General features: G+C 41.0%; 57 protein-coding genes and 1 pseudogene (2 of these 58 only partly in view). 9 read left to right on the top strand and 49 right to left on the bottom strand.

Annotation, left to right across the window (positions count from 1 at the left end):
* From AC3WTJ_RS11540 to AC3WTJ_RS11525, 4 genes are all read right to left on the bottom strand, one after another.
* Positions 1-142: the beginning of a Rieske (2Fe-2S) protein gene (locus AC3WTJ_RS11540; protein ID WP_492521841.1), read on the bottom strand. 1,625 nt of this gene lie to the left of the window's left edge; 142 of the gene's 1,767 nt are visible here — the first part of the coding sequence; it begins with the start codon at positions 140-142; the stop codon falls past the left edge of the window.
* 185 nt (positions 143-327) lie between these two features.
* Entirely contained in the window at positions 328-723 is a 396-nt protein-coding gene (locus tag AC3WTJ_RS11535) for a (R)-mandelonitrile lyase (protein ID WP_492521840.1), read from the bottom strand.
* Positions 724-745: 22 nt separating this feature from the next.
* Positions 746-1,972, bottom strand: coding sequence for a multidrug effflux MFS transporter (locus tag AC3WTJ_RS11530; RefSeq protein WP_492522221.1), 1,227 nt, complete (start codon positions 1,970-1,972; stop codon positions 746-748).
* A 4-nt stretch (positions 1,973-1,976) separates the two neighbouring features.
* A complete protein-coding gene (locus tag AC3WTJ_RS11525; RefSeq protein ID WP_492521839.1) occupies positions 1,977-3,017 on the bottom strand; it encodes an NAD(P)-dependent alcohol dehydrogenase in 1,041 nt (346 codons plus the stop codon).
* A gap of 202 nt (positions 3,018-3,219) precedes the next feature.
* Between AC3WTJ_RS11525 and AC3WTJ_RS11520 the strand changes: the two genes are divergently transcribed.
* Complete coding sequence (locus AC3WTJ_RS11520; RefSeq protein ID WP_492521838.1) at positions 3,220-3,768, top strand: TetR/AcrR family transcriptional regulator; 549 nt, start codon at positions 3,220-3,222, stop codon at positions 3,766-3,768.
* 91 nt (positions 3,769-3,859) lie between these two features.
* On the opposite strand, the gene AC3WTJ_RS11515 is transcribed toward AC3WTJ_RS11520, so the two are convergent.
* The gene (locus AC3WTJ_RS11515; RefSeq protein ID WP_492522220.1) at positions 3,860-4,432 is read right to left on the bottom strand and encodes a beta-class carbonic anhydrase; all 573 of its coding nucleotides are present in this window, start codon (positions 4,430-4,432) and stop codon (positions 3,860-3,862) included.
* Between the two features lie 98 nt (positions 4,433-4,530).
* Positions 4,531-6,096 (bottom strand): glycoside hydrolase family 43 protein, encoded by a 1,566-nt coding sequence (locus AC3WTJ_RS11510; protein ID WP_492521837.1) that lies wholly within the window; start codon positions 6,094-6,096, stop codon positions 4,531-4,533.
* Positions 6,097-6,193: 97 nt separating this feature from the next.
* Between AC3WTJ_RS11510 and AC3WTJ_RS11505 the strand changes: the two genes are divergently transcribed.
* A complete protein-coding gene (locus AC3WTJ_RS11505) occupies positions 6,194-6,673 on the top strand; it encodes a TspO/MBR family protein (protein ID WP_492521836.1) in 480 nt (159 codons plus the stop codon).
* Positions 6,674-6,807: 134 nt separating this feature from the next.
* On the opposite strand, the gene AC3WTJ_RS11500 is transcribed toward AC3WTJ_RS11505, so the two are convergent.
* The 11 genes from AC3WTJ_RS11500 to AC3WTJ_RS11450 all read right to left on the bottom strand — a co-directional run bounded on the left by AC3WTJ_RS11500 (position 6,808) and on the right by AC3WTJ_RS11450 (position 17,904).
* Positions 6,808-7,041 carry a hypothetical protein gene (locus tag AC3WTJ_RS11500; RefSeq protein ID WP_492521835.1) on the bottom strand — a complete coding sequence of 78 codons (234 nt, stop codon included), beginning with the start codon at positions 7,039-7,041 and terminating at the stop codon, positions 6,808-6,810.
* Between the two features lie 24 nt (positions 7,042-7,065).
* Positions 7,066-8,028 (bottom strand): acetylxylan esterase, encoded by a 963-nt coding sequence (locus AC3WTJ_RS11495; protein ID WP_492521834.1) that lies wholly within the window; start codon positions 8,026-8,028, stop codon positions 7,066-7,068.
* Positions 8,029-8,034: 6 nt separating this feature from the next.
* The gene (locus tag AC3WTJ_RS11490; protein WP_492521833.1) at positions 8,035-8,520 is read right to left on the bottom strand and encodes a NanQ anomerase/TabA/YiaL family protein; all 486 of its coding nucleotides are present in this window, start codon (positions 8,518-8,520) and stop codon (positions 8,035-8,037) included.
* Complete coding sequence (locus AC3WTJ_RS11485) at positions 8,517-9,497, bottom strand: ROK family protein (RefSeq protein WP_492521832.1); 981 nt, start codon at positions 9,495-9,497, stop codon at positions 8,517-8,519. Before AC3WTJ_RS11485 ends, AC3WTJ_RS11490 begins: the two co-directional genes overlap by 4 nt.
* Complete coding sequence (locus AC3WTJ_RS11480; RefSeq protein ID WP_492522219.1) at positions 9,494-10,189, bottom strand: N-acetylmannosamine-6-phosphate 2-epimerase; 696 nt, start codon at positions 10,187-10,189, stop codon at positions 9,494-9,496. Before AC3WTJ_RS11480 ends, AC3WTJ_RS11485 begins: the two co-directional genes overlap by 4 nt.
* Before the next feature lie 36 nt (positions 10,190-10,225).
* On the bottom strand, positions 10,226-11,143 hold the full coding sequence (locus AC3WTJ_RS11475; protein ID WP_492521831.1) for a dihydrodipicolinate synthase family protein: 918 nt from the start codon (positions 11,141-11,143) through the stop codon (positions 10,226-10,228).
* Positions 11,144-11,163: 20 nt separating this feature from the next.
* A complete protein-coding gene (locus tag AC3WTJ_RS11470; RefSeq protein ID WP_492521830.1) occupies positions 11,164-12,492 on the bottom strand; it encodes an ABC transporter substrate-binding protein in 1,329 nt (442 codons plus the stop codon).
* A 96-nt stretch (positions 12,493-12,588) separates the two neighbouring features.
* Entirely contained in the window at positions 12,589-13,419 is an 831-nt protein-coding gene (locus AC3WTJ_RS11465) for a carbohydrate ABC transporter permease (RefSeq protein ID WP_492521829.1), read from the bottom strand.
* Positions 13,420-13,432: 13 nt separating this feature from the next.
* Positions 13,433-14,329: a carbohydrate ABC transporter permease gene (locus AC3WTJ_RS11460; protein WP_492521828.1), complete on the bottom strand. Its 897-nt coding sequence runs from the start codon at positions 14,327-14,329 to the stop codon at positions 13,433-13,435.
* Positions 14,330-14,540: 211 nt separating this feature from the next.
* Entirely contained in the window at positions 14,541-16,142 is a 1,602-nt protein-coding gene (locus tag AC3WTJ_RS11455; RefSeq protein ID WP_492521827.1) for a response regulator, read from the bottom strand.
* A complete protein-coding gene (locus AC3WTJ_RS11450; RefSeq protein WP_492521826.1) occupies positions 16,114-17,904 on the bottom strand; it encodes a sensor histidine kinase in 1,791 nt (596 codons plus the stop codon). The genes AC3WTJ_RS11455 and AC3WTJ_RS11450 overlap by 29 nt, the downstream gene beginning before the upstream one ends.
* A gap of 393 nt (positions 17,905-18,297) precedes the next feature.
* Between AC3WTJ_RS11450 and AC3WTJ_RS11445 the strand changes: the two genes are divergently transcribed.
* Both AC3WTJ_RS11445 and lgt read left to right on the top strand, forming a co-directional pair.
* Positions 18,298-18,495 carry a restriction endonuclease gene (locus tag AC3WTJ_RS11445; protein WP_492522218.1) on the top strand — a complete coding sequence of 66 codons (198 nt, stop codon included), beginning with the start codon at positions 18,298-18,300 and terminating at the stop codon, positions 18,493-18,495.
* 218 nt (positions 18,496-18,713) lie between these two features.
* Positions 18,714-19,511: a prolipoprotein diacylglyceryl transferase gene (gene lgt, locus AC3WTJ_RS11440; RefSeq protein WP_492521825.1), complete on the top strand. Its 798-nt coding sequence runs from the start codon at positions 18,714-18,716 to the stop codon at positions 19,509-19,511.
* A gap of 180 nt (positions 19,512-19,691) precedes the next feature.
* Here the strand turns inward: lgt and AC3WTJ_RS11435 are convergent, their stop codons facing one another.
* From AC3WTJ_RS11435 to AC3WTJ_RS11390, 10 genes are all read right to left on the bottom strand, one after another.
* Positions 19,692-20,078, bottom strand: a complete 387-nt coding sequence (locus tag AC3WTJ_RS11435; protein WP_492521824.1) for a rhodanese-like domain-containing protein — start codon at positions 20,076-20,078, stop codon at positions 19,692-19,694.
* A gap of 24 nt (positions 20,079-20,102) precedes the next feature.
* The gene (locus tag AC3WTJ_RS11430) at positions 20,103-20,363 is read right to left on the bottom strand and encodes a metal-sensitive transcriptional regulator (protein ID WP_145667279.1); all 261 of its coding nucleotides are present in this window, start codon (positions 20,361-20,363) and stop codon (positions 20,103-20,105) included.
* Positions 20,364-20,451: 88 nt separating this feature from the next.
* Complete coding sequence (locus AC3WTJ_RS11425; protein WP_492521823.1) at positions 20,452-20,934, bottom strand: DsrE/DsrF/DrsH-like family protein; 483 nt, start codon at positions 20,932-20,934, stop codon at positions 20,452-20,454.
* Between the two features lie 99 nt (positions 20,935-21,033).
* On the bottom strand, positions 21,034-21,261 hold the full coding sequence (locus AC3WTJ_RS11420) for a sulfurtransferase TusA family protein (protein ID WP_492521822.1): 228 nt from the start codon (positions 21,259-21,261) through the stop codon (positions 21,034-21,036).
* A 32-nt stretch (positions 21,262-21,293) separates the two neighbouring features.
* Positions 21,294-21,866: a sulfurtransferase TusA family protein gene (locus AC3WTJ_RS11415; protein WP_492521821.1), complete on the bottom strand. Its 573-nt coding sequence runs from the start codon at positions 21,864-21,866 to the stop codon at positions 21,294-21,296.
* Positions 21,867-21,897: 31 nt separating this feature from the next.
* Entirely contained in the window at positions 21,898-22,218 is a 321-nt protein-coding gene (locus AC3WTJ_RS11410) for a rhodanese-like domain-containing protein (protein ID WP_492521820.1), read from the bottom strand.
* Positions 22,219-22,236: 18 nt separating this feature from the next.
* Positions 22,237-23,367 (bottom strand): MBL fold metallo-hydrolase, encoded by a 1,131-nt coding sequence (locus AC3WTJ_RS11405; protein ID WP_492522217.1) that lies wholly within the window; start codon positions 23,365-23,367, stop codon positions 22,237-22,239.
* A gap of 60 nt (positions 23,368-23,427) precedes the next feature.
* Positions 23,428-24,207, bottom strand: a complete 780-nt coding sequence (locus AC3WTJ_RS11400; protein WP_492521819.1) for a sulfite exporter TauE/SafE family protein — start codon at positions 24,205-24,207, stop codon at positions 23,428-23,430.
* Positions 24,208-24,660: 453 nt separating this feature from the next.
* Positions 24,661-25,035, bottom strand: coding sequence for a DUF2512 family protein (locus tag AC3WTJ_RS11395; RefSeq protein WP_145667255.1), 375 nt, complete (start codon positions 25,033-25,035; stop codon positions 24,661-24,663).
* A 231-nt stretch (positions 25,036-25,266) separates the two neighbouring features.
* Positions 25,267-25,821: a CBO0543 family protein gene (locus AC3WTJ_RS11390; protein WP_492521818.1), complete on the bottom strand. Its 555-nt coding sequence runs from the start codon at positions 25,819-25,821 to the stop codon at positions 25,267-25,269.
* A gap of 319 nt (positions 25,822-26,140) precedes the next feature.
* Here AC3WTJ_RS11390 and AC3WTJ_RS11385 point away from each other — a divergent pair, with 319 nt between their 5' ends.
* Genes AC3WTJ_RS11385 through arsC form a run of 3 tightly spaced genes read left to right on the top strand, consistent with a single transcriptional unit; the run spans position 26,141 to position 28,350 of the window.
* On the top strand, positions 26,141-26,464 hold the full coding sequence (locus AC3WTJ_RS11385) for an ArsR/SmtB family transcription factor (protein WP_492521817.1): 324 nt from the start codon (positions 26,141-26,143) through the stop codon (positions 26,462-26,464).
* Between the two features lie 8 nt (positions 26,465-26,472).
* Positions 26,473-27,885: an arsenic transporter gene (locus AC3WTJ_RS11380; protein WP_492521816.1), complete on the top strand. Its 1,413-nt coding sequence runs from the start codon at positions 26,473-26,475 to the stop codon at positions 27,883-27,885.
* A gap of 36 nt (positions 27,886-27,921) precedes the next feature.
* On the top strand, positions 27,922-28,350 hold the full coding sequence (arsC, locus tag AC3WTJ_RS11375; protein WP_492521815.1) for an arsenate reductase (thioredoxin): 429 nt from the start codon (positions 27,922-27,924) through the stop codon (positions 28,348-28,350).
* Positions 28,351-28,460: 110 nt separating this feature from the next.
* Here the strand turns inward: arsC and AC3WTJ_RS11370 are convergent, their stop codons facing one another.
* From AC3WTJ_RS11370 to AC3WTJ_RS11355, 4 genes are all read right to left on the bottom strand, one after another.
* Entirely contained in the window at positions 28,461-28,913 is a 453-nt protein-coding gene (locus AC3WTJ_RS11370; RefSeq protein ID WP_492521814.1) for a hypothetical protein, read from the bottom strand.
* 291 nt (positions 28,914-29,204) lie between these two features.
* A complete protein-coding gene (locus AC3WTJ_RS11365) occupies positions 29,205-29,690 on the bottom strand; it encodes a hypothetical protein (RefSeq protein ID WP_492521813.1) in 486 nt (161 codons plus the stop codon).
* Between the two features lie 395 nt (positions 29,691-30,085).
* Positions 30,086-31,114 carry a Gfo/Idh/MocA family protein gene (locus AC3WTJ_RS11360; protein ID WP_492521812.1) on the bottom strand — a complete coding sequence of 343 codons (1,029 nt, stop codon included), beginning with the start codon at positions 31,112-31,114 and terminating at the stop codon, positions 30,086-30,088.
* A gap of 23 nt (positions 31,115-31,137) precedes the next feature.
* A complete protein-coding gene (locus AC3WTJ_RS11355; RefSeq protein WP_492521811.1) occupies positions 31,138-32,025 on the bottom strand; it encodes a sugar phosphate isomerase/epimerase family protein in 888 nt (295 codons plus the stop codon).
* A 157-nt stretch (positions 32,026-32,182) separates the two neighbouring features.
* On the opposite strand from AC3WTJ_RS11355, the gene AC3WTJ_RS11350 reads away from it, so the two are divergent.
* Both AC3WTJ_RS11350 and AC3WTJ_RS11345 read left to right on the top strand, forming a co-directional pair.
* Positions 32,183-33,064: an AraC family transcriptional regulator gene (locus AC3WTJ_RS11350; RefSeq protein WP_492521810.1), complete on the top strand. Its 882-nt coding sequence runs from the start codon at positions 32,183-32,185 to the stop codon at positions 33,062-33,064.
* Between the two features lie 53 nt (positions 33,065-33,117).
* Positions 33,118-35,382 carry an AraC family transcriptional regulator gene (locus tag AC3WTJ_RS11345; RefSeq protein WP_492521809.1) on the top strand — a complete coding sequence of 755 codons (2,265 nt, stop codon included), beginning with the start codon at positions 33,118-33,120 and terminating at the stop codon, positions 35,380-35,382.
* Positions 35,383-35,447: 65 nt separating this feature from the next.
* Here AC3WTJ_RS11345 and AC3WTJ_RS11340 read toward each other — a convergent pair whose 3' ends face one another.
* The 18 genes and pseudogenes from AC3WTJ_RS11340 to AC3WTJ_RS11255 all read right to left on the bottom strand — a co-directional run.
* Complete coding sequence (locus AC3WTJ_RS11340) at positions 35,448-36,491, bottom strand: glycoside hydrolase family 88/105 protein (protein WP_492521808.1); 1,044 nt, start codon at positions 36,489-36,491, stop codon at positions 35,448-35,450.
* 27 nt (positions 36,492-36,518) lie between these two features.
* A complete protein-coding gene (locus AC3WTJ_RS11335) occupies positions 36,519-38,030 on the bottom strand; it encodes an extracellular solute-binding protein (RefSeq protein WP_492521807.1) in 1,512 nt (503 codons plus the stop codon).
* 37 nt (positions 38,031-38,067) lie between these two features.
* Complete coding sequence (locus tag AC3WTJ_RS11330; RefSeq protein WP_492521806.1) at positions 38,068-38,949, bottom strand: carbohydrate ABC transporter permease; 882 nt, start codon at positions 38,947-38,949, stop codon at positions 38,068-38,070.
* A gap of 18 nt (positions 38,950-38,967) precedes the next feature.
* Positions 38,968-39,825 (bottom strand): ABC transporter permease, encoded by an 858-nt coding sequence (locus AC3WTJ_RS11325; protein WP_492522216.1) that lies wholly within the window; start codon positions 39,823-39,825, stop codon positions 38,968-38,970.
* Positions 39,826-40,257: 432 nt separating this feature from the next.
* The gene (locus tag AC3WTJ_RS11320; protein ID WP_492521805.1) at positions 40,258-41,235 is read right to left on the bottom strand and encodes a FecCD family ABC transporter permease; all 978 of its coding nucleotides are present in this window, start codon (positions 41,233-41,235) and stop codon (positions 40,258-40,260) included.
* A complete protein-coding gene (locus AC3WTJ_RS11315; RefSeq protein WP_492521804.1) occupies positions 41,236-42,168 on the bottom strand; it encodes a FecCD family ABC transporter permease in 933 nt (310 codons plus the stop codon).
* 24 nt (positions 42,169-42,192) lie between these two features.
* Positions 42,193-43,218, bottom strand: a complete 1,026-nt coding sequence (locus AC3WTJ_RS11310; RefSeq protein WP_492521803.1) for an ABC transporter substrate-binding protein — start codon at positions 43,216-43,218, stop codon at positions 42,193-42,195.
* A 141-nt stretch (positions 43,219-43,359) separates the two neighbouring features.
* The gene (locus AC3WTJ_RS11305) at positions 43,360-44,997 is read right to left on the bottom strand and encodes a helix-turn-helix domain-containing protein (protein ID WP_492521802.1); all 1,638 of its coding nucleotides are present in this window, start codon (positions 44,995-44,997) and stop codon (positions 43,360-43,362) included.
* 22 nt (positions 44,998-45,019) lie between these two features.
* Positions 45,020-45,187, bottom strand: a pseudogene (locus AC3WTJ_RS11300) (NAD(P)-dependent alcohol dehydrogenase); the annotation flags it as partial.
* A 1,035-nt stretch (positions 45,188-46,222) separates the two neighbouring features.
* Positions 46,223-46,864 (bottom strand): hypothetical protein, encoded by a 642-nt coding sequence (locus AC3WTJ_RS11295; RefSeq protein WP_492521801.1) that lies wholly within the window; start codon positions 46,862-46,864, stop codon positions 46,223-46,225.
* Between the two features lie 328 nt (positions 46,865-47,192).
* Entirely contained in the window at positions 47,193-50,189 is a 2,997-nt protein-coding gene (locus AC3WTJ_RS11290; protein ID WP_492521800.1) for a KAP family P-loop NTPase fold protein, read from the bottom strand.
* A 273-nt stretch (positions 50,190-50,462) separates the two neighbouring features.
* The gene (locus AC3WTJ_RS11285; protein ID WP_492521799.1) at positions 50,463-51,272 is read right to left on the bottom strand and encodes a hypothetical protein; all 810 of its coding nucleotides are present in this window, start codon (positions 51,270-51,272) and stop codon (positions 50,463-50,465) included.
* Positions 51,273-51,661: 389 nt separating this feature from the next.
* Positions 51,662-52,642: a TniB family NTP-binding protein gene (locus AC3WTJ_RS11280; protein WP_492521798.1), complete on the bottom strand. Its 981-nt coding sequence runs from the start codon at positions 52,640-52,642 to the stop codon at positions 51,662-51,664.
* An 11-nt stretch (positions 52,643-52,653) separates the two neighbouring features.
* Positions 52,654-54,579 carry a TnsB C-terminal domain-containing protein gene (locus tag AC3WTJ_RS11275; RefSeq protein ID WP_492521797.1) on the bottom strand — a complete coding sequence of 642 codons (1,926 nt, stop codon included), beginning with the start codon at positions 54,577-54,579 and terminating at the stop codon, positions 52,654-52,656.
* An 18-nt stretch (positions 54,580-54,597) separates the two neighbouring features.
* A complete protein-coding gene (locus AC3WTJ_RS11270) occupies positions 54,598-54,786 on the bottom strand; it encodes a hypothetical protein (protein ID WP_492521796.1) in 189 nt (62 codons plus the stop codon).
* Between the two features lie 11 nt (positions 54,787-54,797).
* Positions 54,798-55,436 (bottom strand): TnsA endonuclease N-terminal domain-containing protein, encoded by a 639-nt coding sequence (locus tag AC3WTJ_RS11265; protein ID WP_492521795.1) that lies wholly within the window; start codon positions 55,434-55,436, stop codon positions 54,798-54,800.
* A 124-nt stretch (positions 55,437-55,560) separates the two neighbouring features.
* The gene (locus tag AC3WTJ_RS11260) at positions 55,561-56,271 is read right to left on the bottom strand and encodes a hypothetical protein (RefSeq protein WP_492521794.1); all 711 of its coding nucleotides are present in this window, start codon (positions 56,269-56,271) and stop codon (positions 55,561-55,563) included.
* Positions 56,272-56,438: 167 nt separating this feature from the next.
* Positions 56,439-57,671 carry the 3' portion of an ABC transporter substrate-binding protein gene (locus AC3WTJ_RS11255; protein WP_492521793.1) on the bottom strand. 69 nt of this gene lie beyond the right edge of the window, so 1,233 of the gene's 1,302 nt are visible here — the last part of the coding sequence; its start codon lies beyond the right edge, outside the window — the gene reads right to left on this strand; it ends in the stop codon at positions 56,439-56,441.

Raw genomic sequence — 57,671 nt, 5'->3', positions numbered from 1 at the left:
CTAAATGCGGGCACCGATTGTCCACGGCAAATACTTGGTCCTCATGATAAAAGACAGCGATACCTCCTCGAACAACCTTTTTGCCCAATAGCTTAAGCGCTTCCAATTCACCTGCTGAAATCCAGTTTAAACGGACATTCATCGATACAGCCTCCTTTATTTTTCAAGCTGCACTCCAAACTACAACAGTTGTTTTTGGTCAGAACTCTGTGTGTTTTATTCATTTTCATTATACACAACAAATTGCCCCAATGAATATTGAGGCAATACAATTCATACTTCAACTTCGTTTATCAAATGACGGGTATTTATGCAGCACTCATGCGCTTAAGACTGATATTGCTCGTCACTGACTTTTTCCATCCAATCAACAGCCTTTCCGTTCAGTCGCTCTTGAATCGCTATATGCGTCATAGCTGTGGTCGGCGAAGCTCCATGCCAATGTTTCTCGCCAGGCGGGAACCAAATCACATCACCGGGACTAATTTCCTCGATCGGCCCTCCCCAGCGTTGAGCCTGTCCTTTTCCTGCCGTCACGATTAACGTCTGACCCAGTGGATGCGTATGCCATGCTGTCCGCGCACCTGGCTCGAACGTAACGCTGGCTCCTGCTACACGGGCAGGATCTGCAGCTTCAAACAGCGGATCAATGCGAACAGTACCAGTGAAATATTCGGATGGTCCTTTGCCCGAAGGCTGTGATCCGACTTTTCTAATTTCCATTTTCTATCTTCCTCCGTTAGAATCAAGTGTTTTTTTTCGTGTGGTTTAAAATGCCTACAGTCTCCACTTTCCTAATGAGGACAATGTAGGAAACGATGGCCAATAAACTGGTTGTAAATATAACGATTCCAAAAGGGACTGCTGAATACTCGCCTGCGATTCCCACAAGTGGCGAAGTAACTGCTCCTAGTGCGTATTGAAAAGTCCCTATTACGGCAGACGCACTCCCCGCCATTTGTCCCTGCGATTCCATCGCTAAGGTAATAGAAACCGGCCCAATGATCCCAATGGATACGGCAAATAAGAAGGTTGAAACAAATACTGCCAGTAAAGATCCCTGAGAGAGAACTGAAATCAGGATAGCGGAAGTAGAAATAAGGGACAGCGATAAGCCGATACGAAATATACTGCGCTCTGTTAGCCGGCCAGCCACACGTTTGACTATTTGCGCTCCAATCATAATGGCAAGACCGTTCATTGCAAACAAGATCGAGAATATCCCAGGCGACACACCATATAGGTTCTGATAAATAAACGGAGTGCCGGCTACAAAGGCAAATACACCCGCGAACAAAATACCATTAACAAGCGCATATCCCATAAATGTTCGATCGTGAAACAGACGGCTGTAGTTCCCTATTAATTCCTTAAAGTTTCCCTGGACACGATACTGTACGGGTAAGCTTTCCTCTAATCCCCAGTTTGTGATCCCTATTAATAGTATTCCTAGAAGCCCCAAAAAAACAAACACACCAACCCATGAACTGAAAGATGTAACGGCACTTCCGACATTTGGGGATATTAATGGAGCGACACTGCTGATCATCGTAAGCAGAGAGATAAATTTCGTCAATTCGACTCCATTATATCTGTCCCGGGCAATTGCACGAGAAATCACAAGTCCGGCCGATGCTGCCACTCCTTGGACGAAGCGTAAAAGGATAAAAGATTCAATATTGGGTACTAAAGCACAACCCAACGATGAAACAATATAAAGAACCATGGAGATCAGCAATGGGGTACGTCTTCCATACCTATCACTCAAAGGTCCCATGACCATCTGGCCTAAACCTAAACCTAGTAGGCTGGCTGTTAAACTAGCTTGAATCATGGACGCGTTACTTCCGAAAAAATCCATGATTTGCGGAAGTGACGAGAGATACATATCGACTGTAAATGGTCCCAATGCGGAAAATGCCGCCAGTATGAAAGCCAATCGAAGCGAATGATTTTTAAATTTATCGTCCATTCGTCTATAAAGTCGATATGTCGATAACGAATCGGTATCGTACATCACTACGCAGAATTCGCTCATACGCTTCGTCTACTTGCTCGGCACGGATAATCTCAATTTGAGGCAGAATGCCATGTGCGGCAGCAAAATCAAGCATCTCTTGTGTTTCAGGAAGTCCGCCAACCAAGGACCCTGCTATACTGCGGCGACTCATAATTAGGGAAAAGACATTGTAGTGACTCGGTTCCGCAGGCGCTCCGACATTAACAAGCGTTCCGTCCACACGAAGCAGCGATAAGTACGAATCGACGTCAATATTGGCGGATACGGTATTGAGAATCAGGTCGAATCGGCCGGCTAGCCTGTTGAAAGTTTCAGGATCCAGCGTGGAAAAATAATCATCCGCACCAAAACTTAACGCTTCGTTTTCTTTCTCTTTCGCACGGCTTAAAACGGTAACTTCTGCTCCCATCGCATGCGCGAATTGGATCGCGACGTGGCCTAATCCACCCATCCCCAGAATAGCTACCTTTTTTCCTGGACCGGCATTCCAACGTTTCAAAGGGGAGTAAGTGGTAATACCCGCGCACAAAAGCGGACTGGCTACATCCAGCTCCATATTATCCGGGATATGCACAACGAACCTTTCAGTAACAACGATGTTTTGGCTGTAACCGCCATAAGTTGGATTGCCCTCATAGTCCAAGGAGTTATAGGTAGCCACAAAACCTTTCGAACAATGCTGTTCCTCTCCTCGGTGGCAGTATTCGCACTCTCCGCAAGAGTCCACATAGCAGCCAACACCGACGCGGTCACCTACAGCAAATTTCGTCACTTTCTCCCCAACTGCCGTTACAACCCCGGTAATTTCATGGCCAGGCACCATCGGGAAAATCCCGCCTGCCCAGTCCCCGTGTGCACTATGAATATCGGAATGACAAATGCCGCTAAACTTAATATCGATCGACAGGTCATCCGGTCGTAATGGCCGTCTTTCAATTGTAGTCTTTTCAAAAGGCGCTTTGGCCGCCGGAATGCTTAGAACATGAGTTTTGCACATGTTTGTTGTCTCCTTTCAGTAAACCCATTTGAGATAGTTAATCAACGAATTACGATTATAGGAATAAATTTGATTAACCAACTAGTGTCTATTATTATATAATTAAGCAGGTAAGTTCAATGGTTAAAGAAACGTAATCTGTTGATATATCAACAGAACGGCGAAATGTGTTTAGTATCTTAGAAGGTTTGGTGAATATACCATGGCAAAAACAGATCGGCGCATCCTTAAAACGCAAGAATCTTTGAAAAAAGCTGTTGTTGAACTGATGACTGAAAAAAATTTTGATGATATAACCATTCAGGATATATCGGATCGGGCTAACCTAAATCGAGGAACCATTTATCTGCATTATCAGGATAAATTTGATCTATTGGATAAACTCATTCAAACACACCTCGATGAATTAGGCGAGATGGATGAATGGGCTTGTAAGCTGGATTGGAACGAGGCTCTTGTACCCTATTTTGAATATTTCGAGAAAAATTATTTGTTTTTTTCAACCATGCTCGCAAGTACGGGGACTCCATCTGCCTTTCGAGCTCGGCTTCTTGCTTCTTTTATACAAGGATTCAAAGGTGAAATTGACAGAGATAGCGGAAAAAATGCAGATTTAATCGATGATGTCATGTTGCAATATGCAGGTACCGCTTATGCAGGCGTGATTGAATGGTGGATCAAAAACGGCATGCCCTATCCGCCTCAAGTTATGGCTAAACAAGTGGGTACCTTGTTAGAGAGAAGTTTGTAGGTTAAGCTGCTTCCAAAGGAAACGGCAGCCGATGGCCGGCTGCCGTTTCGTCTTCATTATAGTTTCTCACCAGAATTTCGTTTCTTGATTCCTACGATTCGTTATGTTTATAACCGTCAATTATTAAATCTAACTTTCCTGTTTCCGGATCGATTACAAGGCCATGAACGGGAATGTTTCTTGGCAGGAGGGGATGGTTTTTGACCGTATGCACGCTTCCTTTGACGGAATCTTCAACACTATCAAAACCGTGCAGCCACTTTTGCAAATTAATTCCGGAACTTTCGAGCGTGTCGATAATTTCGGAAGATATCCCGTTCTCTTTCATTTTATTAATCGTTTCCCCTGGGTCAATACAGCTCATCCCACAATCATGATGCCCGACCACGAAAACTTCGTCTGCATTTAATTCATATATAGCAACAATTACGCTACGCATAACGCTGCCGAATGGGTGCAAAACAATCGCTCCAGCATCTTTAATGATTTTGGAATTCCCATCCTTTATATTTAATGCTCGGGGTAGGAGCTCCGTAAGCCTTGAGTCCATACAAGTGATAACAACCATCTTTTTGTCTTTGAACCTAGCTGTTTTATATTTTTCAAATTCCTTTTTCTCTACGAACTCGGAGTTAAAGTCTAACATACTATAAAGTCTCTCCAAGCTTCTCACCTCAATTTCTCTTTTGATATCTAACAATCTTATCATAACCTGCAAAGCATCCTCAACATGCAGCTGCATGAAAATATTCCTGCTGCAAATCATTGCCCCTGAGGGCCTCCATATTGATAGGAGAACCACTCAATGTCCAAATATCCATTTTCCGCTGTATTGTTAAAGCTAAATAACCCGATTCGATCTCCCCGATAATGGCCCCAGTTGAGTTGATAGCGTTCGTCGAAATCGATGAAATTTTTACCATCAAGACTATAAGAGAAGGTGTTGATTCCGTCTAACCCCCAACAAGATCTTAACCATAGGTCACACTGACTGATGCGAGATCCCATAGTTTGAATACCTGTATCGTTGTATCGGATTGTTCTGACTGTTCCCTCTTGTTTAACACTAATCGTGCAATACCTCGTTCCAAAATGGCATAAGCCTGCCTCCTGCCCATCTTCCATTCCAGATAGATCTATCTTTGTGACGACTGCATTATTTACAGTTCTCAAGCTTCGTTGTGTAAGTATATTGCAGACTGTAAAAAAGTTCCCAACATCTATGGGTACGCATGCATGCAATCGAAAATAACCCTGTCTTTCCGTCAAAGACCATTTGCCAGCTCTAGGTTGATGATTCCATTCCCATTGAGGTTCTAACCTTGCGTTAGTAAAGTTCACGCTCGTACTTGGAGTGATCAAGGGGTAACCTTGTATTGGCTTTTTGCCTCCCCATACCATTTCTCCAATGCCATCCCCATCGATATCCTCCCCGATGATTGGCCAGCCGTCAACCCAAGTGACTGGAAGCAAATGCAAGGTTCTCCCTTCATAATAACCGCCAGTCCCCTGATGTGAGATGAAATACCATGTCCCGTCCTCCGTTTGCAGCAAACCTCCCTGATTAGGCTCTCGATCCAGTGCCTCACCATGAGAATGAATGAGTTCTTTCTCGTCGTATGGACCACAGATATGTGAAGATCTGAGCATCATAACGACTCTAAGATCTTTTCCTGCCTGATGCCGAACCTCACTGTGGAAAAAGTAATATAAACCGTCTATTTTGTAAATCTTCGTCGCTTCACTGCCCTTATATTGATGGAAAACGAAATCAGTATCCTTCCTTATCTGGTTTCCTTCTTCATTCATCTGAAATAAATGCATCTTGTATTCATTGCTGAAATTTGTGGCAGCTAGATAGCCTTGTCCATCTTCATCCCAAAATGGGCAGCAATCATCCCAACCTTCGATCTGCCAAATATGCTGCAGAGGCTCCCAAGGACCTTCAGGCCGAGTCGATGAACTCATGAAAAATCCTTCGTCCGGCGTACAGAAATAGACCCAAAATTTATCTTTGTAGTATCGTATTGCGCCCGCCCAAACGCCTCTGCCGTACCTATTCATTTTGTCAAAATTCAATTCAGGGCTTATTTGCGTGAGATCATTGACGACGTGTCCAATAATCACCCAATTCACCAGGTCTTTCGAGTACAAAATAACCATCCCAGGAGAAAAATGCAAAGTTGAGGAAATACAATAGAAATCACTGCCAACTCGGATAACATCAGGGTCACTAAAATCTCCCGGTAAGATAGGATTGATGTACGTACCATCACCTTGATCACCCCAGAGACCGTTCTTTGAAGATAGCTCCAATGCTGGTTTCACAGACTTCACTCCATTTCTTTTGCTCAACAGGTTATCCTTTTCAGGATTCGTAAATACTATAGTATTAAGCTTGGACGACTATATGGAGGTGCTTCTTATGATGTTTATTACCGTGTTTATCCTTGCATATGCATTATTTTCGCTCTCCGCTGTTTTATTTCCTACCGATATTAATTATTATACTAGTCTTAATAAGCCAGCTTGGAGCCCTCCTCCTAAACTCTTCGGCATTGTATGGAGCATTATGTATGGTCTGATTTCACTTTCAATTGCCGTTGTTTATACAAAAACAAATGGTTTTCAGGAAGCCTCCCTGGCCTATGTCGTAACTTTGTTGATCAATTATATCGCTAATCAAGCCTTTACCTTTATCGAGTTTAACCTAAAAAACTTGCGTTTGGCTTTCCTTGATACGGTTGTTGTAGCCTTCACTTCGTTTCTGCTGATATATTTCACCCTTCCTTATTCCAAACTTGCTGCGTGGTTGCTGGTACCTTACTTATTGTGGTCCTGTTTTGCTGCTTTATTGGCCTGGTCCATCTACCAGTTAAATAAGGATGTAAACCGTGTATATTGAAAATTAGATGATTCAACTGAAAAAACCCTTGAAAATTTCAAGGGCTTTTGATTATCTTCTGAATGCTAGGATGACGCGAGCCAGCCCAGTGAAAACGTTGTAAATTTGATAGTCATCTCTTTCGTTTCAGAAAATCACCTGCGAGACAAGCCTTCCTTTGTAACACCCAAGCTGGACTGAATGCCTCTTCCCGGCCCCGCTCCAATAAATGCCATCCAAGATTCTTTCACCGCGGGATTTAACTCGATCGGCCTCGAGCTGCCTCCATGAACGGCAACGGCGCTTGAGCCTTCAAGCCGATTTAACGTCCTGGCCAGCTCCCCGCCAAAATAGCCACTGCCTGCTACCCCAAAACGAACGCTTTTCATTCCATTAAGCTCCTCTGCCCTGTTCTACAAACCGGCCATAAATTGTAGAATCTGATCCTTCATGCCGGGAATCGGTTCATGACCGAAGTCCGGATAAATTTCGAGCTTGACCGATGTTTTCATTTTATTGATTGCAGCAAATTGCGAAGACGGTGGACAAACGGTATCCATTAGACCGACACCCATCAATGCGTCCGCTTGTATTCGCGGTGCTAAATGTTGAATATCGATATAGCCCAATTTGGTAAACCACTCTTCCTCTCGAAGATGTTGGGGATCGAAATATCGCAAGAAATTCTGAAGCTCCCAGTAGGCATCCTTCGCTAGGTCCATTTCCCATACTCTCTTATAATCGCTCAAAAAGGGATAGATTGAGGCTACTTTGCGAACTCTCGGCTCAAGCGCCGCACAGGCAATCGCCAGTGCGCCTCCTTGCGACCAACCGGTAACGCCAACCCGGCCCGCATCCACCTCCGGAAAGTTCATGACGATGTCGGCAAGCTGCGCCGTATCCAAAAACACATGACGGAAGAACAGCTTGTGCGGATCATGATCTTGCAATCCGCGAATGATATGGCCTCGCAAAGTATGGCCGACGACACCGCCTGTATCTTCGGACAGCCCTCCTTGTCCGCGAACATCAAGCCATGCGGTTGAGCAGCCAAGCGCTGTGTAGGCCAACATCTCCGACCAGTCCCCGCTGCAGCCGGAATAGCCATGAAACTGCAGGACAGCCGGATGCTGTCCATCCGCCGCTTTGGGCCGCACATATTTAGCGTGAATACGCGCACCGTTTACACCTGTAAAATACAAGTGAAAACATTCAGCGGAAGGCGCCTGAAATTCAGCCGGAATGAGTTCCACACAAGGATCAACGGCCTGCATCTCTTGCAGCGCATGTTCCCAATAGGCGTCAAAATCGATCGGCTTCGGATTACGCCCTTCATAGGTTTTCAACTGCTCTAACGACAAATCAACGACAGGCATCCTGGACTATCCTCCTATGAAAAGGTCTTTGTTGACTTTCACGACAGCTTTCCGAATGCGGGAAGGAGCAGGGTCGTCTTTTCCTCTCAGGCCCGGCCTATGAACATCATGGGGATAAAAGACAGCGTACATGCCTGGAGCAAGCTCCAGGAACTGTTCCCCGGCAGCCCAATCGTACAAGCTATAATCATTTTCTTTGCTGCTTTCAACCACAGTAAGTTCAGCAGATTCTCCCGCCCAACCGATCGTTTCTTTGCCGTCTAACAATAAGTGAATGTCGATATACGTGTTGTGCTTTTCTGCCCGGGTTTCTGTCACGTCCCTTGCATTCAGTTCCATAACCGTATAGTAAATATCGTCGCCTTGTAACGCATATCTGCCATTCCCAATCTTGGAGAAATCCACGCCTTGTACCTCATCTATGATTTTCCTAAGTACGGGATGGACAAACTGGCGTTCCTTACTCCAATTTTCCTTATTTCCTATAATCATAGCTGCACCCCTTCGTCTGCGTATTCCCAGATTTGCATAGCCGCGCCGATCATGCCGCTCCAATTGCCTTTATAAGCCGGCTCGATACGAACGGCATCCAACATAGAAGCCATCGTTCGACTGCGCACTTCTTGACGCAGCCGGTCAAACAGAAGCTCACCCGCTTCTGCAACGCCGCCGCCGATGACGATCAGCCCCGGATTAAACGTGTGAATTAACGAGGCAATAGCTGTGCCTAGAGCGGCTATTGTTTCTTCCATGATCGTACTAGCAAGCGGTTCGCCAGCCTGCCAACGGGCAAAAACTTCGCGCGTATCCACATCCTTCGCAGGAAGCCCTTCTGTCACCAGCTTCTCTTTCATCCTTCTGGCGATACTGGTCCCGGATGCGTATTGCTCCAAGCAGCCCCTCCCTCCGCATATGCAAAAGGGACCTTGAAAATGAACGGACATATGGCCAAGTTCACCTGCCCCGCCCCAAGCGCCATGTACCAAGCGGCCATTAACGACAATAGCTCCCCCTACGCCGGTTCCGAGAGCAAGGCATATAAAGTTATCGATGCCCTTTCCCGCTCCAAACCGCTTTTCCGTGAGTGCGAGTACATTCACATCGTTATCGACGTGTACGGACAGATGAAATCTTTCCTGCATGATCTTCTTAAGCTCCGTCCCTTGGTAACCCGGTATAAGATCGGAGGAAAATCGAATTTGACCGCTCGCCCATTCAATCTGCCCGGCGCTTCCGATCCCGATGCCCCGTACCCGAAAGTCGGGCTGCTCCAGCACTACTTTCTGGAGCAAATGTTCAACTGCTTCTATTGCCCGATTGCCCGTATGCATTTGCCCCGCTAAGGTTCTGAGGCTAAGCGAATGAAGGACTTCTCCCGATCTGCTAACGATGCCCGCATTGATTTTGGTACCGCCTATGTCCACACCAATCGCATAAGCGGATTGAGCGTCATACCATCCGGCATTCATCGCTTCACTTCCCCCGAATCAATGCTATTACGCACGGCATTCACATATCGCGAAGTTATCAGCTGCGGACGCGTAATGGCGCTTCCGACGACAACGTAGGGGACTCCGGTTTGCATCGCCTTAGCCGCATCCCCCGGTGTCCAAATGCGACCTTCCGCAACAACGGGAACCTGCACGGAGGCGCACAATTGGGACAATAGCTCGAAGTCAGGCTCGTCTTGCTGCCGGCTGTAAGGCGTATACCCCGAAAGTGTCGTTCCGATGAAATCTACGCCCAGCTTCTCCGCAGCCAACCCTTCCTCCAGTGTGGAAACATCGGCCATAACAGCAACTCCTTGCTCATGAGCATATGCAATCAAGGGCTTCACAGCCTCCAAGCGTCCCTCGCGGTCCGTAACATCCAGAGCAACAATATCCGCTCCAGCCGATATGATGGCTTTTACTTCTGTAAGGGTCGGGGTAATAAAAATAGCCGAATCCGGAATATCTCGTTTAATAAGTCCGATAACAGGCACATCAACTTCTTGTTTGATGCAAAGAATATCAAATACACCGTTCGTGCGAATGCCAATAGCTCCGGATTGCACCGCGGCTCTTGCCATTTTCGTCATCGTGTCGCCGCCGTGCAAAGGTTCGTCCGCAAGTGCCTGACAGGAAACAATTAACCCTTTTTCAGGAAAAATACTGCTCATTCTACTCATGTGTCATCCTCCCTCTCCCAAAATGAATTAGACCTGAGCTTGGTTGATATACGACAAGATTTTCTCGTTGATTGTTTTTAAACGGCCCATTTCCGCCTCTGGAACTGGCAAGAACGGCAATCTCGCTTCGCCGGTGTTCAAACCGCGCAGCTTCAGAATCTGTTTGCAAGCACCATACAAGGATGGGAAGGACAGCAGTTCCGCAATCAGATCATTCACAATAAACTGCCATTTGCGGGCTTCTTCCGCTTTACCCTCGACATAACACTGTTCAATTTTCATAAATAACTCTGGCATAACACCGTATGTGCCGCCGATACCGCCGTCCGCCCCCATGCTGCGGCCTGCCAAATACTGCTCGTCCGGACCGTTAAAGACAAGGAAATCATCTCCACCGGCCGCTTTAAACTGCTGCAATTCAAAGGTGCTTTCGGCGGATATTTTCACCCCGATGACTTTCTCTTGGGCTGCCATTTTCGTAAGTAAAGCTTTGGACAATTGAAACCCTGTCGTTTGGGGAATATGATAAATAATAAACGGCAGCGATGTGCTGTCTATCATCTGTTGCCAGTGATGTTCAACGCTTTGCGGAGACAAACGGTAATAAATCGACGGTACTGCTGATATCGCATGAGCGCCTACTTGCTCAGCATGTTTGGATAGCTCGACGCTGTCTCGGGTAGAAGGTGCGCCAACATGCGCGATGATCGTCATTTCTTGGCCAACTTCCTCCATAACTGCCTCAAGTGTTTGCTTCCGTTCTTCGACGTTTTGAAGCATCCCTTCCCCGGAACTGCCTCCCACGTATAAACCATTCACGCCAATATTGGCATAGTGACGAGCTAATTTTTTAGCTGCCTCTTTGCTCACTTCGCCTTTCTCGTCATAGCAAGAATACATAGCTACTGTTATACCTTTGAAGCGACCTGAGTCATAAGTTTTCATGTTATTCATTCTCCTTTAATTTATTTCGACGAAGCTGCAATAATATCGTTTGACTTCTTCACCCAGTCGTCCAATGCTTGCTGAGCCGTTTTGGCCTTCGTCAATGCGGCCTGAACCTCTGGGTAGAAAGCGGCGCGAGTTTGCGGATATCCTGGAACGGACTCACCGATGTCTCCGGCGTATTTGAACAATTCGATGGTTTTGCTTTTCATTGTGCCGGCCTCATAACTTTTCGCAAGCGATTTGCGCGCTACAATGACGGATTCCGCTTGGGTCATCTTGCCCATGTTTTCCGGGTTGTTCGCAAATTTCACAAACTCTTTGGCCCATTTCATTTTCACTTCATTCTTCGTATTCCACATCCAAGTTCCATAACCAAACAATACTGTGTTTGAAGATTTTCCATCCACGGAAGGGAAAGGTACAATATCGACATCGAATTTTTTGGCATTTCCTTCAGCAAATGCCTTATTCAACGTCGGTAAATTCCCGATATTTCCAAACGCCATGCCAAGCTTGCCTTGAACGAACATATCGTTGAATACCGCAGTCGCTTTTAGCCCGGCCGCGCCTGGCGGAACCACGCCCTCATCCGTCAGCTTGGTCAAGAATTCAAGCCCTTTCACGCCTTCCGGTGAGTTCAGAGTTGCCTTCGTATCGTCATCATTCCATGTTTTTGCGCCAAAACCCCATAAAATAGAATGAGTTCCTTGGTCACCGCCGGAATCCCCAGCATAAAGTCCGTAACCGTAAGTTTGCTTCGACGGGTCCGTCACTGCCTTGGCCGCTTTTAGAAACTGTTCGGAAGACCACGGCTGCATATTTTGAGGGAGAAGATCCAGTGCACCTTTTTCCTTGAATAAATCTTTATTCACTAATAACCCGATAGCGACCGTGCTGTTTGGATAAATATAGACCTTGTTGTCCACCGAAACGGACTTCAATGTTTTTTCTTCGAAATCTTGTTTGTCGATCATATCGTCAAGCGGAACCAGCAATCCTTTTTTGGCATAAGACAATGGCCAGAAGAATGAACCTTGTTGAATGTCAGGAACTTCGTTCGTATTGGCGGCGACGCTGATTCGTTCATTGATTTTGTCGTCCGGCGTTACAACCATGTTAATTTTCACATTTGGATTCGCTTTTTCAAATCCTGCTTTGATGTCGTCATAGACTTGCTTCACATCTCCGCGTGCATCAACCCACCAAGTGAGCTCGACTTTCTCTTTCGAACCCGTTGTCGCTGCCGGCGCATTGCCCGCATTTTTTTTCTCGTCTGTTTTGGCGCATCCCGCGGCAGCTGTTAGAACTAACGCAGATGACAACAAAGTAATGGCAAGCTTTTTCATGTAAACCCCTCCAATTTTTCATTCATCAAATCAGAAACCATAACACATTCCTCTCACTCCGTTGCGCGAAGGCTCACCTCCTAAAGTAGTATCAAATTAACCCTTTACACCGCCAAGTGTGATGCCTTTCACGAAATATTTCTGAAAACTGATGAAAATAATGAATACCGGTATAAAACCAAGCGATGCGGCAGCCATTTGCAGCCCATAATTGGCCACATACTCCGATACGAGTGTTGAAATACCCACATTTATCGTCATTTTGGTCTTATCGCTGAGCATAATCAACTGCCAGAGGTAATCGTTCCAGGCATACGTAAATGTAAAGATTGCAAGCGCCCCAATGGCCGGCTTAATGATCGGAAAGAACAATTTGAAAAATAATCCGATTTCAGAGCAGCCATCAATTCTTCCGGCTTCCAGCAGCTCGGTCGGCACGGATTCGCTGAATTGCTTCATCATGAATACCGCAAACGGGATGGTCAACACCGGCAAAATGGCGCTCGCCAAATTGTTCACAAGACCAAGGTCCCGCATCATCGTAAATAAGGGAACAAGTGTAATTTGTCTGGGAATGAACATTGCAATTAAGACGGCACTAAAGAAAAATTCGGAGCCTTTGAATTTTCGCTTGGTTAAAGCGTAACCCGCCATTGATGCAATGAGGACAACGCCAACTGTGGCAATAACAGAAACCAAGCCGCTATTGTACAACCAATAAAAGATGGAGCCGTCATTGATCAGATTGGAGAAGTTCGCCATCGTTATTTTTGTAGGAATCCAGTCAGGAGGAATTTTCACACTGGAAGACTGGTTCTTAAAAGCGCCGGTAAACATCCAATACAACGGAAAGATAAACAATGCGGCAGACACATACAGAAGGATATTCCCCAATACCTTCATGATCAAGTAAGATGATTTAGCCATGAGTACTCCTCCCTTAGTATTGAATATCTGACTTCATGAGCTTAAACTGAACAACGGCAACAATCGAAATCAGGACAGTAATAATGATGCCCATTGCAGAGGCTGCGCCAAGCTTTCCATACACGAATGCGGTTTCATATAACAAAAACATAATCGTGGAAGTGGCGTAGTTGGGTCCGCCTCCCGTTAGCATTTGTACAACAACAAAGGTTTGGAAGGCCCATATCGTTGACATGACCAGAATATACAATGATGTCGGTTTCAAGAGCGGCAGCGTAATGTGCCAGAACTTTCTTGGCGCTGAAGCCCCATCGATATCCGCCGCCTCATAGTACTCAGGAGATATGTTACCCAATGCAGCTAATAGTAAAATAATAGGTTGTCCCACGTTAAAGGTCACAACGACTAGAATCAGCGCTAATAAGGCTACGCGTTCATCAGAGAGCCACATGACGGGCTTTGCTCCGAACAAGGATAAGGCATAGTTGGCAATCCCGTTCACAGGGCTATAGATCCAAGCCCAAATTAAGGAAAGAATGACTTGAGAAGTGATGATCGGCAAGTAAAACGCACCTCTGAAGAAAGAGGCAATATGCTTATGTTTGCCATAAATGAGCACGGCCGCAAATATGGCGAAAATAAATGTTAATGGCACTGTGCCGACGACAAAACCGAATGTGTTGGCGATGGAGCGTAAAAAGACGCGATCTGACATCAATTCCGCATAGTTCCCAAGCCCAATCCATTCCTTCTGCCCTAGTCCGTAATCAAAAAAACTAAGATAGAAGGCGTTTACAATCGGGTAAATCTCAAAAATAAGAAACAAAATGGCAAATGGAGCAATAAAAAAGAGCCCCCAATATTCACCTCGAATAGACCGCCGCGACGCCTTAGCAACTCTAGTCGTCATCTTCACCCCTCCAAATCATAATCTGTTATTCTAGTTGTTTTTCTTTTTGTATAGCGCTTACAGGAATTATTATAGTTTACGGAAACTTTATAAAACAGGAACGTATCTATTGCTTTTGTTCATAAAAATAAGGAGTTTTTACAGCTGTTCACTTTTCCACGATCATTGTTCACTTTTTTACGAATGTGCAAACAAAAACAACAAATCCCCCTTAGGATAAGGAGGATTTGAACTTTACACGGTATTGTTGAGGGCTTACACCCATCGTTTTCTTAAAGATTCGGCCAAAATAATTGAAGTTCTCATAGCCTACCTTTTCTGCAATCGCATACACAGGCAGCTTGGATTCAAGCAATAATTCCGCTGCTTTTCCTACACGAATTTGATTGAGATATTCCGAAAAACCGACCTGCGTTTCTTTTTTAAACAAATAACTCAAATAATTTTCACTCATTCTGACTCGTTCGGCGGCATGCCTCAAAGAGATGTCCTCTGTATAGTTGGATTTCATGTAAAGAATGAGTTGTTGAATATCTTCCCGGAAGTTTCCTCCCCCCAATGCTTTCCCCTGACCGCAGCAATCATCAATGAGTTGTTCGAACCATTGCTTCGCCTTACTCAATTCATCAAAGTTAAGGACTTGTTTATATAGGGGTTCCTCCTGCTCAAGCTCTTTGAACAAGTCTTCCTGATAAGGTTTTAGGCCGTTCTGAATCGTATGCAGCAGATGTAAACACAATTGGATGCACTTCTCGACGGGACCCTTCCACATTTCCATCCGTTCGAAGATTCTGTCCAATACTTGCTTGATCCCCGCCGCGTTCATACGGTCCAATTCGACTTTCAAGACCGTCTCATCCTCTTGGAGTATCACATTCCCCGCCGGAATATTCTCCAAGTGCTCGCCATATAAATAAACCTTTTCTTTTCCTTCATAAAAATAATTTTGGAGCGCGCGTTTCGCCCTCGCGTATACGTCTGGCAGACTCTCTATACCTTGAGACCCTTCACTGATCCCTATGCTAAGAGACAGATTAATAAATCTTCTTGCGGCCTCCATGATCTCCTTGCCGAACCTGATCGCCTCGTCAACGGGAAGGACTCCCTCCTTCTTTTTGGGCAAAAGCAGGACGATCTCTTCCTCATTCACATCTTGAAATATGCCCTCTGTGCTCTTGTCCAGCTGTAAGGAAATAAGATTCATTAACTTCATCTTGTCCGAGCTATCGGTTCGACGCTGATTACGATGAATGGTTATCAGTACAAAAACATAGCCATTCAGAAAGAATGCTGTATCTTTTTCTGCAACCTGCGTTTCTTCCGCTATGACATTCCCCTGAAAAATCCACTGTTTCAGCTGCCGCGAACCTCCATTTTCACTCACTTCCACCGCGGGCTTTGTATCGATTTGACGCTGCCGAACCTCCCGGCTTGATGAAATTTTCTTCGAAACCTCGAGCAGCATTTGCAAAAGCTCTTCAGGTTTTAATGACGCTTTCAAAATATAGTCTTCTACTCCCAATTTCATTGCTTTCCGCACATATTCATAATCATTATGAGAACTGAGCACAATGATATGCGTATCCGGGTATTCGCTCTTCACTTTCTCAATTAGCTCAATACCGTTCATTCTAGGCATGACAATGTCGGTCAGTATGATATCGGGCCTCGTCTTCTCGATAATCTCCAAGGCTTCCAAACCATCCTGTGCATCCCCGACATAGGTCAACTGGTGCTGCTCCCAGTCAATCAATGATTTTATACCTAATCGAACCAAAAATTCGTCATCTACGAGCAGTACTTTCAGAGGCATAAGCATTCCCTTCTTCAATCGTTTTGAGCGGCAATTTGAACTCGACCGTCGTCTCGTTCGCCTTACTTTGAATATGCAAACCGTAACCTTCACCGTATTGAAGCCGGATGCGCTCATGCACATTCATAATACCGATACTTTGCGATGCAGCATGTTCATGTCCTTGCAATAAGCAATGATTAATTTTATCGATTTTGTCCGGATGAATCCCCGTACCATTGTCTGTGACGGTTAATATCATTTGATTTTGATCTTGGTCGGCCACAGCCTTTATTGTAATAACGCCTCTCCCTTCCATCGGCTCAATGCCATGGTGAATGCTATTCTCTATAATGGGCTGGAGCATAAATTTGATGGCTTCCTGCTTCATTAAGGGTTCGGGAATATGAAACTCGACACTCAATTTATCGTTGTATCTCAATTTCATTAGAGTAATATAATGCTCAACATAGTCCATTTCCTCTTTAAGCGAAATCAACGTTTCTCCTCTTCCAATGCTCGCTTCCATCATACTTCCCAGGCTGGACAACATCTCCCCGACTTCCCGGTCATTGCGGATATATGCCATCCACTTGATATTGTTCAACGTATTCAAAATAAAATGCGGGTTAATCTGCGCCTGAAGCGCTCGAAAACGCATTTCTTCTTTCTGGACATACTCCTCCTTCAGCCTTTGAAGCAGGTCCCGGATTTGTCTGGCCATGTGGTTATAGGTATCGATCAGCGTAGCAATTTCATTGGGACCCGAAAGCGCCAAGGAGCTGTTAAAGTCGTTTTTCTCTATTTCTTTCATTCGTTTATTTAAAAGCTTGACCGGCTTGGATACTCGGTAAGATATGCTGAACGCGAGCAGCATAAATACGATGACAATGATCCCGACCGTGATCATATTCGTTCTGCGCAAATCAAATATTTCTTTAAACACCGTATCGTAAGGAATAAACTGTATTAATTTCCAGCCGGTTAATCCAATCGTGTCATAGCTGGCAATCCATTTCTGATGATTTTTTTCCACAATCAGCTGCCCTTTGGAGGAGTCCCATATTGGGGAGACATCTTCTGGTAAAACCTCTATGGGATCCATGCCCGCTTTCATGGAGCTGGAAATGATTTTCCCCTGTTGGTCCATGATCATGACATTGCCGTCCAATTTCGACATGTACTTGCGAAAATCGCTTTCGCTTACGCTAAAAAGCTCGATCCCGATGTTTTGATTGGTTTGTACATCTGTAATGGTTTTAATCAGCGTAACGAGCTGACTCTTGTCATAATAAATATAATTGCGGCTGTCATTCGCCATCCAGCTAATGCCAAATGGTTCTTTTAGCATCTCTTTATACCAGTCCGATTGAATATACTCGTCGTATAAATCTTGTTGGACAATTTTGTTGCTTAACCAATTGCCGTGCATATCGAGCAAAGTTACATAACTTTCCGAAAAATAAGAAGAATAAAGCTTATTCATTGCGTTATCTGCAAGCCGCAGCTTTTCATAATACGTAACGGAATTCGGCTGTTTCAGCAGGGAGGTGATATTGGGGTTCGTTGAGATATCTACCGCGGATTTCAGCATATCCTGCAGTAATAACTCAATGTTGAAATCGATTTGGTACAAAGCTTCTGATGTCGCATTGCCGATTTTATTCTCAATCACGCGCTCAAGAGGTTTATCGATCCAAAAGGCGCTAATAAATAGGGGAATGATGAGAAACAATAGAATGAAAAAAAGAATCTGGTTGTGAATAGAATTCCAGCGTTGCATTGATTTTTTCACCCATTGCATGGCGCGACCCCACTCTGCTTAAAATTTACCTGCCCTCCTTCCCTCATTCTCCAAATAGAGAAGGAAAACGAAGAGCAACTTTTAGTGAAGTCTACCACACTATGCGCAAAGGCACAATTTAGAGCATCCACATATATAAAGAAATGAAGAGGCTGTCCCAGAAGTCATTTCAATGACTTTTGGGACAGCCTCTTCATTACCCTAAATCTCTCTCGTACCAGTACTGACTCCCAGCCTATGCGCTGCCAAATATCCGAGATCACATAAAGCGAGCGGAACAGTTCCGGCTTTTGCAGCATCGCCTGACCATCCGTCCCCATCACCGAGACGAAAAAGGTATTAATAAAGCCGCCGCTGTTCGTGAAATCCTAGATCAAAGGTGGCATTATACTTACGACAAGTGGATTTACTTCAAACGCACAAAAGTATGCAAAAGAAGTCGGTGTGGAATTGATTGATGGACTTCAACTTGTTCAATATTGGTCGCTCTATATGAAAAAACTAGTACATGAACATGGCCATTTTAACAACGATACAAATGAAAATAATCATTTTTTGAAACAGGCGTGAATTTGAAATAATTGTACTCTAAAGAAAGTATAAACTCCCTTTCATTATCGATATAAGTCGGCGGTCATAACTTAGTGTCATATTTAATGGATAATATTTTTCTATTGAAGAGCCATAAAACTATGAGACTGATTTAATTTGGTTTTTAGGTATAAATTTAAGGTATAGTATTAGATAGGTCATTACGTCAGGGTTCTTCCCTGTTAGGAGGATTTATTTTGCTTCAGTTTCTAGGTCATATTGGTTCGTTCCCGATTCGCTCTTATAGTATTCTATTTGTGCTAGCCTGTATATTAGGGATAGGTGTTACTGTAACATTGGCTAAACTTCAAAAGAAGAATGTGCTCGCTGAACATTTATTAAATCTTGCCGTACCTATGTTTATCGGTGCTATTTTAGGTTCTCGTTTTTGGCAGGTTTTTTTGTTTGATTGGGGTTATTACTCCAAGAATCCAGAAGAAATTATAGCTATTTGGCACGGTGGATTATCTATTCAAGGTGGAATTGTTGGGGCTGTACTAGTAGCAATATGGTATGTTAGAAAGCATAAAATTTCTTTTTGGGAACTTGCAGATCTATGTGCACCAGGTCTTATTCTTGGACAAAGTATTGGCAGAGATGCCAATCTTATGAACGGAGATGCTTTCGGAGATCCAACTGGGGGCAATTGGGGGATTCTGTACCCAGAAGGCACGATCGCAAGAACAACATTTGGTGATCACCCCTTATTTCCAGCAGAAGTATGGGAAGGACAAATGGATGTCATTATTTTTGCTATTGTAATGATGCTCTTACAGAAAAGATTACAGAGAGGATATTTATTTCTCATAACAAACGTTCTCTACAATATTGGGCGGTTCCTGTTAGAAATGCTTAGAGGCGATACACCAAAATATATGTTAGGCTGGACTACAGCTCAATGGACCTCTGTAGGCATAATTTTAATTTGTATACTAGTTGGGTTTTATCTTTATTGGAAGCAAGCTACTCAAAAGGGTTCATTATCCGACCAATAAGTACAATCAATAATAAACCAAATAAGTACTAGTGAAAGCAACGACTATTTTCGATGAGCGAAAGCTTCCATTCTTGATCCCCTTTCGTATGTTTTTGCCTAATAAATGGGTTGTATATTGGGCATCAGTCCAAACCGGAAAACAAAAAAACATTAACCCATGGGGGCTAATGTTTCTTTGTTATTTAGTTAACTTCCCTTTCCAGGACATCATTCCGCCCTGTAAATGGGATAATTCGTTAAAACCATTCTTTTTTAGAATTCTTGCTGCTTGTTTGCTCCTCATGCCACTCCGACAATATAGATATACATGTTTATTTTTTTGAATTTCTCCAACTCTTTGTTTCATCTTGGATAACGGTATATTGATTGCACCTGGAATGTAGCCTTGCTTTACTTCACCAGGTTCACGTACATCAATCAGAACGTAATCACACTTCCCATTCAATTCTTCCCGAAACTGAGCTGGCGATAGATTATTTAGACCTTTTAAGCTTGCAAACCTGGAATAAATAAACCAGACTAAAAACACTAAAGCCACGATATTTAAAATGGATGTATATTGCATGGGCTAACCTCTTTCCAGATGCTATCACCGGCTTTTAACTAACAATTCGACAGCCTGTTTGACCATCTTACTCGAATCTCTTCCAGCTTCCATTTCCTCCAGGATACACTGTTCCAAATTGACCGCAACAATGTAGGCAATCGCTTTATCCGCGGCACTTCTGACAGCTGATATTTGACTTACAACATCTTTGCAATCTTGTTCTTCCTCCATCATTTTTAAGACACCGCGGATTTGGCCTTCCACACGTTTTAACCTCTTTTTTACATCATCATCGTATTTCATATTCTGCCACCCTTTCATTATACCAGTATAGGTATATTATTGCTGATGTGACCAACGAAAACAATAAGAAGGCTGGAGAACTGAAAAGTTAAATAAACAGATTTACTTTAGCATCAGCGGCATCGCCCAAATAAGCGGCAACCCCAGCATATTCAATGCCATCCAGCAGCTCTTCCTGCTGTAAACCGAGCAAATCCATTGTCATCGTACAAGCAACCAGTTTAACACCTTGTTCTTGTGCTAATTCAATTAATTGTGGCAGGGTTAAAGCATTATGTTTTTTTATCACATGTTTAATCATTTTTGGGCCCATGCCACCGAAATTCATTTTGGAAATTCCAAGCTTTTCTGCTCCACGTGGCATCATCTTTCCAAACATTTTCTCCAGGAATCCCTTTTTCACATCGATTTCTTGATCTTTACGAATTACGTTCAGTCCCCAAAAGGTCAAGAAAATCGTGACTTCGTGATCATAGGCGGCAGCGCCATTCGCGATAATAAAAGCGGCGATCGCTTTATCTAGCTCTCCGCTAAAAAGGACAATTGTCGTTTTCTCTTTGTTGTCTCCCATGTTCCCACATCCTTTTATTATACTTGTACGTGTATAGGTATATAAAGAATTCAAAAAAATGATACTCATTTTATAAATAATTTCTTCTTAGTCGGATTGTCACGATCCTTTTCTTACCCTAAATGTGAAAACCCCATTTTCTTCTTTTACATCCATGAGTTCGTGTTTCGTTTGATTGACCCAGGCCTGAAAGTCTTTCATAGACCCTTTGTCCGTCGTTTGCAATTCCATGATCTGTCCTGGCTCCAAAGAATCGATCCCCTTTTTGGCTTTAACAATCGGCATTGGGCATGCCAACCCCTTAGCGTCAACAATCAAATCTACCATTCTAAACTCCTCCTTATGATTTGAAAATACAGTTAGTCTTTTTCAACAAAATGCAACCATTGCGACATACCAGGCGTTACATTCTTAATACTTTTAAACCCTGTATCTGTTAGCATTTGGCATGCCATATCACTGCGGTTTCCGGTACGGCATACAACGTAATAGTCTTGCTTTGGATCAAGCTGTGTCATCTTTTGTTCGAGTTCACCTAAAGGCAGTGATATCGCTCCTGGAATACGTCCGAAAGCATATTCTGCCGGCTCCCTTACATCAAGGATATTGAGTTTCTCTCCGGCATTTAATCTAGCCAGTAACTCATCATTGGTTGCGGTATGAGGAAATTTCATCTCCGCTTTGGTTCCGAATGGTTCAGCTTTGCGAATGAAATGACGATAAATGCCGTTTTCCTCCTTTAACCCAACGTATTGGTGTCCCGTTCGGCTTGCCCAGCCCTTTAGATCAGCCACTGAGCCTTTATCCGTCGCACGAACTTCCAATACTTCGCCAGGATTCATCTCATCTATTGCCTTCTTGGTACGAACCACTGGAAGTGGACAAGCAAGTCCTTCACACTCCAATGTGCGATCTACATGCAATGCTGTCATAGGTTATAGACCTCCAATATTCTTATTTTGATTATTTTCCGTAAACCACTTCGCCAAACCATTGGGACATGCCACCAGACATATTTACAACGTGATAGCCCATAGAAGATAAATAATCACAAGCTATTGCGCTTCGATTACCGCTGCGGCAAACTATGATTGTTTCTTGTTTTGGCTCTATTTCATTAAGGGCTCGAGCGATTTGGCCGAGAGGAATATGTTTGGCGCCGTATATATGTCCGGATTCCCATTCGTCGTGCTCCCGAACATCAAGGATGGTTACATTCTCTTTCTGTTTGATTCGCTCTAAAACTTCATGTGGCAGCAGTTCTTTATAGATATTATTAGACACTTGGTTTCCTCCAAATATTTATTTTGATGTGTCATCATGAACGGCACAACGGTTTGGTCCAATCTCCATTTCTCGCTGTTCTTCCATTGTCGGACGAATTCTGCCCATGTTCATTTGGCGTATTTCTTGATAGGCATTCGGTTGCGGCGGCAGATCTTCCGAAACGGTGCGTCTAAATGCGGATTCGTCGTGTATGTTCAGACCAGGATTTTCTTTATACAAATCACCTAGACGTGCGGCTACTTGCCCTTTGTCACCTAATTCAGCAATTGTACCAAAGTGGGCAGGAAGCACGATTAAGTCGTCAGATAGATGCTTATACCGCTCATACAATGTCGTTCTGAGGTCAGCCACCCAATCTTCTGCTTTCCCAGCCAAGTCAGGGCGGCCAATTGACTTCACGAATAAAATATCTCCGGATAGCAAATATTGATTATCAATAAGAAGTGATGTGCTTCCAATCGTATGGCCGGGGGAATAAATAGGCTGGATGTTGATTTCTGTTTCCCCAATAACAAGCTGGATGTGTTCTTCAAGTTTTTCATAATGAAACACAACCTCTGTCGCATCCTTAGGCGGAAGCCAGTAAGATCCTCCTGTTTTCTCAGCTAATTGCCGGCCGCCTGAAATATGATCGGCATGAAGGTGAGTATCCAGGGTATGTTTGATGATGGCCTGATTTTCTTTGGCAAAATTCTCGAATACCTCGGTCATCCGAACCGCATCAATAACGGCAGCTTCCCCATCAGAAATCACCATATAAGACAGACATCCTTTGCCTAACCGTACAAATTGATACAGGGTACCTCCATCATTCAAGTCGGCTATTTTCACCGGTTCAAGATGCTCACTCCAGGACTTCATGCCGCCAATCAAATAAGAAATAGATTCTTTTCCACTTGCAACCAACTGTTCAGCTACAAACTTCGATGAGCCCTCCTTCGCGCAAACCACTACAACTTCTTGGTCATCAGGTATTTGATCAAGAATCTCATCTACGCCATCCAGAAGTTCAAAATATGGCGTGTTGAGTATACTAACTTTCTCGCCTTCAATTTTCCAGTCGTTGAAGTCACTTTCACTCCGAACATCTAAAATAAAAATGGGTGTATGGTTCAAAACCTTTCTAGCTAAATTAGCGACATTCATTCCTTGTATCTGTTTTTCTTTCATGTATAGTTCCCTCCAGAGGTAAAAGATTGGATGATTTTATAGGAAAATTGAGAACCAAATTTTTATGACAGTTGCCGTTATCAATACAGCCAAAATCCATTGAAGCATCTTTGTGTTGATTTTTCCGCTCAGCTTAGCACCAATAGGTGATGCAATCGTACTTGCAATGACAAGCACAATGGATGGAACCAAAAGCATGTGTCCACCTAGTAGCTTTCCTGTCGTAGAGCCGATGGAAGATATGAAAGTTATGGCTAGGGATGATGCGATAGCAACTCTAGTTGGAATTTTAAGAACGACCAGCATCACGGGTACCGTTATAAAAGCACCCGCCGCGCCTACGATCCCTGATACCGTCCCGATGATTAATGCTAAAATAACCGCTAGAGGTTTATTAAATGTAACTTTGCTTACATCTTCGACATCTTTTCCTCTCTTAGGTAAAAACATCAAAATGGCAGCAATCAGTGCCAAAATAGCATAAACGAGATTGATCACTGAACTTGATAATGTGTTGGATGCAAAGCTCCCCATAAAGCTGCCAATGATAATTGAAACACCCATGTAAAGTACTAAGGATTTATTTAGAAGTCCCCCTTTTCGAAACACAAGCATCCCCATTAAGCTAGCGAAGAACACCTGAATTGCACTGATTGCAGATACTTCCTGGGGGGTAAAAACTGCAAATCCTAATGCTGCAGGTATAAATAACAACATCGGATAGTTAATAATGGAACCGCCGATTCCCACCATTCCCGAAATAAACGAGCCCAAAAATCCAATAATGAAAATAGTTATGATCCATGCTAAATCCATAAAACACAGCCTTTCCGTGTTCATTAGACCACGCCGATATATACCTATGGGGGTATATAAAATTGCAAAAAAAATTCTCTTCCTTTTGCCTATTTAGTTTCGAAAATTCCTTCTTACACCACCTTTTGTGTACTACGTATACCCGTATGGGTATATTGATACTATATAAAAGATTTTTATTTGCGTCAACCCCCTGAAATTACAAACTCAAATTCCGTCATTATTGGACTGAGAAAGGGCATTATATTCAATGTCTACTGTAGCGTAACAGCATGGCATTATAGATATTTTGGAGGGGATTTGCGGGAACAACTCGTTATTGTCCACTGAATGCTGTTTTGGGGATATCGAATTGCAAAGCTGATAGTAAGACTTGAAACAAAATTGTTAAAAACAGAAGGAATACTCAGAATCTGAGTTTTCCTTCTGTTTTTTATGCAGGACCTAGAAAAATTAGTTATCACTAAAACTATGCCGATCAAGTCTGCCTCTATCCTTTTGAAAATAACTATGCATAAAAAACTCTATGATGCCAAAAACCAAAGCAATTATCGCTACATTCATAAAGTTTATGGACCAGTGGAAGAAGAATTTCTCGACCAACCAAAAGAAAACAAAGGCAAGCCCGACATCTGCTAAAGTAGCAACCCCATTGTTGGTGACTCTTAAAAACAATTGATCAATTGCAACATAAGACATTAGCGAAAAAGTATAAGTCGCAAAGAATGCCTCTGTAAGAGTGGCTTGTGTTAAATACATCAATAGAGGGATTATAAAAACTCCATTTAGTAGTAACTTCAAAAACATTTTCCCAAGCATTCGCAGCATTTTCTTTGCCTTCTTTCACCTAGTAATGTACTTCTGTTTCTTATCATTGCCTTTTGCTGCCGAAATATTGATTGGTAATATATACATTGTAGTTTAATCGTTTTTTACTCGATTAACTTGCATAACCTCGAACATTATCAGCACATAACGGAGTTATCCTGGATGTTTGCATGTTCGTTTCTCTTCGTTCTGGCAGCTGTTTCTCCTCCTCAATCGTATCCTCAATAAAAATCATTTGGTTAAATTTCCAAAACTCTCTCTTCTACTAAGATAATGAGCTATTAAATAAATTACACAAAAAATCGGAAATGAATAAATATACTTCCAACTCAGTCTTTCATAAAATCCTAACCAGTCGAACAACGGTTCTCCAATAAAAGAATTGAATCCCCCATATATTCCTGCCTTTATGAGCGGATTAACTTCGGGTTTAATCTGAAGTAAAAACATTGCAATAACTGTTAATACTGTAAAATCCCAAACCAAATAAGAGGGGATTGTCGGTATAGCCTGTACAGGGTAGTACCATAATCCCAATGCGATTCCGAAGAAATCGAACCAGCTAGAGATTACCAAAACGAAAAAGCCTGCAAATAATAACCTGCTTGTACTTCTTTTTGTTCTAAATAACCACCATAATGTCCACGGAACAATTATTAATCCCAATGCGACCCACCATTGCCAACTAAACAGTATGTCCTCCTTCCAAAAACTATATAATTCTTCATTAGCTTCGTGAACTTTATGATATACATCTTTTACCTTTTGAATATGACTTTCATTCAATGTTTAAACCTCCGAAAAGATAAAATGTAAAGCGTACATTAATAGTAATTCCCACGTATGATTACTAATAATCTTTATTACTAAAGCCCCCGCTGATCGGTTAATCAAGATATAAATTTCATATGGCTCTTTTCCGCAATTGATTTTTCAATGCTCTAATAAGAGAAGAAATTTCTTTATGATGAGGTTGAACGAACTTTTTCTTCTTCAGACATTTACAAAACCTTAACTTTTATATATAACCAAATAATTATATAATCATTTAAAAATGATAGCTCTTAAAAGGCTTGAATCTACCGATCTAAAGGAGCGTGTAATTTTGTCCGATATTGAACAATTATCTGAAGTGTGTAAGCTGCTTGGAGACAAAATGAGATTGACGATTCTCTCTCTGCTCAAAGAACGTGATCTATGTGTATATGAGCTTGTTGAACTCTTACAAACAAGTCAGCCCAATGTGAGTCAGCATATGCGAAAACTGAAGACTGGCGGCTTAGTGAAAGAGTCCAAAAAGAGCCAATGGGTTTTTTATTCTTTAAATATTGAGGATAAACCCTTTCTGAACGAGTTTTTTCAGCACCTTCCATCCCAAAAAGAAAAAGTGGATGCCATATCTTGTGAAGATCTAAATTGTTGTGATTAGGAGGAACCATGACTTACATTGCGGTACTTATTTTTATTATTACGTTAACTTTTGTTATTTGGCAGCCTAAAGCCCTCAATATTGGATGGTCTGCTTCTGCCGGTGCTATCCTAGCTCTTATCTTCCAAGTCGTGTCTATCCACGATGTACTGACGGTTACATCCATCGTTTGGAATGCTACACTCGCTTTTGTTGCTATAATTCTCATTTCCTTAATCTTAGACAATATCGGATTTTTTGAATGGGCTGCCTTGCATATGGCGAGGATTGCAAAAGGGAACGGGCGGCTCATGTTTGTGTACGTCATTTTATTAGGCGCGGCAGTTGCTGCCTTTTTTGCAAATGATGGTGCAGCATTAATTCTAACGCCAATTGTATTAGCGATGGTCCGAGCGTTGAAGCTGCCCGATAAAATGATTTTGCCTTTCATAATGGCAAGTGGTTTCATTGCAGATACAACGTCTTTGCCTTTGATTGTCAGCAACTTAGTGAACATCGTATCTGCGGACTTCTTCGGTATTGACTTTGTCACTTATGCAAGCCGCATGATTGTCACGAGCCTGTTTTCACTAGCAGCAAGTTTGGTAGTCTTGTACGTTTTCTTCAAAAAGGACATCCCAACGAGTTACGATATGAAACAATTAAAGCAACCTTCACATGCCATCAAAGATCTTAAGCTTTTCAAAATGTCATGGGTTATCCTGGCTGTCCTTCTAGTCGCTTATGTAAGCAGCGGATTTATTAAAATTCCTGTTTCCATTATCGCTGGAGTCGTGGCACTGATATTCATTTTAATGGCTAGATCCAGTAAAGTAATCGAAACAAAACGAGTGATCAAAGATGCTCCTTGGGCTGTCGTCATTTTCTCTATCGGCATGTACGTCGTCGTTTATGGCCTGAAAAACGTCGGTCTCACCGATGCCCTAGGAACGGTGGTTGAGAACTTAGCAGGACAAGGATTGTTTGTTGCAACAGTCGGAATGGGCTTTTTGTCGGCTATTTTGTCCTCCATTATGAATAACATGCCTACGGTTATGATTGATGCTCTAGCCATTAAAGGTACGAATACAGACGGAATTATTCGAGAAGCATTGGTTTACGCTAACGTTGTCGGAAGCGATCTTGGACCTAAAATAACACCGATTGGGTCACTCGCAACACTTTTATGGTTACATGTTTTATCTACGAAAGGTGTGAAAATTACGTGGGGCAATTATTTTAAGACAGGTATCATTCTTACTGTCCCAACGCTTTCGATTACTCTTACAGGGCTTTATTTATGGCTTCACGTAATTAATACATCAAGTGTGAATATTTGGTTGTTAATTGTTGCGATTGCAGTCATTCTGGTGATCGCCGCGTTAACCATAAAAGCTTTTTTAGGATCAAAACAAATGAAAAAAGGGCATGAAGGCGCTTAAACCTGGATGTCCTCATACAAAAAGGAGAATGAAACCATGGAGAACAAAAAACCGTTAGTATATTTTCTTTGCACAGGAAACTCTTGCCGCAGCCAAATCGCTGATGGATATTTGAAAGCTTTAGGCGGGGACAAATACGAAGTGAAAAGTGCTGGATTGGAGGCTCACGGACTAAATCCGCGCGCAGTAGCAACGATGAATGAAGCCGGTATCGACATCTCAAACCATACTTCTGATGTGATTGATACCGAGCTTCTAGGCCGCGCTGATTTCATTATTACATTATGTGGTCATGCTGACGAGCACTGCCCTGTTGTCCGTAATGATAAGGCTCAAAGATGGCACTGGGGCTTTGACGATCCTGCCAAAGCAACTGGCACGGAAGAAGAAATTACAGCTAAATTCCGTGAAGTTCGCGATTCCGTTAAAATCCGGATCGAACAATTCGTGAAAGAAGGCAAATAAGATGATTAAAAGAATGCACGATGCGGTTAACTGTTCAAACCTTCAGAATTCGCTCGATTTTTACCGTGCTTTCTTTGGTACGGAGCCTACTAAAGTAAAAGACAACTACGCTAAATTTGAGTTGGATCAGGCAATTGAATGCCCTTAACCATGGACTGATTATGAAACATCGTTGACCAAATACTTACTAGTAGGAACATCTCCGTGTGTACTTTGAACACTTTAACTACCTGTATTTGAAAATCTAGACAAGTCCTCAAAGTTGCATAATCCTCTTCAACGAGCTCATGTTTACATTGCTCCAGAATTTCACTCATTTTTAAAATATGAATAAGTGATTGTTCTTTCTCAGCAAGGATAAGCGATAAATTTTCATCCATAGGCTCTAAAATCCATTTCCGTTCCTGACCCGCTGTATTATAGGGATGGTCCAAATAAGCCAACTGCCACTCATATCTTTCAATCGAGCCAATAAACGAGGAATGAAAATTATTCACCACAGATTCATTGGCATACTGTGCTTGTTCCGCGACTTTCTCCGACAATTGGAAAAATTCCAGCATCTGATCAGGGAATCCCCTTCTCTTACACATGCTCCATACATCAGCGAGCTCTATATTCATATCCCAACAGGTTTTGAAATAGACATCATATTTAATTGACTGTACACCCTTCAATACGGCATAATCCCCAATAAATGTGGTGTTCGGTCCTAGGGCATATCCCCGTATCTTTGCAGCCGGTTTAAAAAAATAATCCTCAAAGAATAATGACTTTCGCCCTTGCCGTGTCTATAAATAAAGTATCATCCTGAATCAGTGCCTGCACAATCAAATACCTAAATTAGGTGTTGATTATGCTTTTTCCTTTTTTCTAGGACTAATATTAACCTCAATATCTTTCCCCTCTAGCCAAGTTTGAAAAAGATAAATAACTACTGATGTAGAGATCATTAGCAAGATTATTGTGATCCCTGGAATGTTAAGTACGTCCATTTTAAGCTTTACAAGAATCGGAAAGAAAACGAAGGCAGAAAGAGTATCCAAACAGAGATTCACCAATAAATAAAGCCAGAATCGACCAAACGTAAAGTGAAATATCCAAATGGTAATAACGATAAAAAAACTATACTCTAGATGAACAGTGGTAATTTTATCCCAAGAAAAGAGAGTTTCGGTATATTTCCACCAGTTGTTAACATAGGCAATCTGATCAATGATGGTATTAATAACGGTTACAAATAATGCAACAGGCAAATATCTTCGAATTACTGAGTTATTCAAAAAGAATAAAGATAAGTACGGAATAATAAATAATGAATAAAGTATAACTTTAATCATTTGTATGCTCTCCTTTTCAAATTCTGTGATAATATAATTTTCCCTCAACGAAGCCGTTTTATACGATCGAAACCTTGACATAAGACGATAAGCAGAAGTTAAATAGGCGTTCACTCAACGAGTGTACGCCATTTAACTTCAAAACTTTATTTGTTATCTCAAGACATTATTGTCTACTTCAAAACTTATTTGGCAACCGACACAACAACAAAAAATGTGATGTTTCATAATAAATGATAAAACGGAGCCCGCAAACCCGCGATGCTCCGTATATTATGTTTCATATTAAACTTCAATTTGTCTATTCCTTTATCTCTTAAGACATCAATGAATGGATCTCTGTTCCTTAGTACGTTAAAAGAGCCTCCCCTCACCAGGGCGGCTCTTCATTGTAATTATGGCTGCTGCAGTATAACTTTTCGCTGCTCCCTAGCGCTTTGTATCGCACCAAAAACCATGGCGGTGCTGTAAATATTATCGGTATAACTCGTCTCTGCCGGACGTCGATCTTGAATCGCTTGGAACATTTCATCCAAGCACCCGTCATGTCCTTCCCGTCCTTCCCAAACATAAGGAGCATCGATACGTTTATATTCATATAAGAATTTGGTTTCTTGTCCCGGCGCCACAACTTCTGCGTACGGAGCTCCCTCCTTCCAACTGGCCGTTCCTTTACTACCAGCAACACGCCATTCTGCTTCCCATGAGGTACGGATGCCTTCTGAGCACCATGATCCGTTATACGTAAAGACTGCACCATTATCAAATTCAAAAATGCATACGGCAGCGGCATTGCCCGCATACCAGGAGCCCTCTGGATTAAACTCGTGGCAATAGACAGACACGGGGTTAGCCCCGATGAGAAAGCGCGCCTGATCGAACGTATGTATGGCCATATCCAAGATGAGCGGACTTTCCATCGCATCCCGAAACCCGCCAAAATGCGCACCGATAAAAAACTCCGCTGTCACAAAGCTTGGTTTGCCAATCGTACCGGAGTCAATTAACTCGCGCAGCGCGCGAATATCTTTTAAATAACGTCGGTTCTGCATGATGCTATAGTTCAGTTGTGGCAACGACGCTGCCAATTGAGCCAGTTGTTTCGCCTCTTCCATCGAGGCTGCCATCGGTTTTTCACTCATCAGATGGCAGCCACCATGGAGCGCTTCCAACGCAATCTTGGTATGTGCTGAAGGAATTGTCACATCAAAAACCAGATTAGCATTGGTTTCTCTAATCGCCTCTTCCACACTTGCGTACCAAGGTATAGTCAGTCCATAGGTTTCATTCATTTTTTGGGCTGCTGATTCGTACAAATCAACAAACGCTACTATTTCAGCATCGTCACGTTCTAGTGCATATTGAATCCACTTATTTGCCATACCGCCGCAGCCGGCTTGAACTATTTTATACATAGTGCTCATGGACTCTCCCCCCTGTTTTCTTATTAAATGATGGGATTAGGAACAAACGTTCCACCTCGGCATGTTTTTAAATAATTAAGAGCATGAACTTGCCCCGTCATCTCCAACTCATCACGATATACAGGATCATGCCACCCTTCAATATCAATCGTACTTCTATACCCGGATAATCGTAAAATGGATATAATATCTGTCCAGTTGGTATCGCCAAATCCAGGTGTCCGGTGCCATACATAAGGGTGATTGGCGCCAATTCCATGCTCTTTGATCACATCCCATGCAATCGTAGCGTCCTTCCCGTGAACATGAAAAATCTTATTGACCCACTTACGCAGTTGTGGAATCGGCTCGATGAGCTGTGTCATTTGATGCGTAGGCTCCCATTCAAGTCCGATATGATCAAAAGGCAGGGCATCAAACATCATCTCCCAAGCAATGGGATTATGGGCAATGTTCCAATCCCCTTTATGCCAGTTCCCATTCATGGGGCAGTTCTCAAATGCCAATTTTACGCCATTTGCCTCTGCACGGCGGGCCAGCTCACCGAACACTTCCTTGAATCTCGGTATGGAATCGGGAATTGGTTGATCCGTAAGTCTTCCAGTGAAGCCAGTCACCATATCCGCACCAAAATCCCGCGCACAATCAATCAGACGTTCCCAACTAGCCAACGTGTCCGCATTGTTTCCACTTCCGGTTAGCGGATTGCCAAAAATCGATATACTCGAAATGACTGTACCATTTTGCAGCATCATGTCACGAATTTGCGCAGCAGTTTCTTTTAAATCCGTCGTTCCTGTTGTTTGCCAAAACGAAAGTTGGAAGCTCTCGAAGCCATGCTTCACAATTTGCGGAATCACTTTGACTGCCGTATTCCCTTGTACGAGCGTACCGATTCTCATTTGTTCCATTTTAGTCGTCTCCTTAGTAGAAATATATCCTTTTAAAGTTTATAGCCCTGCAGAAACATCTGGGATATACTAAGAATAGTTGAATTTCCGGAGAATGCGCTACGTAGAATCGTGTGAAAAACTTGCACAATTTTGTGCTGTTAGGAGTGAAGTTATTATGACGGCTCTGAAGGAATTAAAAGAAAATACCCGCATGCCTGGCAAACATTTTCAGGTTAACGTCTTTCACAACCTTAGCTCCGGCGAGCGTGTATTGTACCCTCACTGGCATGAACATATGGAGATCATCTATTTTGTCAAAGGGAGCGCTGTCTTTGACATCGGCGGCACCTCCAACGAGACATCGCCAGGCGATCTGCTGTTTGTCCATTCTGGCGAGCTGCATACAGGCTATGCGGTCAACAATATGGACGTCGATTACTATGCCATCGTTTTTAATAAATCCCTACTTGGTGCCGACTCAGGAGATCCGATGTACGGTCCGATGGTGCTGCCATTCATGGAAGGCCAGAAGCGCTTCCCTCTTCATTTGCGTATGGGGGATGCGGCTTACGTTGACTTTGCAGCACTCGTTCATCGAATTATTGATGAATTTGAGCACAAGCTCCCCGGCTATGAGATCTCCATCCGCTCGTACCTTCAACTTCTCATTACTGTTGCGCTGAGGTGGATTGACCAAGAGAAAACGCCTCATCGTAGCCATCGGACAAATCTGTCGCTTCTGCATGCCAAACACTTTGAAAAGCTGTTTGCGTTCATCCGGGAGGAGTACCGGCGTCCAATATCTCTCGAGGAAGCTGCACATTTGACCAACATGAGCCTCCACCATTTTTGCAAAACATTCAAAAAGTTAACGGGTCGTACCTTTGTTGAATACGTCAATTTGTTCCGCGTCAATGAAGCTGAAAAACTGCTGCGCACAGATGGCATATCCGTAACCGAGGCAGCCGAGCAAGTTGGTTTTAACAGTATCAACTACTTTACACGGACATTTAAGCAATTTAAATACTACAGTCCCTCACAGTGTAAAAAGGGATAAAGCCCCTTTCGATTTACCAGTCTAAATTCAGAAAGATTCTTTTTGGAGGTACAATGAAACTACGATCCAACTCATTCTTACTAAAACTGTTGTTTTTTTCTGTTATTATAGGCACAATTCCCGTATTACTTTTGGGGTCATTCTCCTATTACAATTCATCACGAACTGTACAAGATAAAGTGAACGAGAGTAATAAACAGCTCTTACAGCAGATGCAGATGCGCGTTGAACAAACACTCAAAACAATAGACAACTCCGCTACACAACTTTTGCAGTCGCCTGTTGTCACTGGGACATTTAAAAAAGATATTAACAAAGAAGACTTTGAAATGGTACATGAGCTGTATAAAGGAATCTCCCAAATTCAAACCTACGAACTAGGGATTAAAGATGTCTTCCTCTATAGCTTAAATAAACAATGGATCGTCTCCAGCTCTGGCGTAAATGAATATAGTTCACCGGCCTTCCGACCGCAGCTTGAAGCATTTGCGCAAACGGTTACCGGTTCGTTCTGGACCAAAGATACCCATATTTCGCCGAATTCCCCCCAGAATATTTATTTTATTAAAAAGTATCCTTTCAATGCAGTTACACCCGAAGGCATTATTTGTGTCGTCCTATCATCAGATGTGATGAAGGAGTTTATTTCCGTACAAAGCGGCAAGCTTGGCAACACGTTTATTCTGGATAAAAATTTAGATGTCATCGATCATCTTGACCGCAATCAATTGGGTAAAAGCATGGCCAGTGAGCCTCATTTGCAACCCCTATTTGAAGCGAACGCGTCATTCGGTCAATATACATCGAAAGTGAATGGTGAAAAGGTTACCGTCACATACCGGAAATCTTCCTATAACGGTTGGAGTTATATTTCGGTCGCTTCCAACAAACAAATTAATGCCCAAAATACGATCATCGGCTGGGTTACCTTATTGGTCAGCGTAGGCATCATGTTGATGACCTTCGTCATCGCATGGTTTGGTTCGAAGAAGATGTATCTTCCTATTAAATCAATTTATACCGCCTTAAATAACGTCCCAACATCGTCAAATGTAGTAAAACCAAGCGGTGAACTTCAGGTCATTGGAGAACGTGTAGATTTCCTGATTCAGAATCAGTCCTTGATTATGAACGAGTTAAAAGGGCAGCAAGATCAACTCAAGGAATTTTTTATGCAGAAATTATTCGGAGGAAGCCTTCGATCTACGGAGTTTGAAGAGAAATTAGGCTTATATGGTGTGGAAGCTCCTTGGAGTTCGATGTGTGTAATCGCCATTCAAATCGATACGCTGCGAGAGACCAGATTCAGTGAGAAAGACCGCGATTTACTGATGTTTGCCATTAATAATATTGTTGGCGATTTAATTTTAAGTGATCAACGACTGGTTCCGATCGTCTATCTAGACTATCAAGTTACGCTCATCGGTTCTTCCAATCAGGCTGCCTTATTTAAAGAGCAAATCTTTACGCTTTCCAATGAGATTCAGACTGCTATTTTGCAGTATCTTGAAATCAAAGTGAGCATCGGGATAAGCCGTACATTCAGCTCGTTTATAGAAGCACCACAGGCGCTGCATGAAGCGATGACATCCTTAAAATATCGGGTTGGACTAGGCGACGAATCCATCCTATTTATTGAAGATCTGCAGCCACAGAAAAGCAATCTATCTCTATTCCCGCATGACAAAGAACAGTCCATCTTCGATGCTATCCGTGGAGGGAACCTAGAGCAAGCAGAGCTTGCCTTGCATCAATTCATTGAATCGATTTTCCAATCGCCTACACAACATCAAGACTATCAGTTGACCCTACTCCGATTATTGGTTGATCTTCTACGGTTTGGCCAAGAATTGTCCATTAATTTGGAGCGCATTAGTGAAGAAGCTACTTTAGTGCAAACTCTTTTTAAACTGAGAGACATTCAAGAGATGGAACATTGGTTCCTCACCTTATTCATCGTTCCTTATATCGAGGAGCTCAGTAACCGGCGTGAGTCTCAGTTCAAACAAATTTCTGAAGCCATCGTGGATATGATTAAAAGAGAATTCGATTCCGACTTAACGCTTGAAAATTGTTCAGCTCGAATTAATTATCATCCGCATTATGTAAGCCGTGTGTTCCGGCAAGAAACCGGTATTAATTTCGGTGAATTCTTGACCCAGTACCGCATTGACATCGCCAAGAAGTGGCTCAAAGAATCGGACTTGAAAGTTGCCGAAATTGCGGAGCGACTACAATACAACAACGCAGCCAACTTTATTCGTTCTTTCCGTAAGTTTGTAGGCATGACACCCGGGCAGTACCGTGATGATGGGTAGAGTCTTAAAACGGAAAAGCGCTGGTTTTTGGAAGATATCTTTCCAAACCAGCGCTTATTCATTATTCAACAGCCATTACCGACAAGTTCCCTCTTCGCATTGAGAATTGATGCAAGGAAGACTAAGGTAAGTCCTTGTCCCCATCCTTGAATTCTTTTGTCTGGTACATTTCTGTAGCCCTCAGCATCATCCATTACAGCTGTTCCCGCCGAAACGCCAGTAACCGTCCCGTCCTCTGTAATGTGCGCCAGAATGCCGTCAATCGATTTTTGTACATACTTGTTGTACAGTCTGCCACGAGATAGCAGCGCTGCAGCAATGCCTGCAGAACCAGAGGTTTCCAGTGGTGATGCTGCATCATCCACAATTGTATGCCAAAGTCCTGAATCATCCTGCAGCCTCACAAGCGAACTTAATTGATCACGCAGTGATCCATCTATCCTCATAAACGAAGGGTGAGTGACTGGAACAAGATCAAGTGCTCTAGCCATTGTTAACGCAGCCCACGCATTGCCACGAGCCCAGTGAATGGAAGACATATTGGATTGCGCGATATGATCCCAGCCATGGTAATATAAATTTGTTTTTGAATTCTGCAGAAACCGTTCATGGCCGTGATATTGATTTAATCCATCAGCGAAATAGTCCTCACGTTTAAGCAGGCTGCCCATCCGGAGTAAAAAGTACCCGGCCATAAACAGGGTATCTACCCATGCTTGTTCTGGGAAGTTATACGTCTCCGAGTTCACGGTATGTTGGAATATACCATCCGCAAAACGCACAGCTTCATGCTTAAGATACTCCGCCATTTCAATTGCCATAGTCAGGTATTTCTCATCTTGGTTTACTTCAAATAACGTGAGGAGTGCATGACCAATTGAAACGGCATTTACAGAAAGCTTAGGAAGCCCATCATCCAAGTTCTCGTCAACCCATTCTTGTAGATGGGAGAGATATTCCTTTTTACCTGTAGCAAGATAAGCCTCAGATACACCATAGAAGGCTACACCGCCTGGCCAATCCCAGCTAAAATCCATTCGAGACGTGCGCTTAACGACACAATCAATGACGGCGCTAACCTGTTGTTCATCAATTACTAATTTCGGCATCGCGCTATTTCCCCCCATCGTAACGCCCTATTTCTTAGATACTTTGGCATATTCGGCGTTAATTTCCTCAATCACTTTACTTCCACCTGCTTGTGACCATTTATCAACTGCTTGCTTCCAGCCCGCTTCATCAATGGAACCCATAATAAATTTCACGGTTGCATCTTCAATGATTTTGGAGAGCTCCTTGCCTTTTTCTATTTCAGTATTAGAAATCAATGGAGCTGCCGGATTCGCTACTGCAATTGTTGAATTGTCCTGAAAAAGTTTGGTAGTTAACTTTTCTAGTTCTGTTCCATAATTAACGACTTGATTTTGCATAACCATAAACTGCGAGCTATCATTGATATCTGCTTTGACTTTAGCGTCCGTAGTTGGCTTATAAGCGCCATTATCCAGCGTATATTGTTTTCCTTCTATGCCATACTTCATTAGATTCTGATTATCTTGTTCAGAAACATGATCGAAGTAAGTTAGGATTTGTTTGAGTTCAGCTTCTGTCTTCACACTTGTTTTCGGAATCATGTACATCCCTAAATAGCCAGCACCTGCACGCGCTCTTTCTCCTTTTGCTCCAGCAATACGGTTAATTAAAGTCATCTTTGCATTAGGATCGACTTTCTTAATGTTATCTTCAATTCCTTTGCCATCTAACATGTTATCGATCCAAAGGCCAGCCTGGCCTTTGCTCATAACTGCACGACCGTCCGGAATAATAGCAAAATCCTGATTGATAATTTTTTCATCATATAATTTTTTATAAAACTTTAATGTGGTCATATACGCATCCGTCATTTGAGATGGCGTCAATTTCCCATCCTTCAGTTCCCATTCATTTGGACCGCCATTGTAAACAAGAATATCCTTAAATCCAGCAATGACTCCGCCTTGCATACCTACAGCAAGCCCAATCGTATCCTGTTTGCCATTCTTATCCGGGTCTCCAGTTGCGAATGCTTTGAGAACGTTATATAATTCATCCAAATTTTTAGGCGCCTGCAAGCCTAAATTGGATAACCAATCTTGCCGCATCATTAAGCCAAAGCGTGAGAGATCACGTTCTCGATACACACCGTAAATTTTGCCATCTACGGAAATATTCTTTAGAACTATGTCGGACATTTTACTCAGATTCGGGTAATCCTTTAAGTAAGGCCCCACTTCCCAGAACATGCCTGTTCGCGAAGCATTAATGATGAACGGCGCTTTAGGCTCGAGGGCAACAAATGTTTTTGGAAGCTCGCCGGACGCCACCGTAGCGCTTAATTTATCTGTATACGATGAGGAAGGTACCCACGTAACTGCTAATTTAGTATTCGTTTTCTCTTCAAGCCGCTTTAATACAGAACTATCTTGTGGCATAATCTCCGGACTATAACTCGGCAGCATCATGGACAATTGAAACGGCCCCTGATTACTTGTCGCAGAAGAATTATTCTTAGAAGATTCTTCTTTCGCTCCACATGCTGTCATTACCATCGTTGCTGTCGCAAGCAATGCACCCGTTTTAGCCCATGTTAACCTTTGTCGTCTTTTCATTGTGAAATCCTCCCTTTATCTAACTACTATTATATCGTTACCCTTTGACTGAGCCTAGTAATACCCCTTTAGCAAAATGCTTCTGCAAAAACGGGTAAACCAGTAAAATCGGTAGAGTTGATACCACAATTACGGCCATTTTGACAGATTGCTCCGGCGGCGCCACATAATCCGCCCCCATGGAAGCTGAGTCCCCAATGCCTCCAGATGCTAAAATAACGATCTGTCTCAGCAAAACTTGAATAGGCCACATTTTGTTGTCGTTAATGTAAAGAATTGCACTGAAGAACGTGTTCCAATGCCCAACCGCATAAAATAAGGAGAAAGTCGCAACCGCCGGCATCGATAACGGAAGCACAATACGAAGGAAAATCCCTAAATCATTGCAGCCATCGATTTTGGCCGATTCTTCCAAACCGTCTGGAAGTTGCTGAAAGAAGTTGCGAATAATTATTAAGTTGAAGGCGCTGATTGCACTTGGAATTAATAAAGCCCAATACGTGTTGATCATACCCAACTGCTTAACAACCAGAAATGTCGGAATCATCCCACCGCTAAACAGCATCGTAAAGACAACAAGCATTAATATTGGCTTACGAAAATCCATATCTTTACGAGCTAGGGGGTACGCCATTAAACAAGTTAAGAAGATATTAATCAATGTACCAGCTACGGTAATAAATATTGTCACGAACAAGCTTCTAACCAGCGTTTGCGTGGAGAAAATGTACTTATAGGCATCGAGTGAGAATTCAGAAGGAATTAGAATAAAACCTTTCGTTAACAATTCCTTCTGTGATGCAAACGAGCCCGCAATGACATAAAAGAACGGAAGAACCGTAATTAATGCGATGACAATCAGTAGAACCATATTGATCCCATCAAAGATCCGACTGCCCCAGCTTGACTTTATAGGCATAACATCCATGCTTCCTTTCTAGTAAATTCCTTCTTCTCCAAATTTTTTGGCAAAGTAATTGGATAAGACGACGAGTACTAATCCGATGATGGACTTAAATAGCCCAACCGCTGTACTAAAGCTGTATTGACCTTGGCTAATTCCGACGGAGTAAACGTATGTATCAAACACTTCACCAACTTCCCGGTTCATCGCATTTAACATAAGGAAGATTTGCTCAAACCCGGTATCCAGAAATGTGCCTAATCTTAAAATAAGTAGAATGATAACCGTGCTCCGAACGGCCGGCAACGTAATATGCCACAGTTGGCGAGCGCGATTTGCACCGTCCATACGTGCTGCCTCATACAATTGAGGATCAACGCCAGACAATGCCGCAAGGAAAATAATCGTCCCCCAGCCCATTTCCTTCCAAATCACTTCAGACGTAATAATGGTTCTAAACCATTCATTACTAACGAGAAAATTAATCTTTTCTCCACCCAACCGCACCAATACGTCATTCACAATGCCGCCTTCTGTCGTTAGAAAAATATAGGCAATCCCTACAACAACGACCCAAGACATGAAATGCGGAATATAAATCAGCGTTTGAACGATTCGCTTCATAAATTCAATCCGTAATTCGTTTAACATAAGTGCGATGACAATTGGTAATGGAAAGAAAAACAAAATATTATAGCTAGCCAAAATTAAGGTATTTCTAAATAACATAAGAAAATTATCGTCGCTGAACAATCGTTCAAAATGCTTCAAGCCAACAAATGGGCTATCCCAGAATCCCAGAAATGGCTGGTAGTCCTTAAAGGCGATAAATATGCCATACATCGGCCAATACTTAAAAATAAGAAAATACAACAATCCGGGTAGTACCATTAAATAGAGCCATCGATTTCGTGCGAGCCTGCTGATGAATGTCGATAATCTTGCAGTCGATGGCACCTTAACTCGAGCATTCGTACTTGTGTGCATATACGTCCATCCTTTCATGAACTAACTACAACTGAAGTTGCGACTTGCAAGTTGCAGTCTCATCATATCGAGCAAGCTTTGTTTCCGTCGATAGTCCCTGATTGTTCAGATAGGCGCTTAAATGCGTTTAAATCAAGCTTTACAAGCCAATTGTCATTAGTTGCGGTAATTGTTACTAGTTGCGATATAGTTTAACATCGCTTACTACCGCCACCTGGTTGCTATCTTATAATTCCAACGCAAACAAAGAACCCCATAGATTTCCCATGGAGTCCTAATATTTATTGGTTTTCAGATCAAAAATGGCTGTTTGTTGTAAATCGGTTTACCAACGCACTAGCTTTTCTTCGTTCGCAGCAGTAAATACAGGAAATAGGGCGCTCCGATGAACGCAGTCATAATCCCAACGGGGATTTCAATGGGCGGCATGATCATCCGTCCTGCCGTATCGGCTGCTGTTACTAGAATGGCCCCCAGCAGTGCCGAGGTTGGAAGCAGCAAACGATAATTGGACCCCACCAGCAGCTGGGCCAGGTGAGGAATAACTAAACCAACGAAGCCGATAGCACCCGCAACAGCCACGACACTTCCCGCCAGCCCTACGGCTAGAGCAATTAAGAACAGACGTACACGATCCGTCCGCATTCCTAAACTGCGAATCGTATCCTCATTCAGTAGCAATGTATTCAACTGACGGGAAAACAGAAGGGCTAGCAGCCCGCATACAAGCGTCCACGGCCAAATCACATTCACATGCTCCCATGAACGAGCGTAAAGACTTCCCTTCAGCCATACGAGTGCTTGGGCCGCAGAAGGCGCGAATTTGACGACCAGCAGGGTAACAACCGCATGTATGCCGCTGGATACAGCAACCCCGCATAAAATAAGACGCTGCGGCTTGATTCCTTTGTTATAAGCGAGCAAATAAATTAGCAAACTGGCACCAATCGCCCCTGCAAAAGCAAAAAACGGTAATAAAGCAGCTGAGTATTGCGGTACAGCAAGGATCATTATGACCGTCACCAGACCACCGCCTGCTGTAATTCCCATTAAATCGGGAGCAGCAAGCGGATTCCGCGCTACCCCCTGCAGGATGGACCCAGAGAGAGACATATTGATACCAATAAGTACCGCAATCATTAACCGTGGCAGCCGGTAATCGTAGACGACTCCATCCCGCTGTACAATCTCTTCTACCAGTTGTCGGAAGGGTGTCTCCACCGCGCCAAGGCGTAAGCTGAGTACCGCCATAATGAGCATCAGTACACTACCCGCTGTCAAAATAAGAACAAACCTCCGTTTTGGATGATGCACTTAGCTTCCCTCCATTTTCCGGCGCATTAAATACAGAAAAAACGGGGTTCCAAGCAGAGCGGTAATAATTCCAACTGGTGTATCGGTCGGATACAGCACCCATTGGCCGCCAACATCAGCCAGCAGAAGCAAGCTAGCCCCAGCCACAGCCGACATCGGAATCAATACACCGACTAATAAAATAACGAGAAGAAAGGCAGTTCTCCGAACACGAGTCACATTTTGCCCGAGTCCTCTAGCCGCATCCTCCCCTAATGAAAAAACATTAAATTGATTAGCGAGAAACAAGCTTGCAAGTGCCCCGGGGACAATGCTGATCGTACTCAACTGCACATCCGTCCACGTCGTTCCGGACAATTTGCCCGCCATCCAATAAAGAATTTCCGACAATTTATCATCCTGCAAAATAATAAGCCCCGTTGTCATGGCAGCCATAAATAACGATACCGAAACACCTGCTAACACAAGCCTAGTAGGGGTGTAACCAGCCAACCCGGACAACGTGTAAACAATGCCTCCTCCCACAGCCGCTCCAATAATGGCAGCAATCAGAATCGTAACAGTAACGTCTTCTAGACCGAATATGGATAAGGATAATACGACCAAGAAGGACGCTCCCTGATTAATGCCCATTAACTCTGGATCTGACAACGGATTTCTTGTGATCCCTTGCAGTAGGCAACCAGCTATAGCCAACCCCGCGCCAACAATAATCGCTAGAACGACACGCGGTAGCCGGACGAACCAGACCTTATAAACAAGCAGATTAGACGAATCCAAGCTCATGATTTCAGGAAGCTGTCTCCAGCAGAGCCCCTTTACTCCCACGAATAGCCCTACGGCCCCCGCAATAATGATCAATACAAGTAATCCTATAAATAAAAAGGGAGCAGACCGAGTCTGCCCCTGTCTGCCTGAAAACAGCCGATTCACTGTTCACACAACCTTTCAACGAGCTTATTTACCGCCAGTCATCGTTTGTACGGCCTGATCAAGAATGAATTCAGCAGCGAGTGGACCACGTCCCTTGGACCAAAGATCCCGGCTCACCTCTACCGCTTTTTTCTCTTTAACGGACTTCAAGCTTTTATATAACGGGTTATTGGCCCATTTTTGCGGCTCTCCATAAAGGAATACGTAGTCAGGATTATATTCGACTAGACGTTCCAGGCTAAGCTTAGCAATATCTGTTTTGCTTTCAGCCGCGGATAAGTCCTTTTTACCCTCGTATAAATAATTCACACCTAGCTCAGTTAACAACGAACCTATGAAAGAGGTTTTCAGCCATACTGTGGAATCATCCTCAAAGGCGCCAACGACCAGCACGCTCGGCTTGTCCTTCAGCTTCTCTTGGCCGGATTTCAATTTACTCGCAATACTTTGTTTTACTTTATCCGCTTGATCTTTTTTGCCTAGAACATCGGCCAGCTGTGTGAAATTGTTCAGAATAGCCTGATAGCTGCCATCATCCAGCGCGATCGTCGGCGCAATTTCTGCTAGCTGTGTCTTAATCATCTCGTGACGATTTGGACTGGCGATAATCAAATCAGGTTTCATTGATTTAAGTACCTCCAGATTGGGCTGTTTCGCTTGCCCGACATTCGTTACATTTTGCGACTTGAAAGCATTTTTCAAATATTCAGGAAAGCTGGAATCCCCAATGCCTACAGAGGCAATTGGACTAACTTCCAAAGCCGTGAGCATATCAATATAAGCAAAATCAAGCGCAACAATTTTTTGGGGGGCTTCTTTAAATTTCGTTTCTCCCCATACGTGCTTGATTGTTTTTTCTGTTATACCGGAATCTGGTGCTGCCGTTCCTTCAGTACCTTTAGCTGGGCTTGTGCTTGTGGGAGTGTTAATTGCCGATGCTCCTTGACTTTCGCCTGACTTGCCGGAACCTGAACCGCAACCTGCCAACAAAGACATACTGATCAGCAGAGCTGAACCCATAGCTAAAACTGACTTTTTGAAAATAAACACTTGATAATTCCTCCCCTATATATCAATTATTTGGACTACATACCACTAAAGAAAATGAATATCATTCTCAATGAAAGCCTAAAATTTATTCACTTCAAAAGTATATAGGGGGCATGTTGATTAATCCATGAAGTTTTTTGTTCAATAAGTTGGACCATTTTGACTGACGGCAGATGCGAACAAGTTCATAGCCTCATCAATGACTCTATCATGGCTAAGTGCCGAATAATCAATCCATGGATAAAGGCCTATGGTGAAACACTGCTTACGGCGAACGGCTGATAAGGATTTCCATTCCGAACTTTGCCGAAGTATATGCAGCATTTTTTGATCTATTTTATCCGCTGATGCCATCAGAAGCATATAATCCGCATCATATGCCGGCAGATCCTCTACGGTAATCGTTTTTCTCCACTTAATGGATTTGACCTTTGGCGGCGGGGTTAATTTCAAATCCTGATAAAGCACACAACCAATATTTCTTTCCATACCATATACGCGCAGCTTGCCCCCAACAATTCGCAAAACAATGACCGTTCCCTCACCGATCTGCTGCTTAATAACCATACTCGCTTGCTCGACCTTTTGTTCATATTTATGCAGCCATTCTTTAGCTTCCTTCCTTCTGCCAACAAGCTTGGCGATTCGGTGCAGGCGGTCACGCCAGGCCATTTCCCAGTATGGAATAATGACGGTAGGTGCTATATGAGATAACTCTTGATTCCATTTAATCCACTCGGGATCACATACTATGATAGTCGGCTGCAATCGAAGCAAATCATCCATCCAGGCCTCGCTATCCATCCTAATGGGGACGGTTCCCTTCAATTGTGCGTTAAAATAAGCGTTATCCCCTTCTCCTGACCTTATACCCACAGAAGCGTGCGGCTTAACGCCTAAAGCCAAAAAATCGCCATTAAAGGAATGTCTCATGGTAACTACGAGTTTACGGTTTAATTTCACATATTGCGCAGGCGAATAGCCTGTTTCCCTCTTAAACATCCGGCTAAAATAGGACTCCTCATTGTACCCCAAATGCTGGGCAATTTCGAAAAATGACTCTTGTCCATGAACGAGCAACTCCTTCGCCCGATTCATACGCAGCCTCGTAATATAAGTGATCGGACTGACACCTTTCAGCTTTTTGAACAGGCGTGAATAATAGCTGGGGCTAAAACCTGCGAGGCTCGACAACATCTCCAGCGGAACTGATTTCATATAATTCTGATGCATATAATCTACCGTACGCTCTACGCCTGACCGCTGCTGGTTCATCCCATCCTGTATGTCCGAGCAGGCCAGATACAATAACTCATTTAGCAAGCCGGTTTGCCGATACTGCCGGCGGCCACCTTCGAGCTCTTGCATACTGATGTGGAGTTGTTCACATAGATGAAGCGCCTGCAGATGATTGCTCATATGGACCTCGCCTTCCAGTGGAAACGCGATTCCTTCCTCGCGATATACGGAGCTTTTCGCATTTTTTTTGATCAAAGCCTTATACGTAAAACTGATCTCATACATAACCAACGGTTCGGAGTGCTCAGTGAAAGCTTCTACCTTCTGCCCCCTAGGAATAAATAGCAGGTTACCTGCGCCGATCCGGCAGGATTGCTCGTTCATCTGAAATATACCAGTCCCCTTGCAAATAAACAGTATTTTGTTGGATGAGGCAATTTTCGGAGGCAAGCTCCAATCGGCAGAGCAGCGGATATATTCAATTTCGGTCACATGAATAATCAGTGCATTGATTTGTGTAAATATATCTGGTTTAAGCATTTGAATACACCATGACAGTTATGCCATTTTCAAAATAGTGTACATCCGAAGAGCACACCCCTACAGCCATTACCTTGATCAAAACTTCATCCAGTCCAAAGACAGGAATATGATGCTCTTCAATAACAATTTTCCCAGGGTCATGCATCACTGCTGCTTTCATGGTGGTTGGTAAATGGGTAGATGTCATTTGTATTTTATCTCCTAATCACTTTATTCAAACCGAATTTCACTCGGGAAACCATACTTTTACTATTATAAATGGAGCAGGATGTCTAAGCTAGCCGATCACGTTCTTAATTTCTCAGTTAGTTTGGCCACCGCTCTAGAATTCCTGAGGAATTTCACAAGACTTTCTTCATCGCTTCGGAGTTGATCAAGACATTATGTATTAACTTAATTTATTTAAAACACAAAAAAGCCAGAGGTTTATGAGAAACTCTAGGCCTTTCAACGAACACCCGTATGTATGATTATACATTTTTATGAATAATCATTTTTTTGAAACAAAAATGTCATATTCCATAATTCGTTAGAAAACGGAGCCCGCAAACCCGCGGTACTCCGTTTTTGTTGTTCCAGAATTCGTTAGAACTTCATGAACTCCGGAATGAAAATGATTGTTTGTTGCAGAATTCCTTAGAAAAAATATTTTTTAATAAATAAATGGTATGCATTTATATACATATGTATTCACTACATTTAATTGGAGCAAGTCATAAGATTTAACTTGGTAAAGTCATCTACTCCAACGGGCGAGTAAATTGCTCAGTATCTGTTTCTCGAAAAGAAATATTAATGATAATCTCATCTTATCACAAACAAAAGGAGTGTTAATCAATGATATCCATTTACTTTTTCCTTTGTATTTCCTCACTTACTGTTCTAGCTTTTTTCAAGTCAACCATTTTAAAAGAAAACTACCCAATTTGGTTTAAAGCATTATTAGTTGTGGTACTTTATACTATGCAGTCTCTTATTCCTTTTTGGTATTGCAGTGCACGTATTTAACTAATACGTTGTATCCCAACTGACTCGAAGCTAATATTTCAAACAAGCCCGCCCCCAGAAATAGGGAGTCTGTCTTCATTTATTTTACTAATTAGTTATAAATACCTTTGTGTCTTGTATTTATTCTTTGATTTCAGTATCCAATGTAATTTGAGGAATTGTCTAAAGAAAATGTCTTTGGTTTTCTCAATCTCCTGAAGTAGTAAGTTGCTTTTTATTTCTTTAATAATAACCAATCAACTACAATTCTAAGTAATGTAGTTGAGAAAATAAAAGGTATTGCAATGATTTGTAAAGTTAGTTGGAAATAGCTACGTAACTCCTCTGTCTGAGCATTCTTGAATATTGGCATGAGGAGTGTAAATTTACCAAAATCATCTAGGATTTTTCCATATACTGCCCCGAGTGTGACTATAACCAAAAATACAAAACGAACAATGTCCAAAGATATTTTAGCATGATTAAGATAAATGTTTCGATGACTTTTCCTATGAAATAAATACATTAGTGTGAATAGAATAATGGTAGATAAGAAAACAAAAAATAGAAAGTTAAATATTGATATTTTAAGTTGTTCACCGATAATAAAATTAATTGCCAATGGGACTGTAAAATAGGTATATAATGACATAAATAATATGTTTCTACTCACAATAATCTTTGGCTTAATTATTAATATGAAAGGAGTTATTATTAAAAAAGCAATAATAGATTGATAAATATCTATTTTTGGATTTGTAAAAAGAGTATAACCGATTCCTATAATTAAGAGGGCATTAATTGACCATAGTCGATATTTCCCTGTGAAAAGTTCGCTCGGTTGAAGAAGAAGCGACAAGCTATTTAAGATGCGCATATGAATCATTCCTTCAGTATTTCTTTTAGCAATATAGTATCATAACAACATGGAAAATTATAGATATTATACTTTCGTTACTATTAGTGTTTCGGTGAACTGATTTACTCGAAAGACAGAATTATGTAGTGAGATTCAGTTACTCACTACTACTACAGTCTAGGCCTACAGTCTAAGGTTTTCTTCTATATGCAATTTTACTATGTATCAGGTAATGCTGAATTAATCTTGTGTATTTCACTTCCAATCGATTCTAAGAACATGAACAAAGACAGTTGAAATATTCTCAACTGTCCTTAACCTACGTGCAAGTAACTAAATCTTAGATTCAATTAGATTCAATGGTAATAGATTCTCGGTTAATAAATTCATCCAGTACATTATAAGTTGCAGCTAACTGACTGGTAAATGTTGTTTTGAAATCACCTATAATAAATTGTACATCAGAACTAAATTGTCTTTCTTTAATAGCTATTCCATGCTTTCTCCAATAAGTTTTAAGTTGATCTTTATCTAGAACTTTAGAGAAACCTTCAATACTAGCAATGCGCTTTGTGGTATGTCCAAAAGTTGTTTCGAAATTAATAAAGAGATAATAAATAAAATAGGCATACCCTTTATCACATATCTCGGGATTAAAACAAATATTAAAAAGATAATTATTCAAATGGGTGTTTATACTTTGCTCGTCTTTAAAACCATCACGATCATAATAGCCACATGGAATCCCACTACTAATAATAGTACTACCTAGTTGGTAAATAATAAAAGACAGCATTTCTGATTTGAATCCTAATTGTTTTTCATTTAATTCTTTATCAGATATCATTGATTTTATGTAGTCAATTGATTTACCACAAATATCTTCTGCTGAAAGCCCGAATACATCTTCGAAGATATTAATATTTCTTTCAATATATCGGTTATTGAATAGCTGGAAAATATATTGAGAGATTTCACGCATTTCCCCAATTAGAATGTCCTTGACTAATCCTTCAGTGGGATTATTTGGACTTCCGTGTTTTGATAATGATCTTGGCAAATTAAACATATCTCCACCTCTGTCAGTACAACAGCATAATCGGAATACTAACAAGTCATAAATTCCAAGAACTCCTTTTCCTTTCTTAGCTAACTTCTCCAGTATCCCATCATTAATAAATTGATTTTCTCCAAATATCCACTCTGCAATTTTAATAATATTCACTTCAGAATTATTAAAATGTTGTCCACTTTCATCCACCCAACCAATCTTATCTAACAATTTACCAATGAAAAAATGAAGCGTATACCTCCGGAATCCTACACTAAGACTTTGAATTTCAAGATTTGAATATTCTGATAGGGAATCTAATGCATAGCCAATAATTTCTTTTCCTTTCTCAATTGAAAATTCGTGATGCGGTGAATTTACTAATACTCGCCATAATTGTTCATGATTTGCCTCTCCACTTGAAAACAAAAATTCATCGCGTTTAAAAACCTCTACAATGCTTTTTTTATACAATATTTCATTTTTTATATTCACATAAAATTTGTACTGTTCCGTTTTAATAGGACGGGATACATTTATTATTAGATTCAGATATTGCTCAAGATTTCTGCCAGCAGAACCCCAATTGGATCCATTGAAGCAGGCATAGGACGTTAGTTGTTCCTGAGTAATATTACTTTTCTTCCCTAAGCGCTGATTTACGTTGAAAATTTTGTTTAAAATAAATTTTTGATTTTCGGTCAAATTAGCTAAATATTGATTATATTTAATTGAGTTTTTATAAATATCTTTTATATGGGATTTTTCGTCTTTAGGATAATCATCATCGTATTCACCAACAAGTGAAAAAAATCCGCGCTTACCCTGTGCTTCAGTGTTATATATTTTCCTGAAAATATTAGGATAATTAATGAATAAAATTAACAAATGAATAAGATCGTGTTTATCAAAGTCTGAGTTCGAAAAATCTAGTTGTTCAACCTCAAGTAAAAGAATTGTATTAACTAATCTCTTTAATTTCCTAGCATCACCTATGAATGGGATATATAAATAATAGTCTTTTGCACTAAAAATATCCTTTAGCCCCTCTACCGCTTTTGAAACCAATTCAGGATTACTTAATAAGTTTCTGGCTAATGTTTCATCTTTATTATCAGTAAAATAATTCAACAAAAGTCTCTGATCAAGATATAAGCTGGTCTTAATGTTAATAAACTTTTCAAGAAACTCAATAATTTTTTCTGTATCTAATTTATGTTGTTCGAGTGCAGTTATATTCTCAGTATCATAACAAAGTACATACGATATATTAGGTAGAGTAAATGATTTTTTAATAACAAATAGGACATCCTTTATACTTGAAAAGCTTAACCGGTCTAAATCATCTACAACTATAACTATTTTTTTATCGATACTTCGTAATATTATTTCTAATTTTTCTAATATTTTATCCACTGATGATTTATCAAAAGGCATCCCAAACCTTAAACCAAATATTGAGAAAGTTATCTTAGAATCATTTAGTAACTTTACATATTTTGCGAATAAACTTTCTATTTCAGGTGCAAAAAAATTATCATTGATTACTTTCAACAGACCATCTACAAATTTTTCCATTATTTTATCGCTGTTTTCAAACTTCAGAGGATCGAATGTATAAACAATTATTTTATTATTGTAATTTTTACCCCAATGCTCTTTACACAAATTAATAAAAGTTGATTTACCTGTACCCCAAGGTGCATCAATCCCAAAAACTAAACTTTCAGTTGAACCTTGATTATATACTCTTTCTGCAAATCTTCCAGCTGCCTCATAAAATTTAAAAGCATCATTACTTTTACTCTTTCCCTCTTTATCACTCAAGAAACTTGATTTACTATCAATTTTCTTCATCATTATAACTTGCAGATATCTTACAGTGATCGCTACAAATAGAACTAACGGAAGTGATAATATCAATGTCATTTTCAACCATGATATTGATATAAGCCAGTTTTGGAAACGATTTATCCACATACCATCTATTATATAAATTGTAATAGCACCTGAGACCAATACAATAAATAAATCTACTCTCCAGCTTCTAATAATAATACCTATCTTTTTCCGATTTTTCACAAAAATTACTGTAGTTAATAGAACATATAGAATCACTATTATAGAGAACCAAATCCCGTTCTGATGTTTAATAGAACTATTTTTGAAACTTATAGCGATTACTTTCATTCCTAACGCAATTTGCATCAGGAATGCACCTAACAAGAATGTTTTTAATTGTAGAGTATAATTTACTTTAAATAACTCTTGAAACTTGTTTGATTCATTCATTTTTTATCCCCCATGGAATACTTTATATTCTATGTAATTCAATTAATTTTAGAGGGCTTCTTACCTGTTACGTACCCTCGAGAAAAAATTAATAGTTTAACTTGTTATATAAATACGACTCGGTATGGTCAATTCGCACTTCCAAGTTCACTCTTGTTCAAAGTTCTTAACCGTATTACAGATAACTTCCTTTTTTTGAACTTCGTAATTCCACCATAACTGAATAATTCGCGAAGTAATTAGAATATTTCCCCTTTCATATTGATAGGATATTTATTTAAAATTCTCGCGATATTCAGTTATTTTGTCATGTAAATAATCTAGTAACAAAATACTTTTTAAAGAGTTCTCAGTGGTTCCATATTTACAATCAGCGCCATGTAGTATTGCATTCCTGCTCAAAAAAGACCTGATTGGCTTCCCATGTTGGAAGTGAGCTAATACGTGTTTAAAATAATATGCTTTGAAGGCATCATCAAATGTTAACGAACCTTCTTCTAAAAGTAATGCATTTAAATATCTCCTCATGATTTCACCATTCATTTCTCCTCGATGGTTAAAACCTTGTGCAATTATCCCTTCAATCTGAGCTAATGTAGCTGGAATAGAAACGTTATAAAAACCATTATTGTGTGTATTAATAATATCGCTAAAAATACTTATTCTGTTATTTGTCCAGTTAGATTTTCTCCATTTATCAAACATTTGATTAATTACATCAGAATTAAATTTATCAACTAAATATTTATTAATCAATGTTGTTGCTCTTACTTTATCAATTTCATATAACTCAACTACATCAATTACTTCACCTGGAAGAATTTCATAATGTGGAGGGTAGCCCATTTCTACAATATAAATCTTAAACCGATCTATGCTATCTCCATATTTAACTACCTTTTCTTTAAATTCTTGAAAACCCTTTGCTACTGATGAGAAATCAACACCTTCAAATATTTTCTTTGTCATATTTTGAATATCGATAATTGAGGCTATAAATGTTTTTATCTGCAGTTGGAATATCTTTATACTTTCTTGTATTTTTTCTACTTCAAGACCATTCTGTTTCGGATTATTTTCCACCAATTATTACCTCCGTTTTGTTTCGATAATGAATTTCAAGTTAACCTGCTTCCAAAAAAAATATCAACAAAAGGCAGCCGGTCTAAACTGGCCGGCTGCCCTCACTTGTTGTACTTTTACTGGTAGAATATTGTAATATTATAGCATTTAATTGGTAACTGGTCATCAATGAAGACTAAACTGTGTCTCCATATCTTAGATTTTACATTTAGTTCTTTTTCTCCTCACGATTGATATCCCGAAGTGCATTTAGAATTGGTACCTCTATCTTTAGATTGTTTTCTCTTCTTCAAACAATCTATCATTTTAATGATAGCCGCGGTAAATATTAATAACAAAAAAACGTAAAAGTTCTTCCTTAGCTGCTATTCATTTCAATCTTCTCCTGACTATTTAGGATTTTCCTTTTCCAATGCAACATTTAGTTTAAACACTTTCCCATCAAATGGATTAATCACTTTCGGCCTTGTTTCAAAAGTTAACAAATCAAAACCTTCAAATAAATGTTTCTCTTCTAAAATGTCACTTCCAGCTCTCAATGCTTTTGAGGAAGCATGCCTAAGTAAGTGATAGATTGTCCTGGGCGTACCCAAACTTGCATAGTAAATTTTTTCAGCAAGATATGGATCAAAAATTTTCGAACTACTTCTATCTGCAAATGGCAATTTTGCCTCGATGCCTTTAAGATATCCGCGAAATTCTTTTTGTTCATCAGGATTAGAATACGGAAATACATTAAACTCTTGTTTATTTGGAAATCTTTCATCTAGCTGCTCATTAGCTGCAAAAATCCTCTTCGCTTTACTCTTAATTCCACCAAAAACAATTGGTATCTTAACATCATTAACAAATTGTTTTATCCAGTCTGCAGCCTTATATATAACTTTTTGAGTATCTGATGCGACAATATGCTGGGCCTCATCGATGAATACCACTCCAACTTCAGAGTCTTCGATTTGATGTTTAAGCATTCCTGTTAGTACTTTTTCAGATCCTTTATTATAAAATGGCTCACCTAAACTCTCCAACATTTTTGACGCTACGTTTAAAGGAGATGAATTGGCAGCTAACTCCACTCTAAGTACAGGAACAGATTCGTACCTAATTGTATGACCATTCCTTATTCGTGTTTTCTTCTGCCTTGGGTAAGCTAATTCATAGGTTTTAAATAATGTTGATTTCCCTGCTCCTGTATCTCCCAAGATGACTAGCCCATCATTTAAGTGATGGCAGTCATGTATCATATTGTAAAGATCGGTAAATCTTTTATGATGGACAACAATACTTTCAATATCAAATAACCTTTCTTTGAGGTCCTTCTCATCTATTTTCATTCCATTAAGGCGCTTATATTCTTTATTTCCGTCCATTTATACTCCTCCTACGCTAACCTTGAAGTCTCATATGTTGGCAGATCATCATCGATACCTTGGTGCCTTTGAACTTCATTGTGTGCTTTTTCCTTTGGCTTGACATTTACTTCGGTAATACTTACCATAGTAGACTCGTTTACTTTTTTGGCTTCTTCTACAACCTCTTTAGCTTGATTTGCATATTTACCTCTTTTCACTCTAAGTTCTTCCTCCGTTAGTTGACCTACATAGCGAAAAGTCTCCGGCTCTTCTGGTAATCCTAACTTTCCATAATCAAAAGACCCTAGCGCAAGGCCCTCTACAATACTTGCTTCTTCTTGAAGAGTTCGAACGTAGCCTCTACGTTTATCTTCGTCTTGCTCTCGGACGATCGATTTTATATTCTCCATTGCTTGAATTATATGAGTATCATCAAATTTACGTCGTTTACGCCCTTCTGATAAACAAATTGCTTTTATTTGCTGATAAGGTATTGGAAGTGAAGGTTCCAAATCATAATGCTTCTCATACTCATTAATTCTATTCGGATCAATTTCAGCTTCAATATAACTGTCATCATATGGATTTTGTACATAAACCTTTTTGACATCAGCGAAATCAAACCTAACCAATACTTCTAAATCTTCATCACCTTCTTGTTTCATTTTGTTCTTAAGCTGCATCAACTCTTCGCTCCAAAACCATGTTTCTGAGAGAGTAACTCCTTCAGATTGAATTTTTCTCTTCTTGGTTCCACCACAAAGGGCTAATTTGATTTCTTTTTTTGTAAAAGGTAATTCCTTAATTAAGCTAGGATCTTCTGCAAATGCTCTTTCCCAAATTTGGTGTGGTGTACCGCCTATCCGGCTGTGACTCCAGTTGTGAGAGATAATATCAACAAAAATAATGTGGGCTATATAGTAAAAAGCTTGCAATGTAATACATGCTTTCCCTTTGGAGTCATACATTTTTCTTTTATACATGTTAGAAAAAGTTGTCCCCTTTAGAGTATGAACTATATCATTAAACGTTTTTTGCCCTCGCTCGACTGTTCCTTTTTTGTGCCCTGCTGCAACTTCCGGAAATAAAAGATCCATACCAAAATTCTCACAGATTTCTTCAATGTTATATGAATTGTTCGATGAAGCATTATCAATAACAAGTTCTTTAGGAATTCCGTACGCGGTCCATTCATTGATTACGTCGGGGTATAACTTCTTGAGATACACCTTAGGTAAAAAACAATGAAGCAAACATTGTCTGATTGCAAACGAATCAGGTGTATCAAATGTGATATAGAAACCTAAGGGATTTCCAGAAAACACATCAATTGCGTAAACTAACCAAGCCTTTTTTCTATCCATTGTTTTTGGATCAACCATAAATAGATCGATGGGTGTCCAGTCCAGTTCAACTCTTTCGAGAGGACGGGTTGGTCTTTCGACCATAGGCTTGGAGCCGTCTCTCTCAAGCTTAGCTGCTACAACACCATCTCTTGCTGCTTGCTGTCGATAGTAATCACGTTTTTCTTTAACAATTCGCCAAATCGTTTGAACTGATCTTATAATTGCTTTATCATCTTCATCTCTCATTTTATTAATATTATTGATACTACCTTTATACTCACGATAAATGTCTCTGTATCTAATTTCTTCTCCTGTATATAGCTTTTCTCCCATTATTCTTTCCAGGGATTCTATAACCTCACCCAAAGTTCTTCTATGGTTAGGCCCAGGCTTTCTCTTTAATAAATATCTTGCATCACCATATTGATCCCACAATTTCTTCCAGTTATAAAAACTGGCTTTACTTACATTAATATTTCTCTCATCTTTTAATGTTTGTAAATACTCATCCAATTTAATCTTATGAAAATAACCTTTGATCACAGGATGAAGAACCTCAAGCTTCATATCGATTTCAGTTTTTTCAACCTCCGTATATTGAAAATCCATTTTTATTTTATTGGCACGTTATCCAGTATCTTTGAATGTTAATCGTTCCTCATAAAATGCAACTTCCAATTCGTAAATAGAGTAAGTTTTTCGTTGCTTATATTGTATTAAGTCAACAATTAGGTCTTGTTTTTCTTTTCGTATAATGACATATTCAATGCCATCCATTATAAATAGAGTTCCTGATGAAAATTTATTCCTAGCCATCTTCTCATCTCCTAAACAACCCATACATAAGATTTTTGTGAAAGCCGCTCTTTAACTACTTCTGCCATAACTTCGTGAGCATAAATAAGTTTATTAAGATTTAGCATCATCATTGATGCTTCAACTATTTCGCAATGCTTTAGCAATTCCGCAACAGTTAGAGGACCATAACATTTTAGAACTGTCTTTATATATTCAGTTACAGATGGCGTTGTTTTGTGTGCTTTTACTTCAAGCAACAACTTCAAATTACTTTGTAGATAACCAATGCGAATTTGTTCCTCGGTAATAACTTGAAAAATCCAACCTTTTTCTAAGCATAATAGTCTTGCTGCTTCGAATTTAGCTTTATTAAGATTTGTATTCACATATTTAGTCAATTTAACCTCAATTAAAAAGTGTTGCCCATCCGTAGTTACAATTAGGAAGTCTGGAAAATACCTTCTCCTCCTGCCTTTGTAGTGAAATCTTATCCCAATTGGTTGGAAAGATATTTTGGATACTTTGTTATCAAAATTTGCTATTCTAACATAATCCCTTTCGAGTAAGCTTTCCGTGTGAATAATTCTAAGGCTTTTAGATCGACTAATTTTGCTCCGATAATTTCTTCCTCGAGTTGGCCTGATCCGACGAGCCGAAAGTTGAACCATTTACAACATCACCCTTGTTCCAGAATTAGTTAGAATTAGTTTCGCCATGAATTAATTAATATAGACCTAAAAACAAAGAAAACACGAAACCAAATTGGCCCGTGTTTTCTTTGTTTATTTTTATCTATTCTATTTGTACCTGAACCTCAGAGTTTTGAGCAATATTCCTTCTATATGTAATATGTTCAACTAATGATTTAATAATTGTATTCCCAATAATAAAAGGACCAGAAGCAATCTGAAAAAACAATGAAACGAGCTCTTTTAAATCCGAAATTGATTTCCCATTCAATGTTTCCTCTGAAACTAACGGTAACAATTTGGTTAGATCTGAAGTAGAATTCGAAACGATAAATAGTATGAATAATAAAATGACAAATATAGCATTGTTGTACTCTAATGCCACTTTAACCTTATCCAATGAAGACTCCTTTCTAATGAATATTAGGAAAGTCGCAATCATCATCACAGGAATACCGCCCAAATAGTAATAAGTGAAAATTTGATTTGTAAATATTTGTGGAACTAAGCTAATTATCAAAATCAACAGATATGTAGCCAATGATAATGGTAGTCCAAAAAGAGTAAATAAACTTACGATAAAAACATTTCTGCTTTTAATATAATATCCTAGTAGTACCGGTGTAAAAAGTAACAACGCTATAACCGTGAAAAATATAGACTTTTCAATTACGGTAGCAAAAACCGTTACAAAACCAATTGAAACTAATCCAATCCACCAAATATACTTATCGATTTTATCCAAAATTGGTAATAATGTTGCTTGGTTATTTCGTAACCAACTTCTAATTGAAATGATACTAACTACCTCCAAGAACTTTTTAATCTATTTTACGGACATAAGACCTTTAAGTTTCACGTCCATCAAATCTTCTTGAGGGTTATTAATCATCTTGAGGTTGTGGACACGAAGCTATGTAACTCCACCCAGCAAATAACAAATATTCATTATCGACATATTGGGTTTAAATGCAATACAGATTACCGGATCTGTTTCAATAAATTCTCGATCTCCTCCTGGGACATCGTAGGAGCACTGGCCATCGTTACTACAGCATTCAATAACAGCTGAGATCTGTGGGGATCGATTTCTTGGTCATAATAACCGAAAAAATCGACGGGATCTTTTTCAATAAAGGTAACAAAATCGTATACGAGTGGGTTCATATTATTTCTATCAAGAGGCATAACTTCTACTGTAGAGAGCAGCCCGCTTGCCTCAACAACCTTCTTCCTCTCTTCCATGCTAAACATCGAAGAAAGCACCTCAAAGGCCGCATCCCGATTGCTGTTTGCGGAAATGGCCCAGCCTGAGGAATAACCTCCGTAATAGACTTGAGGATCTCCTTTGCCGTGAACCGTCGGAAAGCGGAAATAGCCGATGTCCGGATTACTGAGCATTTTTTCCGCAACCCAATCGCCTTGCAAGTACATGGCCGATTCACCTTTTAAAAGAATATCCTCGGCCTTCGGCCCGTCCAAGCCTAAAAAGCCAGGCACGAACATTTTTGCCGTAATCAGGCCGCGGAATAACTGAGCCCCTTCTAAAAAGGCGGGATCGGTAAAGTCACCTGTTTTCTTTGTTGCATGCTGAAAAGGAGTCGAGCCTCCCATACGGTTGGACAAATAAGCGAACCAATTGAGAAGTGGCCATCTCTCCTTGCCGGAGACGGTAAACGGCGGAATTCCGTTATTCAATAACTGCTGCGCAGCCGACATTAATTCATCCCATGTTTGCGGAGGCGTAATGCCATATTGAGCGAATATTCGTTTGTTGTACCAGAACACGACATGACTGGTTGTGTGTGGCAGCCCATACAACCGGTCATAATAAGTAGCATATTGCAGCGCTTCCGGATAAAACTGTTTCATAAAAGCGGGCTTTTCCTGCATTTTCTCGGTTAAATCCGCTATAATCTGGGAATCTACCATATACTTAAACGACTCGCCTGTCCAATAATAAAACAAATCCGGCATTTTTCCAGATATCATAGACAGTTTAAGCTTGGCTTTATAAGTTTCCACCTCATAGAAATAAGGCACGATCTGAACATCCTTATGAGTCTGGTTAAAGGCTTGGATGCTTTGATTTAATAAAGCTTGTCTAAGGTCATTGGTCTCGACGTTCCAGAACGTAATTTTTACCGGGGCCGAAGAAACGGAAGGCGCTGCCGGTGGAGACTGGGAAATGTTAGGAACATCCCTCCTGCCGTA

It is taken from the genome of Paenibacillus sp. FW101-FHT12H11, assembly GCF_058790355.1.
Note: the sequence above shows the minus strand (reverse complement) of the source record. Positions and strands in the feature narration are given on the sequence as shown.

What these genes read in the sequence shown, in the direction of transcription:
- AC3WTJ_RS11350 (WP_492521810.1), top strand. Translation starts at nt 32,183, where the DNA reads ATGACGGCTCTGAAGGAATTAAAAGAAAATACCCGCATGCCTGGCAAA.
- AC3WTJ_RS11355 (WP_492521811.1), bottom strand. Translation starts at nt 32,025, where the DNA reads ATGGAACAAATGAGAATCGGTACGCTCGTACAAGGGAATACGGCAGTC.
- AC3WTJ_RS11520 (WP_492521838.1), top strand. Translation starts at nt 3,220, where the DNA reads ATGGCAAAAACAGATCGGCGCATCCTTAAAACGCAAGAATCTTTGAAA.
- AC3WTJ_RS11395 (WP_145667255.1), bottom strand. Translation starts at nt 25,035, where the DNA reads ATGCTGCGAATGCTTGGGAAAATGTTTTTGAAGTTACTACTAAATGGA.
- AC3WTJ_RS11530 (WP_492522221.1), bottom strand. Translation starts at nt 1,972, where the DNA reads ATGGACGATAAATTTAAAAATCATTCGCTTCGATTGGCTTTCATACTG.
- AC3WTJ_RS11475 (WP_492521831.1), bottom strand. Translation starts at nt 11,143, where the DNA reads ATGAAAACTTATGACTCAGGTCGCTTCAAAGGTATAACAGTAGCTATG.
- AC3WTJ_RS11525 (WP_492521839.1), bottom strand. Translation starts at nt 3,017, where the DNA reads ATGTGCAAAACTCATGTTCTAAGCATTCCGGCGGCCAAAGCGCCTTTT.
- AC3WTJ_RS11345 (WP_492521809.1), top strand. Translation starts at nt 33,118, where the DNA reads ATGAAACTACGATCCAACTCATTCTTACTAAAACTGTTGTTTTTTTCT.
- AC3WTJ_RS11405 (WP_492522217.1), bottom strand. Translation starts at nt 23,367, where the DNA reads ATGAATGTCGCTAATTTAGCTAGAAAGGTTTTGAACCATACACCCATT.
- AC3WTJ_RS11495 (WP_492521834.1), bottom strand. Translation starts at nt 8,028, where the DNA reads ATGCCTGTCGTTGATTTGTCGTTAGAGCAGTTGAAAACCTATGAAGGG.
- AC3WTJ_RS11455 (WP_492521827.1), bottom strand. Translation starts at nt 16,142, where the DNA reads ATGCCTCTGAAAGTACTGCTCGTAGATGACGAATTTTTGGTTCGATTA.
- AC3WTJ_RS11420 (WP_492521822.1), bottom strand. Translation starts at nt 21,261, where the DNA reads ATGGTAGATTTGATTGTTGACGCTAAGGGGTTGGCATGCCCAATGCCG.
- AC3WTJ_RS11435 (WP_492521824.1), bottom strand. Translation starts at nt 20,078, where the DNA reads ATGCAATATACATCCATTTTAAATATCGTGGCTTTAGTGTTTTTAGTC.
- AC3WTJ_RS11330 (WP_492521806.1), bottom strand. Translation starts at nt 38,949, where the DNA reads ATGCCTATAAAGTCAAGCTGGGGCAGTCGGATCTTTGATGGGATCAAT.
- AC3WTJ_RS11370 (WP_492521814.1), bottom strand. Translation starts at nt 28,913, where the DNA reads ATGCTGGAATTTTTCCAATTGTCGGAGAAAGTCGCGGAACAAGCACAG.
- AC3WTJ_RS11340 (WP_492521808.1), bottom strand. Translation starts at nt 36,491, where the DNA reads ATGCCGAAATTAGTAATTGATGAACAACAGGTTAGCGCCGTCATTGAT.
- AC3WTJ_RS11280 (WP_492521798.1), bottom strand. Translation starts at nt 52,642, where the DNA reads ATGGACGGAAATAAAGAATATAAGCGCCTTAATGGAATGAAAATAGAT.
- AC3WTJ_RS11430 (WP_145667279.1), bottom strand. Translation starts at nt 20,363, where the DNA reads ATGAAATACGATGATGATGTAAAAAAGAGGTTAAAACGTGTGGAAGGC.
- AC3WTJ_RS11505 (WP_492521836.1), top strand. Translation starts at nt 6,194, where the DNA reads ATGATGTTTATTACCGTGTTTATCCTTGCATATGCATTATTTTCGCTC.
- AC3WTJ_RS11490 (WP_492521833.1), bottom strand. Translation starts at nt 8,520, where the DNA reads ATGATTATAGGAAATAAGGAAAATTGGAGTAAGGAACGCCAGTTTGTC.
- AC3WTJ_RS11325 (WP_492522216.1), bottom strand. Translation starts at nt 39,825, where the DNA reads ATGGTACTACCCGGATTGTTGTATTTTCTTATTTTTAAGTATTGGCCG.
- AC3WTJ_RS11290 (WP_492521800.1), bottom strand. Translation starts at nt 50,189, where the DNA reads ATGAATGAATCAAACAAGTTTCAAGAGTTATTTAAAGTAAATTATACT.
- AC3WTJ_RS11360 (WP_492521812.1), bottom strand. Translation starts at nt 31,114, where the DNA reads ATGAGCACTATGTATAAAATAGTTCAAGCCGGCTGCGGCGGTATGGCA.
- AC3WTJ_RS11265 (WP_492521795.1), bottom strand. Translation starts at nt 55,436, where the DNA reads ATGGTTCAACTTTCGGCTCGTCGGATCAGGCCAACTCGAGGAAGAAAT.
- AC3WTJ_RS11270 (WP_492521796.1), bottom strand. Translation starts at nt 54,786, where the DNA reads ATGGCTAGGAATAAATTTTCATCAGGAACTCTATTTATAATGGATGGC.
- AC3WTJ_RS11400 (WP_492521819.1), bottom strand. Translation starts at nt 24,207, where the DNA reads ATGGATTTAGCATGGATCATAACTATTTTCATTATTGGATTTTTGGGC.
- AC3WTJ_RS11335 (WP_492521807.1), bottom strand. Translation starts at nt 38,030, where the DNA reads ATGAAAAGACGACAAAGGTTAACATGGGCTAAAACGGGTGCATTGCTT.
- AC3WTJ_RS11535 (WP_492521840.1), bottom strand. Translation starts at nt 723, where the DNA reads ATGGAAATTAGAAAAGTCGGATCACAGCCTTCGGGCAAAGGACCATCC.
- arsC (WP_492521815.1), top strand. Translation starts at nt 27,922, where the DNA reads ATGGAGAACAAAAAACCGTTAGTATATTTTCTTTGCACAGGAAACTCT.
- AC3WTJ_RS11305 (WP_492521802.1), bottom strand. Translation starts at nt 44,997, where the DNA reads ATGCTTAAACCAGATATATTTACACAAATCAATGCACTGATTATTCAT.
- AC3WTJ_RS11415 (WP_492521821.1), bottom strand. Translation starts at nt 21,866, where the DNA reads ATGACAGCATTGCATGTAGATCGCACATTGGAGTGTGAAGGACTTGCT.
- AC3WTJ_RS11465 (WP_492521829.1), bottom strand. Translation starts at nt 13,419, where the DNA reads ATGGCTAAATCATCTTACTTGATCATGAAGGTATTGGGGAATATCCTT.
- AC3WTJ_RS11480 (WP_492522219.1), bottom strand. Translation starts at nt 10,189, where the DNA reads ATGAGCAGTATTTTTCCTGAAAAAGGGTTAATTGTTTCCTGTCAGGCA.
- AC3WTJ_RS11365 (WP_492521813.1), bottom strand. Translation starts at nt 29,690, where the DNA reads ATGATTAAAGTTATACTTTATTCATTATTTATTATTCCGTACTTATCT.
- AC3WTJ_RS11380 (WP_492521816.1), top strand. Translation starts at nt 26,473, where the DNA reads ATGACTTACATTGCGGTACTTATTTTTATTATTACGTTAACTTTTGTT.
- AC3WTJ_RS11425 (WP_492521823.1), bottom strand. Translation starts at nt 20,934, where the DNA reads ATGGGAGACAACAAAGAGAAAACGACAATTGTCCTTTTTAGCGGAGAG.
- AC3WTJ_RS11485 (WP_492521832.1), bottom strand. Translation starts at nt 9,497, where the DNA reads ATGAATGCCGGATGGTATGACGCTCAATCCGCTTATGCGATTGGTGTG.
- AC3WTJ_RS11500 (WP_492521835.1), bottom strand. Translation starts at nt 7,041, where the DNA reads ATGAAAAGCGTTCGTTTTGGGGTAGCAGGCAGTGGCTATTTTGGCGGG.
- AC3WTJ_RS11295 (WP_492521801.1), bottom strand. Translation starts at nt 46,864, where the DNA reads ATGCGCATCTTAAATAGCTTGTCGCTTCTTCTTCAACCGAGCGAACTT.
- AC3WTJ_RS11460 (WP_492521828.1), bottom strand. Translation starts at nt 14,329, where the DNA reads ATGACGACTAGAGTTGCTAAGGCGTCGCGGCGGTCTATTCGAGGTGAA.
- AC3WTJ_RS11470 (WP_492521830.1), bottom strand. Translation starts at nt 12,492, where the DNA reads ATGAAAAAGCTTGCCATTACTTTGTTGTCATCTGCGTTAGTTCTAACA.
- AC3WTJ_RS11275 (WP_492521797.1), bottom strand. Translation starts at nt 54,579, where the DNA reads ATGGATTTTCAATATACGGAGGTTGAAAAAACTGAAATCGATATGAAG.
- AC3WTJ_RS11450 (WP_492521826.1), bottom strand. Translation starts at nt 17,904, where the DNA reads ATGCAACGCTGGAATTCTATTCACAACCAGATTCTTTTTTTCATTCTA.